Raw genomic sequence first — 57,671 nt, 5'->3', positions numbered from 1 at the left:
GTCAGGGCTGCGGCCGGTGCGTCGGTAGCGGGTAGCTACATCGTGGTGCTGAAAGATGGCGCGGGTGACCAGGCGGTCGCCGTCGCCGGTAAGCACGGCGCGTCCGTGACCCACCAGTACCGCAGTGTGCTGAACGGCTTTTCCGGCCGCATGTCGGAGCGGCAGGCACGCAGGCTCGCCGCCGACCCGCGGGTGGCATACGTGCAGCAGGACGGCGTCTTCACCAGCACCGCGACCCAGACCAGCCCGCCGTCGTGGGGTCTGGACCGCATCGACCAGCGCAACCGGCCGTTGAGCGGCTCCTACACCTACAACACCACGGCGAGCAACGTGAAGGTGTACATCATCGACACCGGTATCCGGACCTCCCACAGCGACTTCGGGGGCCGGGCGGCCTGGGGTACGAACACGACCGGGGACGGCAACAACACCGACTGCAACGGGCACGGCACGCACGTCGCCGGTACGGTCGGCGGCGCATCCTACGGCGTGGCCAAGGGCGTCAACCTCATCGCCGTCAAGGTGCTCAACTGCTCGGGCAGTGGAAGCACCTCCGGTGTGGTGGCGGGTATCGACTGGGTGACCGCACAGAAGAACAGCAACCCGAGCCAGCCGATGGTCGCGAACATGTCTCTCGGTGGCGGTGCGGACACCACGCTGGACAACGCCGTCAGGAGGTCGATCGCGGCGGGTGTGACGTACGCGATCGCGGCCGGTAACGGCAACATCATCGGCCTGCCGCAGAACGCGTGCAATTCCTCCCCGGCCCGGGTCCTTGAGGCGATAACGGTCTCGGCGACCGACAGCACCGACAAGAAGGCGTCGTGGGCGAACTACGGCACCTGCGTCGACCTGTTCGCGCCGGGTGTGGACATCACGTCGTCCTGGAACTCCGGCGACAGCGGCACCAACACGATCAGCGGCACCTCGATGGCAACGCCGCACGTGGCGGGCGCGGCGGCGCTCTACCTGGCCAACAACCCGTCGGCCTCACCGGCGACGGTGGCATCGGCAATCAACAGCAACGCCACGACCGGTGTGGTGTCGTCGCCGGGCAGCGGCACCCCCAACCGACTGCTCTACACGCTCAACTTCTGATCCAGCAGAGGAAGCGGCCCCGGCGACCGGTGATGGTCGCCGGGGCCACTTTCGTACGGATGATCAGCGCAGCTCGTACGCCCGGATGACGGTCTGGTCGAAGGTGTTGCCCATCGCGTCCGAGCCCGAGGCCTTGAGCGACACGAAGCCACCCGCCTTTGGGTGCGGCACCGACACCTGCCACGACCCGCCGTGGTTCAGCACCGGCACCTTCTTCCAGGTTTTCCCGTCGTCGTACGACGCCTGCACGGCCAGCTTGACCACACGTCCCGAGCCTTCGGTCTGGGTGATCGTCGCCGGGTAGACGCCCAGGTTGCCGGCCTTGCCGACGTTGTGGTCGTCAAGCAGCGGCGCGAAGCTGACCGCGGTCAGCGGCAGCGCCTTGAGCTTGTCGGTGTGCGCTGAGCGGAACGTCCAACTGACCGACAGCTTGGTGGTCAGGCGCGTGTCGCGCTCCATGCTGCCGTCGAAGCGGAACGTCGCCCCGCCCGGCGCCACGTCCTCGGCGAACACGCTTGGAGCCTGGTTGGACTCGGCGATCAGCGTGCCGTTGCGGTAGAGCGCCCCGTGCCCCGAGGTGATCCTCCCGAAGCCGGCGCGTCCCTGGCCGTCGCCGAGGAGCGCGGGCGAGATGACCATGACGTCGCCTTCACGCAGCGCCGGCACGGCGCCGGGGAAGAACGGCGCCACGCTCGGCCCGAACACACCCTTGTTCCACTGCTCCTGATAGGTGCGCCCCGCGCGGTACGTGGCCAGCGAGCCATTGTCGGACAACAGCTCCGGCCAATCCTCACCCTCGGCCGGCAGCTCCACGATCAACTCGTTCTGCCATGGCGCCTCACCCGCGTAGAGCTCTGTGCGGCTGAACGGGAGCGGGGTGGGCCAGCCGGTCGCCCAGCCGCCGCTGCCGTCCGGTGGGGCGAAGAAGGACAGCTTCACGCCGTTGGTGCCCTTCGCCACCGCCGCGTACGAGGCCTGCACCGTGGCGAAGTCCTGCGGCCGCAGGTGCTTCACCAGCCCGCCAAGCAGGCTGTTCTTGCTGTGCCAGCCGACGTTGTAGACGTACGGCGAACGGGCCGGGTCGCCCAGCTCGTCCACCTCGGCCAGGACGCCGGTGAGCTGAGAGCTCAGGCCCTTCGCCGGCTCGGGTCCGACCAGCTTGGTGAACATCGAGGTGAAGTCGCCGCCCAAGACCCCGACTTCCAGGTCGAAGTTCGCGCCCTCGACATACCTCGCGCCGTACGACGCCAGCAGGGGCACCGCGTTCGGGTCGGGCACCGTGACGTCGAAGCCCTTCGCGCCGCGGGCGTCCATCGCCACCGTCATCGGCCCGCTGACCGAAAGTTTCGGATACACCAGCTGCGAGGTGCCGTAGCTGTCCCCGTCCTGCTCGTTGACCCAGCTGAACGCGAAGTACTCGCCGGGCGGCAGGCGCAGGTCGGCGCTCGCGCCGAAGGACAGGTACTCCCGGCGGTCGTTCTTGCTCAGGATCACCGTGAACGCGCCTTCGGCCGGGTCCCCGTCACGCTCGGTCGCGGTGACCTTCACCGGGTGCTTGAGCTCCTCGCGTACCACGCCGAAGGGCGTCTGCACCGAGACACCCGGCGCGGTCGCGGTGACCTGGCCGCCGAGGCCGCCGGTCACGTCGCCGCCCTGGCGGGTGTCGGCGGTGAGCGTCACCGAGGCCTGCCCGCCCGCCGGCACGGTCACCGTGTCGGCGCTGAGTGAGAAGATTCCCGCCGGCGCGGCGGTGGTCAGCGCGAGCTGCAGGGTCACCGCGGAGTTGCCGCCGTTGTGGTAGGTGACGACGCTGCTGCGCACGTCGTCGTCGGCGTGCGGCCACTCCTGCAACCCGAACGTCACCGACGTCGGCGTGGTCGTGACCTGTTGGGTGATCGCTCGGGCCACGTCCACCCGGCCCGCTCCCTGCGCGAACACGCCGACGCCGCTGGCCGGCTTGGCGGAGGCCATGAGCGCCGCCTTGAGCTGGGCGGGGGCCCACTGCGGGTGCGCCTGGCTCAGCAGTGCGGCCGCGCCCGCGACGTGCGGGGTGGCCATCGAGGTGCCGTTCAGCGGCATGTAGAGCTGACCCGGTTCGCCGAGGAAGCCGTCCTTGCTGCGTGCTGCGACGATGTCGACGCCGGGCGCGGCGATCTCGGGCTTGACAGCCCAGCCGTCGGCGCTGGGACCCCGGCTGGAGAACTCGGCGAGTTCGTCGGACTTGGTGAAGGCCGCGACGGCCAGCGCCGCCTCGGCGGTGGCCGGAGAGCCCACCGTGTCGTCCGCCCCGTCGTTGCCCGCCGCGATGACGAACAGCGTGCCGTGCTGCGCGGTCAGGCTGTTGACGGCCTGCTCGAGCGGGTCGACCTCCGGGGTGTTCGGTCCGCCGAGGCTCATGTTGACCACGTCCGCGCCGGACTCGGCGGCCCACTGCATGCCGGCCACGATCCATGACTCCAGGCAGCCGAACTCGACGCAGACCTTGCCGTCGAGCAGGGACGCCCCGGGAGCGGCGCCCTTGTACTTCCCGCCGGAGCCGGCGCCGCTGCCCGCGATGGTGGACGCGACGTGGGTGCCGTGGCCGACGTGGTCGCGGTCGTCCTCCTCGCCCTCGGTGAAGTTCTGCCGCGCGGAGATCTTCCCGGCCAGGTCAGGGTGCGCGGTGTCGATGCCCGTGTCGAGTACGGCGACGCGGACGCCCGTGCCGTCAAAGCCGGCGGACCAGGCCGCGGGTGCGCCGATCAGCGGGACACTCTGGTCCAGCGCGGGTTTGCGTACGGCGTCGAGCCAGATCTTGCCCCTGGTCAGGCCGGTGCGGGTCGCCTGCCAGCGGTCGGCGAGCGACGCGATGGGCGTCTCGGCGGTGAAGCCCTGCACCGCGGGGAGTCGTCGCTGGGCGGACAGGCCGGGTGCGGTGGGGGCGCCGGAGACGATCAGCCGCAGCGACGACGGGCTTGTGGCCTGCGCCGCGAGCAGTTCGGTCAGGTCGAACAGCCGCTGGTCGAGCCGGTCTGCCCGGAGCAGCGGCACCGCGTCGGACGGGATGAGGTACTGGTGTCCCCCGGTCCGGTAGCTGTGGAACGTGACGCCGTTTCGCGGCGTGGCGCTGACGCGGCCGTTGCCGAGCACGGTCACCCGGTCACCGCTGATCAGCGTCACGGTCCGGGCCTCTCCAGTGGCGGGCGCGGACTTGGCGGCTTGAGGTGCGGCCGCCTGCTTGGCGCCCGCGGTGCCGGGCGCGCCCGCCAGCAACGCAGCGACGATCCCCCCGGCCAGCAATGCTCTTGTGCTTCTGCTGGAACGCATAGGCCTCCCCGTTCATTCGAGCAGTCCGCCTTGACTGTCGCTTGTAGAGACGCTCGGCGGGGTCGATAAGTTGCTGAACCCAGGTGAGCAATTTGGAAGGTGCCTGACAGGCCCCGATCGTCTAGGAGCGAGGGGCGCGGCATGGCTCGCCGCCGGCCCATCCACCGGTCACTGCGGCGCGCATCTGGAGCTACGACGTGCCGCTGCCGGAACCGATGGATCCGACTGCGGGGCCAGTAACGGCTGGTCGCCGGCCCCGCGGGTGATGTCGGCCGCGTTCGGCCCGGCGAGGGCCCGGGTCGAGAGCCGTCAGCGGAGCGGCGCCGGCGATGCGTCGGTCGCGTTTGGCATCCACAGGCGACAATTCGCATTTGTCGCTGCCGCCGCCGATCTAGCATCCACAGCCTAGCGGCCCAACGAGCGGCAGGACGCGCATCTTTGTGAATGCATGGTTGACGTGCCGGGCCCGGAGGGCAATCATATTGGTCACTGGATCTGCGACCCGGTCAATGTCGGATCCGGCGGCTTCCTGGTCCTCGACGGGATTGCGTCTGGACCGCGACCACCCCGGGTCGTCCGCCCTGGCGCGGCGGGCAAATCCGGTCACGCGAATCGGAAAGCCGCCGCTGCCCCGAGGAGTCGCTGGTGAACGGGAACAACGAAGCTCCCGCGCCGACCCGGCCGATGCCGGCGTCACACAGCGCTGAACCAGGCAGACAGCTCGCCCTCCACGGCGGCAGCCCGGTCCGTCACACCGTCTGGCCCACATACGACAAGGGCGCTGTCTTCGTCCACCCGGAGGATGAGGAAGCCGCTTCTCGTGCCATCCGAAGTCATCTCTACTTCCGATACGACCAGCGCCCGCAGAACGAAACCGAATGCGGCCGGTTCGAGGACGAGTTGTGCCGTTATTTCGGCACCCGACACGCTCTCGCGGTTTCGAGCGGCACCGCCGCCCTGGCGCTGGCCATCATGGGCGCGGCGGTACCGAACGGATCATTGGTCGCCTGCCCGGGATTCACTTTCGTCGCCACGCCCAGCGCGATTGTGCTGGCCGGCTGCCGGCCATTTCTGGTCGAGGTCGACGAGGACCTGCGGATGGATCTCGATGACCTGCGCCGGCGGTGGCGGCCGGAGATCCGAGCCGTCGTGGCGGTACACATGCGCGGCTTCGCCGCAGACGTCGAGGCTCTCGCGGCCCTCGCCGCCGAGATGGGGGTGCCGCTGATCGAGGACGCCGTTCCGGCGCTCGGGGCGGAACTCGACGGCCGCAAGCTCGGCACGTTCGGTGCCGCCGGAGCGTTCAGCACCCAGTCCGACAAGGCCCTCAACTGCGGCGAGGGCGGGTTCCTGGTCACTGACGACAGCACCCTGTTCGCCCGCGCGGTGGCCCTGTCCGGGGCGTACGAGGGGCGCCTGCGGCGGCATTTCCCGGACGCCGAACCGCCGCTCACCGGCCTCGACCTGCCCCTGCTCAGCATGCGGATGGACGAGATCCGGGCCGCCCTGCTCCGCGCCGAACTGGCCAGGCTGCCCCAACGGCTGGCCCTGTTCCACCGCAACTACGCCCACGTCGCCACTGCCCTGGCCGACCTGCCCGGCATCGCGGTCCGCCGGCCGGTCGCGCCCGGCGCGTACCTTGGCGAGGCGTTCGTGTTCCGGGTGCCCGGCGGCGACGCGGGTTGGTTCGCCCGCGCGCTGCGGGCGGAGGGTGTCGACGCCCGCAACATCGGCGCCGAGGACGACCTCAACGTCCGCGCATTCTGGAACTGGCGCTTCCTGTACGGCGGCGCCGACCCGGCCGATGTCCGGGCGCTGCTGCCGTGCACCGCCCGGCTGCTGGCGGAGACCGTTGACGTGCCGCTGTCCTCCAACCTCACCCTCGACGACTGCGACGACCTGGTGCGGGCGGTCCGCAAGGTGGCCGCCGCCCGCGACGCCGCGCCGGCCCGGCCGCTGCGCCCATGACCGCCGCAGACACCCGGGAGGGCCGCCTGCCCCGGCTGGCCCTGGTCGGCGTCTTCGGGGGGCTCTTTGCCGGCTACCTCGGGCTGACCGCAGTGATCCCGGTGCTCCCCCACTTCCTGCGCGAGCGCCACCAGGCTGGCGATCTCGTCGTCGGGCTGGTCGTCACCGGCACCGCGGTGACCGCGCTGCTGGTGCGTCCGGTTGCCGGGATGTTCGCCGACCGGTTCGGGCACCGCACCGTGATGCTGGTCGGCGCGCTCGTGCTGGCCGCGGGCGGCCTGCTCTATCTGGCACCGCTCAACGTGCCGGCACTGGTGACGGTCCGGTTGCTGCTCGGTGCCGGCGAGGCCGCGCTGTTCACCGCGGGAGCGGTGTGGACCGTCTCCCTCGCCCCGCACAGCCGGCGCGGACAGCTCATCGGCCTCTACGGGGTGAGCATGTGGGGCGGCATCGCCGCCGGCACCTTCCTCGGCGCCAGCGTGCAGCCGGCCGGCTACCCGGCGGTGTGGGCGCTCAGCGCCGCCGCGCCGCTGCTCGCCGCCGGGCTGGTCGCCCTGGCGCCGGCGCCGCGGACCGCTCCGACGGGCGGGGGCGGCGGGCTGCTCGTGCGGCCGGCGCTGCTGCCCGGCGTCGCGCTCACCTTCGGCGCCGCCGGATACGCCGGCCTGGCCGCGTTCGTGGTGCTGCATCTGCAGTCCCGGGGCGTCGGGCACGGCGTGGTGGTGCTGAGCTGTTTCAGCGCCGTGTACGCCGGCACCCGTCTGGTCATCGGCCACCTTCCCGACCGGCTCGGCCCCCGGCGGGTGGCCGCGTGGTGCGGCGTCGGCGAGGCGGCCGGCCTGCTGGTCATCGCGGTTGCGCCGAACCTGCCCGTCGCCGTGGCCGGCAGCGTGGTCATGGGCGTCGGGTTCTCCCTGCTGCACCCGTCGCTGGCGCTGATGGTGCTGAACCGGACGGACCCGGCCCGGCAGGGCGCCGCGATCGGGGCGTACACGTCCTTCTGGGACCTCGGCCTGGCGGTGTGGGGTCCGTTGACCGGCCTGGTCGCCGCCGGGCTCGGTTATCCAGCGGTCTTCGCCGCCGGGGCGGCCTGTGCCGCGGTCGCGGCGGTGATGGCGGTACGGATCGGCCGCCCGGCCCCGGCGCCAACAGCGGAGGTGGTCGCATGAACGAGTCGCTGACCGTGCTCAGCATCACCGGATGGTGCCGCAACGGCAGCACCATCATCGGCAACGTCCTGGGCGAGGTGCCCGGCTTCCTCCACGTCGGCGAACTGCACTTTCTGTGGAAGAACGGCACCGGCCGGGGGGTGAACGACCGCTGTGGCTGCGGTGGCCGGCTGACCGACTGCCCGCTGTGGTCGGAGATCCTGCCGATCGGCATGCCCGCCGGCGGCTCGCTGGAGGCGCACGCCGCCGAGGTCATCCGGCGCCAGCGCACCCGGGTCCGCACCCGGCACACCTGGCGGCTGCTGCGCCGGGGCGCGTACGACGAACCGACCCGGACGCACGCGGCGCTGATGAGCAGGGTCTACCGGGCGGTCGCCGAGCGGACCGGCGCGCGCGTCATCGTGGACAGCACCAAGATCCCCGGCGAGGCGGCGCTGCTGCCGCACGTCCCCGGGATCACCACGTACTACCTGCACCTGGTGCGCGACCCCCGCGCGGTGGCGCACTCGTGGCGCGAGCCGAAGGAGTACGTCTACGCCATGTCGGCCGCGCGCAGCACCGCGTACTGGCACGGGTTCAACCTGGCCTCGGCGGCGATCACCCGCCGGCACCCGCAGCGGTCGATGTTCCTGCGGTACGAGGAGTTCATCGCCGACCCGGCCGGCACCGTCGACGCGCTGCTCCGGCTCGTCGGGGCCGACCCGGCCGGCAACCCGGTCCGCGGCCGCACCGTCGAGCTGCACGGCAACCACACGGTGACCGGCAACCCGGACCGGTTCCGCACCGGCCCCACCACGGTGCGGGACGCCGACGACACGTGGCGGCGGACGCTGACCCGCGGCCAGCGGCTGGCGGTGACTGCGCTGGCCTGGCCGCTGTTCACCCGGTACGGCTACCAGGCCGGCGGGACGGGCCGGCGGCCCCGGCACGCCGGCGGGGTGTCATCGGCGGCCGACGCAACGGAGAGGTAACCGACATGGATCTCGGGCTGAAGGGGCGGGTGGCCCTCGTCGCGGGCGGCACCAGCGGCATCGGGCTGGCGTGCGCCAGGGAGTTCGCCGCCGAGGGCGCCCACGTGGCCGTCTGCGGCCGAGACCCGGACCGGCTCGCCACCGCCGAACGGGAACTGGCCGCGATCGCCACCGGGCGGGTCAGCGCCAGCCGGGTGGACCTAACCGACGCCGACGCCGCCGCGCGCTGGGTCGACCAGGTCGCCGCGGACCTCGGCGGCCTGCACGTGATGCTGGTCAGCGGCGGCAGCCCACCGATCGGCACCGCCACCGCCTTCGAGACGGCGGACTACCGCGACGCCGTGGACCGGGTCCTACTGCCCGCGGTCCGGGTCTCGCTGGCCGCGCTGCCACACATGCGCGCCGCCGGCTGGGGTCGGCTGCTGCTCGTCGCCTCGGAGACCGCATGCGTGCCGATCGGTCCGCTGACGCTGTCCGGGGTGACCCGGGCAGCGCTGGTGCGGTTCGCCCAGGGCCTCGCCGTCGACGTCGGCCGCAGCGGGGTCACCGTCAACGTGCTGGCCCCCGGCGGGGTGCGCACGCCGCCGATGGAACGCGCGGCGGCGCGGCTGGCCGGTGCGGGCGGCGACGTCGAGGCCCGGCTGCGTGCGATGGGGCACCACAGCGCGCTGGGCCGGCTGGCCCACCCCGAGGAGGTGGCGGCGCTGGCCGCCTTCCTGGCCAGCGAACGGGCGTCCTACGTGACCGCCGGGGTGCACCTGATCGACGGCGGCGCCGCCGCCACCGGTCCCGAACTGCCCCACCTGACCGGGGTCCGCAGGGACACCTACGCCTGACCCGCCGCAGCAAGGAGTGTCCATGTCCACGACCAGCCGGTTCACCGAGCGGGACGTCTCCGAGTTCTTCGACCAGACCACGCAGACGTACCTCAGCTTCTGGGACAGCGAGGGCGTGCTGCACACCGGCTACTTCGCCGACGCCGCCGACTCCGACTACGCGGCGGCGGCCGACCGGACCTCCGACATCCTCGCCGCCGACGCCGGCATCGCCGCCGCGGCGAACGTGCTCGACGTCGGCTGCGGCTGCGGGAACTTCCTGCTGCGCCTCGCCGAGCGGACCGGATGCCGCGGTGAGGGCCTGGACCTGAGCATCGAGCGGGTCCGCTTCGCCCAGGGCAAGCTCGCCGAGCGGGGCGACGGGCTGCCCGTCGCGTTCCGGCACGGCTCGGCCACCGCCCTGCCGTACGCCGACGCGACCTTCACCCACGTGGTCAGCCAGGACGCGCTGTTCCTGGTGCCCGACAAGCCGCGCAGCCACGCCGAGATGTTCCGGGTGCTCGCTCCGGGCGGGGTGCTGGCCATCGCCGACTTCCTGCAACCGACGCCGGAGATCGGCGAGGCGGCCCGGCGGCACGTCTACGACCGGGTGCGCTGGAACAGCGGCTACTCGCTGGACGGCTACCGGGAGGCGCTGCAGCGGGTTGGCTTCGTCGACGTGGACGCGCGCAGCCTCGACAACCACATCCGACAGACGTACCGGGTGCTGGGCCGGACCGCACGGCAGCGGGCCGCCGCGACCGACGACGAGGCGGCGCGGACCTGGATCCGCAACTTCGCGGAATCCTGCGACGAGATCCAGGCCGCGATCGACCGGGACGAGTTCGGCTGGGGCATGTTCGTCGCCCGCAAGCCGGCCTGACGAGAGGGAAGCCGGAGTATGCAACGCACCGACACGATCAAGCGGACGATCGCCGAGGTCGTCGCCGAACGGAAGACCCAGATGTCGCCCGGCGGGGTGTTCGTCGAGGCGTTCGCCAAGGACGGCTTCGACACCCGCGTCGACTACGACGTCACCATCACCGACTCGCTGACCAGCTCACGACGCAAGCCCCGCTACCCGTCCCGAAATATGCTCAAGGTGGTGAGCCTGTCCCGGGAGCCGCAGGAGCACTACTGGCACGAGAGCCCACCCCGCGCCGGCGACCCCACCGTCGACGGCGCGGACCTGCGCCGCGAGGCGGCCAACCACTTCCACCGCTCCCCCATCCCCCCGCTGCTCACCACCACCGCCTGGGTGCAGGTGCCCGACACGCTCTGCGACGACCCGGCCAGTTTCGAGCAGTTCATCAACTACCGGCTCGTCGTGCGGCTGGCCACCGCCGAGAACCACACCATCCTCCGCGGCGAGGGCGGGCTGCTGAACATGCCGGACATCGGCCGGCTCACCGACCCCGGCCCGTTCGCCTCCACCATCCTGGCCGCCTGCAACGAGGTCGAGCAGATGGGCAGCACCGCCGACGGGCTGATCATCAACCCGGCCGACTACTACCGGCTGCTCGGTTCCGGGACCCAGCTGCGGGACGTGGAGGACAACGGGGTCTTCATCGTGCGTACCCGGCTGGTCGACCCGGGCACCGCGATCGTCGGCGACTTCGGCCATGGTGCGCTGCTGTTCGACGCCGGCCGGTCGGTGATCCGGTTCGCCGAGCCGCCGCCCGGCACGTTCGCCGAGCCCGGGGTGGCGCTGTGCGCACAGATCTGGGAGCGGGTCGTGGTCAACCTGCCCACCTGCTTCTTCGTCGTCACCATCTGACGGGCGAGAAGCACGATGACAGCGACGCCCGCCCGGCACGACCCTGACGTCCTGGTCATCGGCGCGGGTGTCGTCGGTCTGTTCTGCGCCTGGTTCCTGCGGGCCGCCGGGCACACCGTCACGGTCGTCGACCGGGGCGAGGTCGGCGATCCGGCGGCCTGCTCGGCCGGGAACACCGGCTTCGTCGGCACCCAGGGCGCCGCGCCGCTGGCCGAGCCGGGCGTACCGGCGAAAGGGCTGCGCTGGCTGTTCGACCCGGAAAGTCCGTTCCACGTCCGGCCGCGCCCGGACCTCGGGCTGCTGGCCTGGCTGTGGCACTTCCGGCGGTACTGCACCGAGCGCCACGCCCGCGCCGGGTTCGAGGTGCTGCTCGCGCTCAAGCAGCGCAGCCTGGCCATCCTCCGCGAGATCTGCGCCGGCGACCTCGCCGACACCCTCACCGCCCGTGGCATGGTGCTGGCCTGCAAGACCGAGCAGGGGTACGCGCAGGCCCGGCGCGGCATCCCCGCGGCGGTCGAGCGCGGGGTGCCGCTGCGCGAACTGGACCACGCGGAGCTGGCCCGGCTCGAACCCGGGGTGGAGTTCGCCATCGCCGGGGCGCTGCTCAACGAGGAGGGCGCCGCGCTGCGCATCCCCGCCTTCCTGGTCGGCTTCGCCCGCGCCCTGCGGGAGCGGGGCGTGGAGATCATCACCGGCGCCGAGGTTCGCGGCTTCGAGGTGACCGGGCGGCGGGTACGCGCCGTCCGCACCAGCCGGGGCGACCTGCGCCCGGCCGAGGTGGTGATCGCCGCCGGGGTGTGGTCGCTGGCCTGCGCCCGTACGCTCGGCGTCGGACTGATGCTGCAACCCGCGAAGGGCTACACCGTCACCGTCGCCGCCGGGCCGGGCACGCCGACCCGGCCCCTGCTGCTCAGCGAGGGCAAGGTGGCGGTGATGCCGCTGGGCGACCGGGTACGCGTCGGCGGCACCCTGGAACTGTCCGGCCTGGACACCTCGGTGTCGCCCCGACGGGTCGACGGAATCCTGCGCACGGTGCGGTCGTATCTGCCGGGGCTGGACACCGATCGGCGGCTGCACGTCTGGAGCGGTCTGCGGCCGTGCACCCCGGACAGCCTGCCGCTGATCGGCCGGGCCGGGACGTACCGCAACGTCAGCGTGGCGACCGGGCACGGGCACATCGGGATGGGCCTCGCCCCCGCCGGCGGCCAGCTGATCGCCCAGCTCATCGGCGGCGTACCGCCCGACCTGCCGCTGGAGGCGTTCGCCTTGGACCGGTTCGGGAGGACGCGATGACCGATGGGCCGGCGATCGGGGTACTCTGCCTCGACACCAGCTTCGACAAGATTCCCGGCCACATCCGCAACCTGGCCACCTTCGACTTCCCGGTCCACTACCGGGTGGTCCGGGGCGCCACCCCCCGCCGACTGGTCCGCGAGGCCGACCCGACGCTGCTGGAGCCGTTCCTCCAGGCCGCCCGGGACCTGCAGGCCGCCGGCGTCGCGGGAATCACCGGAGCGTGCGGTTTCCTCGTGCTCTTCCAGGCGGAACTCGCCGCCGTCGTGGACGTACCGCTGTGGTCCTCCAGCCTGATCCAGCTACCCCTGGTGCACCAGATGATCGGACCGGGCCGCACGGTCGGGCTGCTGGTCGCCGACGAGGCGGCGCTGATCCCCCGACACCTCGCCGCGGTCGGGGCGCGGGAGGTGCCGCTCGCGGTCACCGGCATGGCCGGTCAACGCGAGTTCCGCGAGGTGATGCTGGAGGGACGCCGCGACACCCTCGACGTCGACCGGCTGGCCGCCGAAGTGGACGAACAGGTGGATGCCCTTGCCCGGGCTCACCCGGATCTCGGCGCGCTGGTGATCGAGTGCACGGATCTGGTGCCGTTCGCACACCGGATCCAGGCCCGGCTCGGGGTGCCGGTCTTCGACATCGTCACCCTCACCCGGATGCTGTACGACAGCCTCACCCGCCGCCCGTTCACCCGCCGCCTCGACCTTGAGCCCCAGCCGTGATGCCCGGTCACGGCCTACGTGCCGAGATCAGTTCGAACCGGCCGGGCAACACCTCGATGTTGTGGAATCCGGCCTGCCGCAGTGCGCCGATGTAGAAGGTGGTCTCCCGCAGGCGGCTGGCGCAACTGTCGACGCCGATCAGGAAGTAGGACCAGAAGAACTGCATGGCCAGCCGCTCCGAGGTGCGGAACTCCTCGCAGATGAGCAGGCGGCCGCCGGGCGGCAGCGCCTGGTAGGCGTTCTCGATCAGGCGGTGCGCGACGCGCGCCGGCCAGTCGTGCAGGACGCGGACGAACGCCATGCTGTCGTAGCCGGTGGGCAGCGCATCGGTGAGAAAGTCCCCGCCGACGAACCCGAGCCGGGTTCCGTGGCCGGACCGTACCCGGGTCTCGTCGACGAGGGGCTGGACCGGGGGCAGGTTGTAGACGTCGACGGTCAGGCCGGGCGTATCGGCAAGCAGGTACGTGGCGAGGGTGCCGTCGCCGCCTCCCACGTCCAGCAGCCGGTGGCGGTCGGGCCAGAGCCGCGGTGCGTGGGTGCGGAACACCTCGATGATCGGGCCCAGGCCGGCCGCCATGCTCCTCTCGAAGTCGGCGATCTGGGCCGCCGTCCGCGGCGGCCAGGCGAAGTCGTTCTCGGTGATGCTGAACTGCCCGCGAAGAGTGTCCGCCAGCCTGCCGTGCAGCTGCCGCCACGGGTACTTGTCGCGGTCGCGTTCGATCGCGTCGGGCCCGACCACCTCGACGACGGCGTCCTTGAGCCCCGGGACGGCACGGTACTCGGTGTCGTTGATGTCGTCGGTCCGCTCGTCGCGGTGCACGAAGCCGAGGCTTTCCAGGCAGTCAAGGAGCTTGTAGAGCCGACCCGGGCGCAGGTCGAGGCGGGCGCTGAGCTGCCCGAGGCGCACCGGACCGGGCTCCAGCGCGTCGAGCAGCCCGATGTTCAGGGCGGTCTCCAGCACGTCGATGGCCTTGGCGCCGTTGGCGAGCAGGCTCATGAGTGCCCTCGGGGACAGCGGTGCGCCGGTCATGATCTGACCTGCCGGAGCTCCAAGTCGAGGGCGTCCATGAACGCGTCAACCTCGTCGATGGTGTTGTAGATGTGCGGAGCCACCCGCAGGGCCCCTCGCCAGCTGCAGATCATCTGCCGCCGGGCGAGGCTGCGCTTGACCGCCTCACCGTCATGGACGGCCAGGCAGACGACACCGCCCCGTTGCGCGGGCGCGGTGGGGCCGAGCACGGGGATGCCGGCGGCCGCGGCCCGGTGCACGATCCGCTCGGTGCAGTTCAGTGAGTGCTCGCGGATGGCGTCGATGCCCACGCCGGCCAGCAGGTCCAGTCCGACTCTGGAGATCTGGGCACTGAGCGGGAACGGGGTTCCACCGGCGAACCGGCGGGCGTCGCCGGCCCAGTCCGACGAAGGGCGGAAGGTCAGCGCGGCGTCGCCGGCGAACCATCCCGTCGCCGCCGGCCGCAGGGTCGGCAGCAGCTCGGGCCGGACGTACAGGAACGCCGTCCCGACGCCGCACAGCCATTTGTGCGCGCCGCCGAGGACGAAGTCGACGTCCAGCGCTGCCACGTCGAACGGGACCGTGCCGATGGTCTGGAAGGCGTCGACGACAACGAGTGCGCCGACGTCGTGTGCGCGTTTGACGAGACGGGGCAGGTCGATCACCGCGCCGGTGGCATAGCTGGCGTGCGGCACGCACACCAGCAGCGTACGTTCGTCGATCCGCCGCTCCAGGGCATCCTCGTCGAACCCGGGCCCGCCGGCGTCGACGACGTCGAGTCGGGCGCCGTAGCGGCCGAACGCGCGCCAGATGAACGGCACCGTGGGGAACTCCAGGTGCGTCGTGACCACCCGGTTGCGGGACGGACGGTAGTCGAAACAGGAGGCGATGCGGCCCAGGAGGGTGCTGACGTTGGCGTCGGTGACCACGCTGCCGGGCGGAGCGCCGATGAACCGTGCGACGGCGTCGCCGTAGGCCCGCAGCTCGTTGAGCCACTCGTCCCACACGTCGTCGCGCCAGGCGCACAGCGTCTCCCAGTACCGGTGGAGAACAGACTCGGCCCCACGCGGCACCGCCCCGGTGGAGTTGCTGTTCAGGTACACGCAGGTCTCGAGCAGAGGGAAGTGGTGCCGTAGTTGCGTGGTCACGCCGGCACCCGCGCTTCCCGGCGGTCGGCCCCGGGCGCCAGACCGCCCTCCCGCCGCCACTCGGCGGTGAGCTGGCTGCGGACCGCCCAGAGTGCCCGGAACAGGGGCTGGGTCATCCGCCCGACGAGAACCTGGGTGGGCACTCCGTCCAGCGCCGCGACGTCCCGGCCCACCCCGATCGTCCGGCGCACCAGCAGGTAGTGGGTGAACAGCCACGTCTGATAGCCCTCATCGAGGTCGACGAGTAGCTCGCAGACCCGCTTCAGTTCGGGTCGGGGACCGGCGTAGACGTCGGCAAGCGCGACCTCGTGCCGCGCCAGGAGCCGGTCCAGTGCCTCGGCGGCGTACGACGCGGCCACCCGTACGGCGTTGTAGCCGGGGGATTCCTGCCCGCTGCCGTTACCGAGATGCCGGCGTATCACCTGGTAGGTGTCGGGTGTGAGAGTCTCCAGCACGCGAAGCTCATGCGACAGGCAGTGCGTGATCCGCACAGCTCGGTCCAGCCGAGCGGTCACCTCCCACAGGCGATCACCATCGAGATCGTCGACGACCTCGGCCACCTCGTGGGCGAGTAGTTTCAGCCACAGTTCCTGCGCCTGATGCACGACCTGAAACATGAGCTCGTCCGCGTCGACGAGCTCAGACCTGGGTGTCTGCAGCCGCAGCAGATCGGCGGTTCGCAGGTAGATCTCGTAGTCGAGCTTTCCTTCGCCGACCGTCACTTTCAACACTGGGTTGAACAGGGGCCGGCTGAGTGCCTCGTGCACGTCGCCGACTGTCTTTTCCGAATCCGGTTTGCTCACGCGGCACAACCTCCAGTCATGCCGCTACTCCTCTACGGCACCGCCGCACAGTCAAGCAAACAACACTTTCGGCTACCAGCCCTCACAACGCGAGGTGATTCACAAGCTCGCCGTATTGCTCAATTGACATTGACAATCTACGATGCATCGATCGGACGGCGGACAATTCGCGCAGGGCCCCGAGCCGTGACGCCCTGCCAAGTGCGGCCCGGCCACCCCTCCCCAGCCCCGGCCAGTCCGGGTCCGGCCGCCGCCAGGGGCGATCAGGCGAGTGCGGCAAGGGCGGCGGCCACCGCCTCCGCCGCGGGGATCCCCTCCGGCAGCCTCGCGGTGCCAACCACCGCGGCCAGCGGCAGCGGGCCGTAGACGTGCGGGAACAGCGCGCCGCCGCGCGACGGCTCCCAGCGCAACGCATCGCCGAGCCGGTCCGGGTCGACCGCGAGGACCAGCAGATCGGGCTGACCGGCGAAGTACCGCTCGGCCGTGCCGGAGAGCTGCTCGGCCGACGAGAGGTGGATGAATCCGTCCTGCCGGTCCGCCGCCGAGCCGTCGTACCGGCCCTCGGCCAGCGCCGCGGACCACTCCCCCCGGGCCAGGATCTTGTAGATCATCCCGCCAGCGTACGGTCCGGCCGGTGGGCTCCTCTCAACTTTGAGTCGAGCCGAAGCTCAGCCGGGTCCGCGCCCACCGCTGTGGCCGGCTGCCGGTCGTCGGGCGGCTGCGGCGGCGAGATCCAGGTGACCATCACGACCGAGATGATCATGAGGAGGAACCACGATGCCAGTTTCGCTGGCGAAACCGGCTGCCAACCGCCCAGCTGGCTGGGGTAGAGCCACGCATGCGACCAAGTGGCGATGTTCTCCGCGAGCCAGATGAAGAAGGCGACGAGGACGAAGGCGAGCAGGAGCGGCATGCGCCAACGGAACCGGAATATACGGAACTGCATGACACAGCGCCCGAACACGACCGCGACGACGGCGATGAGGAGCCACCGGAAGTCAAAGACGTAGTGGTTGGTGAAGAAGTTGGCGTAGATCGCGACGGCCACGACAGCCGTCACCCAACGCTTCGGATAGCGCGCGAAACGCAGGTCGAACAGCCGGTTGACGCGGACCAGGTAGGAGCCGACCGCGGCGTACATGAAGCCACTGAAGAGGGGCACCGCGCCGAGCCGCAGCACCCCGTCGGGCGCGTACGACCACGAGCCGATGTGCGTCTTGAACAACTCCATGGCTGTGCCGACAAGGTGGAACAGGACCACTACCCGCAGTTCCCGCACGGTTTCGAGGCGTCCGGCCACCATGGCGATCTGGATGGCGACCGCGGCAAGAGTCAGGAAGTCGTTGCGGGCGAACACCGCGTCCGCCGGGTACCAGAGGTGCGCCGCGAAGATGACCGCCAGCATCGCCCCACCGAACACGCACGCCCAAGCCTGTTTGAGTCCGAAGACCGCGAGCTCGATCAGCCAGCTGATCGGCCCACGCTGGGGCAGCCGCGCCAGGACCGCGCGGAAGCGGGCATCGATCGCGCGTTCGGCGGTGGTCAGCGTGGCTGGTTCGGAAGGGGTATGCATCGCCCCGACGCTATCGTGCCGGCGCAGGTCAGCGGCCTTGGTCTCAGCCAGCTTCACGCGCGCGGCCGCCCCCGGGTCGGGGTTGACTGCGGGTACGCGCACGCGTACCCGCAGTTTCAGGACCGCTCAGCCGCAGTTCCCCCAGGTGTACCTACCGTTACCCACCCACATCGTGCCGTTCAGGACCTCCCCCTCGTACATGACGCAGGTGTCTCGCGCAGAGCGCTGCTTCGCGGCGTAGTACTTGTAGTTGCCCGAGTCGGTGACCCAGGAGCTGCCCTCAACTCGCAAACTGGCGGCGACCCCGGTCGTCGATCCGATGGCCACCGCCTTGAGGGTGGCGACACAGTTGTACCCGGTTGCGCTGTTGTACATCAGGTAGACGTCGCCCACCTTGGTGCCGCCGGAATAGATCGACCGGTGGCCGTCGGAAGCTTGGGCCCAGGAGCCGCCGAAGTCGTTGTTGCAGGCTTGTGCCGGGGTGAACGGGTTCGTCGCGGCGTGGGCCGGCGACCCGAACGTCACCACCGCAACAGCCACTGAGAGTGCCGAGATCGACAGTCGTCGCGCTAGTACGCGCACACGGTCCTCCAAAGCTCCGGCGCGGAGATCACACACGTGTCAGGCGCCAGTGGTCCAAATCGGATGATCAACACTACCCAGCGCGGTAACCTGGCCAGCGGCCGCACCGCGCAGCGCCCGCGGCCTGTCACCATCGGCGTCTGGCGCCCGTCGATGTCTCGAAGGACGGGCGCCAGACCCGCCGGTATCAGTAGATGATCAGGTACGGCTGCTGGTCGCTCTCCCGGCTGTCCACGGCGAGTGGTCGCCCGGCAGTCGTGTCGTCGGAGAGTCGCAGCGCCAGGGCTCCGTCGGCCAGGTTGACGTTGACCGCGCCGGTGACGTCGACCGAATACCAGCGGGTGCTCCCCGCCACACGGCGGCGATGGCCCGGTCGATCCCTGCAGTTGCAGCCCTGGTGCTCCGAACCTCACGCCCTGTCGTCTTTGACCAACTCTTCATCGGTGACCTCCGGCAAGGCCTCCTGCCAACCGGCACGGTACGTGTGATCGTCGGGAAACCGGGTAGCCCCGGCATGGTCCAGCCGTCCCGGTGCCGGGCCGCGGAGCGGGAGGGCGTGCCTGGTGGGGCTGACCGATGAATTCTTCGACGAATTCACCAGACGGGCCTCCAGGACGCTGCGCGCCCACGAATCCGGAACGATCCGACTTGACGCCAGCGCGCACCGCCGGACCGACCACTGGTATCTCACGGTCACGGATGGAACCGTCACGGTCAGCAGGGACGACCGGCCCGCGGACTGCGTCCTGCGCTCCGACCCGGAGTTCTTCGAGGCGCTGCTGACCGGGCGGACCAACCTGGTCGCCGCAGTGCTGCGGCGCCGCTACACGTTAGAGGGCGACCCGACGAGACTGTACTTGCTGGAGCGGATGCTGCCCGACCCGCCCGGCGCCCGGGACCCCCGGCTCCAAGCTCCCACCGCCACCGCAGCAGAGGAGTATCCGACCGGCCGCTTCCGGCGGCGGCCAACGAAGGAGGACAGCAAGAGGAGACGCCACCGCCAGTTCAGCGTCCTCGACGGCAACACCTTCGCGGTCAGCGACGGTCACGGCGACATCGCCCCGTCGCCGGACTACCTCACCGGGCTGTACTCGTTTGACACCCGGTTTTTGTCGGTGTGGCGGCTGACCGTCGACGGCGAGCGGCTGCACTCGCTCTCCGTGGACAACCTGCAGTACTTCCAGGTGCGGTTCTTCCTGGTCCCGGGCCAACCGACGCAATACGTCAATGCCAAGGTGACGGTGATCCGGGACCGCTCGCTGGGCGGAAGCATGCAGGAACGGATAACGGTGCTCAACCATGACGACAAGCCGGTGCGGCTACGGGTCCGGATGCAGATCGAGAGCGACTTCGCGGACCTGTTCGAAGCCACGGACGTGCCAACGAAGCCGGGCCGGACGACGGCCGAGGTCGCCGACGGGCAATTGCGCCTGAGCTACGAGCGGGAGACGTTCACCCGCGCGACGATCGTCTCGTCGTCGGTCCCGGCCACCATCGACCAGCGCGGGATGACCTTCGACATCCAGGTGGAGTCGCATGGCGCCTGGTCCACCGACCTGGAGGTCGAGGCCCGGGTGACCGGGGCGCACGGCCGGGACATCCGAGAGAGTCTGCGTAGCTACGCGCACCGGACCCAGAAGCAGATGCGCCAGCAGCTCGACGAGTGGCTCGCCGGGGCACCCCGTCTATTCGCCGACTGCCGGCCGTTGATGGTGGCGTACCGTCGGAGCCTGGTCGACCTGGCGGCCCTGCGCTACCGAACCCTCCTTTTCTGGGAGCCGGTGCCGATCGCCGGATTGCCGTGGTTCATGACCATGTTCGGCCGGGACAGCATCCTCACCTGTCTACAGGCGCTGCCGTTCAAGCCGGAACTGGCCGCCGCGGCGCTGCGGGTGCTCGCCACCAACCAGTCCACCAAGCTGGACGATTTCCGGGAACGGGACCCGGGCAAAATCATGCAGGAGATCCGGTACGGGGAGCTGGCGGCCTTCGAGGAGGAACCGTACGCGGTGTACTACGGGGCGGCGGACACCACAGCCCTGTTCGTGGTGCTGCTCGACGAGTACGAGCGGTGGTCCGGCGACGTCGAACTGGTGAAGAACCTGGAGGAGAACGCCCGGGCGGCGCTTGACTGGATCGACACTTACGCCGACCTGCTCGGCGACGGCTACGTCTGGTACCGGCGGCGAAACACCCAGCACGGGTCGATCAACCAGTGCTGGAAGGTCTCCTGGGACGCGATCTCCTACCGGGACGGCCGGCTGCCCGGCTTCCCTCGGGCCACCTGCGAACTGCAAGGGTACGCCTACGACGCGAAGATGCGGGCCGCCCGGCTGGCGCGGGAAATCTGGGGCGACCCGGAGTACGCCGACCGGCTGGAACGCGGGGCGGCGGAGCTGAAGGAACGGTTCAACCGGGACTTCTGGGTATCCAATGGGGAGTACTACGCGCTGGCTCTCGACGCGGACGGCTCCCAGGTCGACGCGCTCGCCTCGAACATGGGGCACCTGCTGTGGAGCGGGATCGTCGACGGGCCGCGGGCGGCGCGGGTGGCCGAGCTGCTGATGAGCCCACGATTGTTCTCCGGCTGGGGGGTGCGAACGCTGGCGACGGACCAAACCCGGTTCAACCCCGTCGGCTACCACGTGGGCACGGTCTGGCCGTTCGACAACTCGTTCATCGCCTGGGGCCTGCGTCGCTACGGCTTCCATGCGGAGGCCGCGCGGATCTCCCAGGCGATGATCGACGCGGCCGACCACTTCGAGGGCCGGCTGCCGGAGGCATTCGCCGGCTACGACCGCACGCTGACCAAGTACCCGGTGCCGTATCCCACCGCGTGCAGCCCGCAGGCCTGGTCGGCCGGGGCACCCCTGCTGCTGCTCCGCACCATGCTCGGCCTGCAACCGCTCAACGAGCACCTGGTGATCGATCCCGCGGTCCCGGAAGAGCTGGGCCGCATCGAGCTGATGGACATCCCCGGCCGGTGGGGGCGAATCGACGCCCTGGGTCGCAGCTGGGCCGGCGCCGGGCGGTGGCCGGGCACTTGACCTGGCCGGGTCGCCAGGATGACCACGGCGGGGCGGCACCCCGGATTTTCAAGGCTGACGGGCAGACTGGCGCTGCTCGATGCGTTGCACCTCGTCGAGGGTCGGCAGCGACCGTCCGGCCCCCGGTTTCTCGACGGCGGCGGCGCCGAGCAGGTTGGCGAACGCTCCGATCTTCGCCAGCGGCAGGGCGGCCAGCGTCGCCGCGATGGCGCCGGCGCAGAACGAGTCACCCGCGCCGGTCGTGTCGACCGTCCGCACCGACAGCCCGGGCAGCTCGACCAACTCGTCGGCGGTGGCGATGATGGTGCCGTCGCGGCCGACCTTGAGCGCTACGGTCTTGGCCCCAAGGTCGCACAGCCTGCGGCAGGCCTCCGCCGGCTCCGCCGTCCCGATCAGTTGCCGGGCCTCCGGAACGCCGACGACCAGCAGATCGGTGAACCTCAACAACCTCCGAATGGTGGCCGGCTCACGACGGGCCGGATCCACCGGGATGTCGAGGGAGACCGGCACGCCGTTCGCGGTGGCCACCTCGATCGCCCGGACCGCCGCGAGCGACTGCGGCGCCTGCAGGAAGGCGTAGCCGGACACGTGCAGGAAATCGCAGGCGGCGATCGCCTCTTCCGGCAGGTAGGCCGGCGAATACCGAGGGTTCGCTCCGCGGTAGGCCATCATGGTGCGCTCCCCGTCCGGCGTCACGCCGATCACGTTGAGCGACGTCGGCTCGTGCGGGTCGCGGACGACGTTCTCCAAGCCGACCCCTTCGGCGCGCAGCGCCTCGACCGCGACCTCGGCCCAGCGGTCCTCGCCGATCGCGCTGAGCATGCTGGGCCGCAGGCCCAACCGGCGGAGCATGATGGCGCTGTTGGCCGCGGAGCCGCCCAGCCCGATCCGCTGGGACGATGCGACGCCGTCGCCACCGGGTCGTGGGTACTCGGCGAGCTCGAGAATCAGGTCGACGTTGATGTCACCGAGCAGCAGGACGACGGCGTCCCGCTGCCCACTGACCTCTGTCACGAGTTGGCTCGCGGTCACTGCGCTGTCACCTCTCAGCCGCCGGTCCCGGCCACCGCGATCCGGCCGGCAAGGCGTGCGTTCGCCAGCACCAGATCGACGTTGGCCTTGAGGCTGGCGCCGCCGGTCTGCTCATGGAAGAAGGCCAGCAGGAACGGAGTCACATCCTTGCCTCGCACGTCCTGCTCCCGCAACGCCGCGAGCGCCGCCGCCAGAACGTCGTCGTGCAGGTCCGGATCCATCTCGCTCTCCGGCTCGATCGGGTTCGCGACAACCAGGGCCCGGCTGTTGCCGAGGACGCGGTTGGCGGCGTGGATCCGGGCCACCTCCTCGGGGGTCTCCACCCGCCACGGCACCGCCATCTCGGTCCCCCGGACGTAGAAGCCGGGGAAGATGTCGGTGCGGTATCCGACGACGCCCACCGACAGGCTCTCGAGCCGTTCCAGGGTCGCCGGCACGTCGAGGATCGACTTCACGCCGGCGCAGACCACGACGATCGGCGCAGCCGCGAGCCCCATGAGGTCGGCGGACTCGTCCCACGATGTCGCCGCGCCTCGGTGCACGCCGCCGAGACCGCCGGTGGCGAAGACCTCGATGCCCACCAGGCTGGCCAGCCAGGCCGTGGAGGCCACCGTTGTGGCACCCGGAGCCCGACGGGCAAGGGTGACCGCGACGTCACGGATGCTCGCCTTGTTGACATCGTCGCGGCTCGCGATCTGGTGGAGGGCGTCCTCATCGAGGCCGACCCGGACGCGACCGTCCAGGACGGCGATGGTGGCGGGCACGGCGCCTGCGGATCGCACCGACTGCTCGATGTCGCGCGCCACCTGCATGTTGCTGTCGCGGGGCAGGCCATGGCTGATGATGGTGGACTCCAGCGCGACGACTGGCCCGCCGTGGCGGAGGGCCTCGGCCACCTCTGGATGAACGTCGACGGGCAGGCCGCCCAACCGGTCGGATGCTGGGGTTGTCATGTCTCGATCGTCCTGATGATCTCGTGGTGGGTGGGGACACCGCGGCCCGGGCGGAACGACCGGGCCGGCCGGCAGCTACCGCATGGCCTGCTCGAAGTCACGGATGATGTCGCGGGCGGACTCGATGCCGACGGATACCCGGATCATGCCGTCGGTGATGCCCATCTGCTCCCGCTCCGCCGGCGGGATGTCGAGGAAGGCCATCGTCCCGGGTACCTGGGTCACGGTCCGCACCCCACCCAGGCTCGCCGCGAAAGAGCCCAGCTTGAGGCCCTTGAGGACGCGCACCGCCTGGTCCTCGGTGTCCAGGCTGAACGCCAGCATCGCACCCGGCATGTCGAACTGCCGTTGGGTCAGTTCGTGCTGCGGATGGCTGGGCAGGCCCGGGTAGAACACCTTGCGGACCTGAGGCTGCTTCTCCAGCCATTCGGCGAGGGCGAGCGCGTTCTGGGTCTGCCGTTCGACCCGCAGCGGAAGGGTCTGCAGCCCGCGCAGCAGCAGCCACGCGTTGAACGGGGACAGCGCCCCGCCGAGCTTGGTGAGGGTGTTCCAGCGGACCTGCTCCAGCCAGTCCGCGGGGAGGATGTCCGAGCGCAGGGTGATGACCCCACCCACCGCGTCGTTGTGGCCGCCCATGAACTTGGTGGCGCTCTCGAGCACCACGTCGACGCCGTGCTCGTGGGGCCGGCAGACCGCCGGGCTGGCGAAGGTGTTGTCGCAGAAGACGACGATTCCCCGCGCGTGGGCGAGGTCCGCGAGGGCGCGAAGGGGCGCGATCTTCATCGTCGGGTTGGCGATGGTTTCCACGTAGAGGACGCGGGTGCGGTCGGTGATCGCCGTCTCCACCGCCGCGATGTCACTGGCGTCGACGAACGTGACCTCGATGCCGAAGTCCTGGATGCGGTGGTCGAAGAACTCGTGCGTGGAGCTGTAGGTGGTGAGGTCGGCGACGATGTGGTCCCCGGCCTTGAGCAGGCCGAGTAGGGCGTGGGAGATCGCCGCCATCCCGGAGGCGGTGGCCAGGCACGCCGTCGCGCCGGCGAGCTGAGCGACGTGCTCCTCGAGCTTGTACTCGCTGGGGTTGCCGCAGCGGCTGTAGATGTTCACCTCCTTGCGAGCCCCGTCGACGATCTGGTCGTAGATGTCGTCGGCGTACTGGTAGTTGGCCGACATGTAGATCGGGTAGCTGATCGACTGCGTGCTGGCCTCGGGCTCGTAGTAGACGGCGCGGCTGGCGAAGTCGAGGTCGTCCATGGTGTGTCTCCTTGGGTTGGGGCGGGCCGGGCTGGCCGTCACTGCTTGATGGCACCGCTGGTCAGCCCGCCGATGACCTGCTTCTGGAGGGCGACGTACACCACGAACGAACCGAGGGCGGCGAGCAGAACCGCCGCCAGCAGCACGGGGTAGTCGGTGACCCGCTCGCCCACGTAGTCGGTGAGACCCAGCGGCAAGGTCTTCTTGCTGGGGGTGTTGAGCAGCACCAGCGGGAAGAGGAAGTCGTTCCAGACCCAGATGGTGTTGACGATGGCGGTGGTGAACATCGCCGGTCGCGCGATTGGCACCATGACGCGTAGGAAGGCCCGCAGTTCGGACGTGCCGTCGACCCGGGCTGCCTCGACCAGGGACCGTGGGACCGTGCTGAAGAACGCCCGCATGATGAGGACGGACACCGGCAGGTTGAAGGCCACGGTGGGCAGGACCACTCCGGTACGGGTGTCCAGGAGGCCCGCGTCGCGCAGCGTCGCGACCAGCGGCACCAGTGCGACGTACGCCGGGATGGCCATCGCGACCAGCATCGCGATCTCCACCCAGGGCATCCAACGGGTGCGGTAGATGACGAAGGCGTAGCCGGCGGCGGTGGCCATGGCGACGGTCAACGCGACCGACACCGCCGTCACCGCGAGGGAGTTTCCGGCGTAGACGAGCAGTTTCCCTTCGCCGAGCGCCTTGCCGTAGTTGGCCCACTGCGGGTTGGTGGGCAGCGACCAGACGGACGCCAGGAAGTCCTGGTTGCTCTTAAGCGAGCTGTAGGCCATCCAGAGGAAGGGGAAGATGACCACGGTCAGGTGCACCGCCAGGATGAGGTACACGATCGCGGTGCCGGTGCTGAGGCGGGGCCGCTCGCGGCCGGTCGTTCCCGGTACGGCCGCCGGGTGCTGCCTGGTGACGTGGATGGTCGAGGAACTCACGCCTCTCCTCGCTTCCCGCGGCGCATCAGGCCGAGGACGAAGACGCCGACCGCGGCGGTCAGCAGGATCTGGGCGAATCCGATGGTGGACGCGTAGCCGGCTTCGAAGTTCCCGAAGCCGGTCTGGAAGAGGTACGTGGACACGACATCGGTGGCGTTGCTCGGTCCCCCTCGGGTGAGCACGTAGACGAGGGAGAACGTCTTGAAGGAGGAGACGACCGCCAGCAGGGTCGTCGCCTGGACGTTCGACCAGACCATCGGGACGCTGACGGAGAAGAAGGTCCGGTAGTGGCCGGCGCCGTCGATGGCCGCCGCGTCGTACACCGCTTCGTCGACGTTCTCGAACGCGGCGACGAAGAGCAGGATGTACAGCCCCAGGTAGGTCAGGTTCATGACCACCAGCACCGCGGGCATCGCGGTCGACCGGTCGCCCAGCCACCCGCGTGCGAGTTCGTCGAGCCCGACGGCGTTGAGGAAGCCGTTCAGCAGCCCGAAGTAGGGGTTGTAGACGAAACCCCAGAGCAACCCGATGCAGATCTCGCTGATCACCACCGGCACGACGTAGACGAACATGGCGAACCGCTTGATCCGGGGCACCACCCGCACCAGCCAGTACGCGATGACCATGCCGACGCCGACCTGGAACACGATCGCGGTGAGCGCGACCAGGACGTTGTTACGAAGTGACCCCCAGAAGATCCGGTCGCCGAGCAGCCGCTCGTAGTTGGTCAGGCCGGTCCACTGCCGGGGCGAGACGCCGTCCCATGAGTGGAACGACAGGACCCCGGCCGTGAGCAGCGGGTAGGCGACGAAGACCGCCAGGAACAGCACCGCGGGCGCGAGGAACAGCAGTGCTGCCCGAGCGTCGCGGCGGGCGGCGACGGACCGCGTGGATGTGGACACGAGACCTCCTGGGTCGCCGCCCGAGCGCCCGCAGCCGGGGCGGGCGCTCGGGCAACGGATCGCAGTGGTTACTTGCCGGCCTTGGCGGCGTTCTCGATGGCCTCGGACGCCGCCGCCGGCGGGATCGAGCCGTCGATCAACCCTTGGAGAGTGGAGTAGTACGTCTCGGTGGTCTTGGGGGCCATCGCGGTGTCGTAGAACGGGTCGAGGGTGTCGGCCTTGCCGATCACGTCCTGGACCACCCCGGCCAGCAGCGGGCCGGCCGCCTCCGGCGTGGTCGCCCCCTTGCGGGCGACCATGGTCTTGCGGATCTGGACGTACTTGGTCATCACCTCGGGGCTGGTGATGTGGCGGAGGAACGCCAGGGCCGCCTCCTTGTCCTTGGCCTTCTCGGACACGGCGAAGCTGGCGGCGACGCCGGCCAGGACGTCACTCTGGTTCCCCTTGCCCGCCGCGAAGGTCGGGAACGGGAAGTAGCCGAGCTCGAAGCCGGCCGGGGCCTCCGCGGACATACCGATCTGCCAGGTGCCGTTGAGGACCATGGCCGCCTTGCCGTTGAGGAAGAGGATGTTGGCCTCCGCGTCGGACATGCCGTTCGCGCCCTTCGGCAGGTATCCCTTCTGGGCGAGCGTCTGCAGGACGCCGGCCGCGTCCTTGGCCTCGGGTCCGAAAGTGGCATTCTTGTCTCCGGCGCCGAAGCCGGACATGACCCCACTGCCGTGCAGGCGCATCTCGGCGTACTGGAACCAGAAGGTCGCGGGCCAGCTGTCCTTGTTGCCGAGCGCGACCGGCACCACGCCGGCAGACTTGATCTTCTCGGCCAGGTCGAGGAACTCCGGCCAGGTGGTGGGGACCTGCCATCCCTTGGCGTCGAACAGTGCCTTGTTGTACCAGACCAGCGCGGCGTCGATGTCGATCGGCACCGCGTACGTCGACCCGCCGAAGGTGACCGATGGCAGCGAGCTTTCCAGGAAGCTGTCGCGCCAGCCCTGCTTGGCGAGCTCGTCGTCCAGCCGGAGCACCTGGCCGCTGTCGACGAAGGCCTTCAGGTAGCCACCCGGCAGCGTGTAGAAGACATCCGGCGCGTTGCCCGAGGCCATGGCCGTCTGCAGTTTCGTCTTGTAGGAGGACTGCTCGGCCGACACCTCCTTCACCTTGATGTCAGGATGCGCCTTCTTGAAGGTGTCCAGCGCGTACTCGATGAACTCGACCTTGTCCTTCTGGCCTGCGTAGGCGTGCCAGATCTCCAGGGTCTTCCCGCCGCCAGACGTGTCAGCCGAGCCACCGGCGCCTGCGCACGCCGACAGCATCACGAGCGCGGCACCGGCAGCCAGTGCCGCTCGCCATGCAGATCTGATTCGCATCCCAGACTCCCGTGGTTCCACTGCTTGAAAACTTGGTGGGTAGTAGTACTACCACCACGAGCCAGCCTGGTCTAGGGTGTTGCTCAATTCGAGACGGGGCGAGGGAATGACCAACTCCACCACCAACGGCACCAGCGCCCTGGCGCGACTGAGGGCAGCCAGGCCGGCACTGTCCGACACCGAACGGAAGGTCGCGGACTGGATCCTCGAGCAGCCGGCAGGATTGCTAGAGAGCTCGATGCTGGATGTCGCCCGGGCATGCAACGTCAGCGACACCACGGTGCTGCGGATGTGCCGCAACAGCGGCTTCGCCGGGTTCACCGACCTCAAGCTCGGCCTGGCCCAGGACCTCGCCTCGCCGACCCAACTGATCCACGACGACGTCACGCCGGACGACGACGCGGCGACGGTCGCGGCCAAGGTCTTCGCCAGCACCATCCAGTCCCTGCGCGACACGCACCACCTGCTGACCGGCCAGGACATGGCGCGGACGCTGGACCTGCTCGAAGCCGCCGACCACGTCCTGGTCGGCGGCGTCGGCACGTCCGGGGTCGTCGCACAGTCCTTCTACCAGCGGTGCCACCGGCTCGGGATCCGCTGCGATGCCCCGGTCGACTCGCAGTTGCAGATCATGCACGCCTCCCTGCTGCGCCCCGGGGATCTCGCGATCGGCATCTCCTACTCAGGCGCCACGAAGGACGTGGCCGACATGCTGGCCCAGGCGCGCCGGGCCGGGGCGTCCACCCTCGTCGTGACCGGCAACCGGGACTCCCACGTCGCGCGGCAGGGAGACGTCGTGCTGGTCAGCGTCTCCCACGAGACCCGCAGCGAGCCCCTGGCCGCCCGGGCCTGCCAGATGGCGCTCCTCGACGCCCTCTACGTCGCGTACTCGCTGCGGCACGTCGACGACGTGCTGGAGAACGAGAAGCGACTCAACCAAGCCATCGCACAGCGTTCCTATTGACTATTTCGGACACCAGTTGGAGAACCGAGTGATCGTCCAGATCTACACCGCGCAGTCCGCTCGCGAGGCCCTCGCCCTCGCGGAGGTAGGAGTCGACCACGTCGGCCTCACCCCGGCCAAGCTCGGCCTGCCGGGAGAGATCGATGAAGACACCGCAGCGGAAGCCGTCCGTGCGCTGCGCGGGAAGGCGGTCTCGGTGGCCCTGTCCGTCTCCAGTGACCTCGACGAGATCGTCCGCATGACCACGCGGGTCCAGCCCGACATCCTGCACCTGTGCGGCGAGCCCGGCGCCGTGCCGCCGTCCGCCGTCGCGTCGCTCCGGCGCCGGCTGCCCGCCTGCAAGATCATGCAGGCCATCGCCGTCACCGGGTCCGAGGCGGTGGACACCGCCCGCGCCTACGCCGATGTCAGTGACCTGCTCATCCTCGACTCCCACACCGACGAGGTCGCGGGCGTCGGCGCCGCCGGGGTGGTGCACGACTGGGACATCAGCGCGCGAATCGTCGCGTCCGTCGGCATCCCGGTCATCCTCGCCGGGGGCCTGTCGCCCGAGAACGTGGCTGCGGCGATCGCGACCGTGCAGCCCTGGGGCGTGGACTCGCTCACGCTGACCAACCGGGCGCTGCCCGGAGGTGGCTTCGAGAAGGACCTCGCCCGCGTCGCCGAGTTCGTCAGCAACTCGCGTGCCGCCCGGGTCCCGGCATGAGCACCACGGTCAACCACCCCATCCCCACCAAGCGGTTGCCTGGTCAGCCTCCGGACCTCTCCCCCGCTTCCCCCGTGGTGTCCGCACGCCCGCCTGGTCCGGACGCTGAACCGCACGTCGACCTGGACGTCCTCGACGCCGTCCAGCGTCGGGTGTTGTGGCTCGCGACGCGGATCGTGGATGCGGCCAATCGTGAGCGGGACACCGGCGACGGGGTCAAGGTCGGGGGTCACCAGGCGTCATCGGCGTCGATGGTGACGGTGATGACCGCGCTGTGGTTCGCGCACCTGGACGGGGCGGACCGGGTGGCGGTCAAGCCGCACGCCGCGCCGGTCTTCCACGCGATCCAGTACCTGCTCGGCAAGCTGGACCGGTCCTACTTGACGAAGCTGCGCGCACGGGGCGGGCTGCAGTCGTACCCCTCGCGGACCAAGGATCCCGACGAGGTCGACTTCTCGACCGGCTCGGTCGGGCTCGGCGCGGCGGCGCCGCTCTTCGCGGCGGCCGTGCGCCGCTACGTGGACGCCCACTTCGGGGCGCGCCCCCGGTCACGGTTCATCGCGCTGCTCGGCGACGCCGAACTGGACGAGGGGAACGTCTGGGAAGCGGTGGCCGATCCTGCCACCCACGGGCTGGGCAGGGTCACCTGGATCGTGGACTTCAACCGGCAGTCCCTGGACCGGGTCGTCCCCGGAATCCGAATCGACCAGTGGCGGGCCTCGTTCGAGGCCAACGGCTGGCACGTCGTCGAGGTCAAGTACGGACGACGACTCCAGGCGTTCTTCTCCCGCCCCAACGGTTCCCTGCTGCGCGAGTGGATCGACGCGATGCCGAACGAGCAGTACCAGTCGCTGTTCGGCCTCAGCGGAGCGGCACTGCGGGAACGGCTCCTGGACGGGGCTCCCGCCGGCCTGGCGGAACTCGTCGCCGACGTCACCGACGACGACCTGGGCGAACTGGTCACCGACCTGGGCGGCCACGACCTGGGCGCGGTGCTGGACGGGCTGGCCGAATGCGAGGCGACGGACCGACCGACGGTGCTGTTCGCCTACACCATCAAGGGCTGGGGCCTGCCCATGGCGGGGAATCCACGCAACCACTCGGCCCTGCTCTCCGGTGAGCAGATCGATGCGCTGCGGGCCCAGACCGGCGTCCGCACCGACCGGGAATGGGATCGCTTCGATCCCGACTCGGCCGAGGGCCGGTGGATCGAGGAACGCGCGCGGCAACTGGCCCGGCAGCCGCGAAACGCTCGGCTGGGCGTCACCGTGCCGACCGCCACCGGGGTACGGGTCTCCCGGCCGGTGTCCACCCAGGAGGCCTTCGGCCGGATCCTGGTGGACCTCTCCCGCGACGAAGCAGTCGCCCCGCACCTGGTGACCACCGCGCCGGACGTCGCGACATCGACCAACCTGGCGGGGTTCATCAACCGGGCCGGCGTGTTCGCGCCCACCCAGCGGCGATCCTGGAACGCCGACCCGGTGCTGAGGTGGGCGGAAGGACCGACCGGGCAGCACATCGAGCTCGGCATCAGCGAGATGAACCTGTTCCTGCTGCTCGGGCAGCTTGGACTGGCCTGGGACCACTCCGACCAACCGCTCCTGCCGGTCGGCACCGTCTATGACCCGTTCGTGTGCCGGGGGCTGGACGCCTTCATCCACGGCGCCTATTCCGGCTCGCGGTTCCTGGTGGCCGGCACGCCTTCCGGGGTGACCCTGGCACCCGAGGGCGGGGCTCATCAGTCCACGATCACCGCGTCCATCGGCATCGAGCTGCCTGGCGTGACCTTCCTGGAGCCCGCATACGCCACCGCCCTGGACTGGCTCATGTGCGACGCCCTGTCGCGCATCGCCGCCGGTGACCCGGACTCGGCGGGCGCCGCCGGCGACCACGGGGCGTACTACCTGCGGCTGTCGACCCGCCCGATCGACCAGGCACCGTTCGAAGCGGCCCGGAGCCGGCTGGGCGACGTGGTCCTGCGCCGGCAGGTGCTGGCCGGTGCGTACCGGCTGGTCGACGCGTCCGAGTTGGCCGCCGCCGGGGCACCGCAGGTCTACCTGGCCGCCAGCGGCGCCGTCCTGCCCGAGACGGTCGCGGCGGCGACCGAGCTGGCCGAGGAAGGCATCGCCGCACACGTCGTGGACATCACCTCCGCCGACCGCCTCTTCACCGCCTGGCAGCGGGCACTGCGGCAAGGCATCCGGACCGCGACCGCGCCGGCCAGCCCCGGCGCGTTGCGCACCGCGTTCGCGACGCGGGCGCCCCTCGTGACCGTCCACGACGCCTCCAGTCACGCGCTCGCGTGGCTCGGCTCCGCGCTCGGCGTGCCTGCGGCGCCGCTCGGGGTCGACGAGTTCGGACAATCGGGCAGCGTCGCCGACCTCTACGAGATCCACGACCTGCTCCCCGGATCGATCACGAACGCGGCACTGGCCGCCCTGACCCTGGGAACCTGACGGCGTCCAGCCGTTCCCGGCCCGTGGGGACGGCTGGACGCCGTCGCCCGCGGGCCGGATCAGGTACGTGTGGCGGCGACGACCCGGCGTACCTCGTCGCCGTCGGTGGCCTCGCGTCCGTCGCGCCGCACCGGTGCCCGCAGGTGCACCTCCCGCGCCCCGGTCTCCGCGAGCACCTGCCGGACGTTGTGCGACCGGATGCCGCCGCCGGCGATGACCCGCAACCGGTCGCCGGCCCGCTGCCGTAGCGCGGCGATCCGCGCGGCGCCGGCCAGCGCGGTGGGCGCCGCGCCGGAGGTGAGCACCGCGTCGGCTCCGAGGTCGATGATTTGATCGATCGCCGCCAGCTGGTCGCCGACCTCGTCGAAGGCCTTGTGCACCGTCACCGGCAGCGGCCCCGCCGCCTCGATCAGGCGCCGGAGCACGGCCAGGTCGAGGCCGCCGTCGGCGGTGACCGCACCGACCACCACCCCGACCGCGAGGCCGTGCGGATTGGGCAGGCTCCGGATGGCAGCGATGTCGGCGAGCATGACCTGCTCCTCGATTTCGCTCAACCGGAAGTCACCGCCCCGGGGACGGACCATGACGCGTACCCCCACCCGGCGCAACGTCCGCAGGGCGACCTCGACGGTGCCCAGGCTGGGGGTGGTGCCGCCCTGGCCGAGATCGGCGCAGAGCTCCAGCCGGTCGGCCCCGGCGGCCTCGGCCACCAGTGCGGTCGGCACGTCACTCACGCAGATCTCCACCGTGGTCATGCCGCCTCCTCGCTTCGCTCGGTCATGCGGCCGCCCCGGCCCGTGCGGACGCCTTGCTCGACTCCGGACGCAGCGGGAAGTGGCAGGCCACCTGGTGCCCGTTGCCGGCCAGCGGCGGCTCCGTCGCGCAGATCTCCTGTGCCAGCGGGCAGCGGGTCCGGAACCGGCACCCGGTGGGCGGGTTCAACGCGCTAGGCAGCTCGCCTCGGATGGTGACGCCGTCGCGAGCGGTCGCGGCGTTCGGCGTGATCGAGGGGACGGCGTCGATGAGCGCCTGCGTGTACGGATGCCGGGCGGCCCGGACCACGTCCCGGGCGGGACCGACCTCGACGAGCTTGCCGAGGTACATGACGCCGATCCGGTCCGCCATGTAGTCGACGACGGACAGGTCGTGGCTGATGAAGACGTACGCCAGGCCGAGCTCGCGCTGCAGGTCCCGCATGAGGTTGAGGACCTGCGCCTGGATCGACACGTCCAGCGCGCTGACGGGTTCGTCGCCGACGATCAGCCGGGGTTGCAGGGCCAGCGACCGGGCCAGCCCGATGCGCTGCAGCTGGCCGCCGGAGAACTCGTGGGGGTAGCGCTCCAGGACCCGCCGCGACAGCCCCACCTGGTCGAGCAGCGTCGCGATCCGCGCCCGCCGCGCAGCCCCGTCGCCGACCTTCTGGATCTCGAGCGGCTCGGCGAGGATGGCGTCGACGCGCATCCGCGGGTTCATTGCGGCGTAGCTGTCCTGGAACATCAGTTGGACCTGGCGGTGCATCCGGCGGCGCTCCCGCCCGGTCAGGCTGGCGATGTCCGTGCCGTCCAGCAGGATCTGCCCGGCGGTCGGCCGTTCCAGCCCGACGGCCAGCCGTCCCACGGTGGACTTGCCGCAGCCGGACTCGCCGACCAGCCCGAAGGTCTCCCCCGGGCCGACCTCGAAGGAGACGCCCGCCACGGCGCTCACCTGCCCGGCGGACCGGCGCAGCAGCCCGCGGCCGTGCGCCGCGTAGTTCTTGACCAGCGCCTGCACCGACAGGACCGGGGTCGCCGCCGGCTGGTCTGCTCCGGCCGTCGAGTCGGCCGGCTCGGGCGCCGGTTCGACCCGCACCCGAGGCGGCAGGGTGGCCGGTGCGGCGGGCACCGGGTGCAGACAGGCGTGCCGGTGCTCGCCGATCGACAGGGCCACGTCGGTGGTCCGGCACTCGTCGGTGACGTGCCGGCAGCGTGGCGCGAACCGGCAGCCGGCCATGGGCCGGGACAGGTCCGGCGGCAATCCTGGGATGCTGTAGAGCCGGGAGTGTTCACCGCTCTCCCGGATCGCCGACTCGGGGAGCGCCTCCATCAGCGCCTCGGTGTAGCGGTGCCGGGGCGAGCGGAACAGTTGCTCGGTCGCGGCGGTCTCCACCACCCGTCCGGCGTACATGACGGCGACCCGGTCGGCGCGGCCGGCGATCACCCCCAGGTCATGGGTGACCAGGATGACGGCCATCCCGAACTCTTCCCGCAGGTCGTCGATGAGTTCGAGGATCTGCCGCTGGGTGGTGACGTCGAGCGCCGTGGTCGGCTCGTCGGCGATGAGCAGGCGCGGGGAGCAGACTAGTGCCATCGCGATGGCGACCCGTTGCCGCATCCCGCCGGACAACTCGTGCGGGTAGTTGTCGACGATCCGGTCCGGGCGTGGCATCCCGACCCGGCGCAGGATCTCGATGGCCCGTTCCCGGGCCTCCGCCCTGCCGACTCGCTCGTGCACCCGGAGCGGCTCGGCGACCTGGACGCCGATCCGCATGGTCGGGTTGAGCGAGGTGAGCGGGTCCTGGAAGACCATGCCCATCCGGACACCACGGATCCGGCGTACCTCGTCTGCTGGCAGCGATCGCAGGTCGCGGCCTTCGAAGAGGATCTGCCCGCCGGACACTCGGCCGCCGGGCGGCAGCAGCCCCATGATCGACAGCGCGGTCATCGTCTTGCCGCTGCCGGACTCACCCACGACGCCGAGGGTCTCCCCCGGCATGACCTCGAGATTGACCCCGTCGAGGGCGTGTACCGTGCCGCGGCGCAGCGCGATGTCGGTGTCGAGATCGCGCAGTTCCAGCAGGGGCTGGGCCGCTGCCGGCTGCCCGGCTGTCGAGGAGTGCCGTACGGTCGGGTCGGTCGATTCGCTCATTTCCTGCTCCTGCTACCGCCGCCGGAGGCGGACCTCGAAGGCGTCCCTCAGCCCGTCGCCGATGAAGTTGAAGGCGAGGACGATGAGGATGATGGCGATTCCGGGCGGATACAGCAGCCACCAGTGGCCGCTGTAGGTGTCCGCGAGGCCGTCGGAGAGCATCCCGCCCCAGTTCGCCGCCGGCGGGGGGACACCGAGGCCGAGGAACGACAGGTACGCGACGTAGAGGATCGCGTCGGCGACCTGGAAGGTCGCGTTGACGATCACGGTCCCGATGGCGTTCGGCACGATGTGCCGGCGCACCGCCCGGCCGCCCGTGCCGCCCATCGCCCGCATGGCCTGGACGTACTCGCGGGAGCGCAGGGTCAGTGCCTCACCCCGGACCAGCCGGGCCGGCCCCAGCCAGGCGAAGGCGCCGATGATGAGGATGAGCATCGACACGCTCGGGGTGACGATGGCGGCGAGCAGCATGAAGAGGAACAGCGACGGGATCGACATCATCGCGTCGACGACCCGCATCATCGCCGAATCCGCCCACCCCCCGACGAACCCGGCGACGGCGCCCCATAGCGTGCCCAGGGCGGTGGCGAGGATCCCGGCCGCGAGCCCGACGATGATCGAGGTCTGACCGCCGAGCATGAGCCGCCCCAACTGGTCGTAGCCGACCCCGTCGGTGCCGAGCGGATTCCCCTGCTCACCCGGGGCCAGGTGTACGGCGGTGAGGTCCGTGTGCACCTGGTCGGTGTGGTAGAAGAGCGGGCCGAGGAAGCAGATCCCGGCCAGCAGGACGAACAGGCCCAGGCCCACCAGGGCGAGCCGGTTCTCGCAGAAGACGACCAGCCCCTGCCGCCAGAGGCCGCGCACCGGCGCCTCGGCCGCGTCCGCCGGCTGGTCGGGGGCGGTGCCTGGGCGGACCGCCTGGGAGAGGGTGGTCATGACGCGCTCCCGCGGAGTCGGACCCGGGGATCGACGGCGGCGTAGAGCAGGTCGGCGATGAGCGCGCCGACGACCGTCGCGATCGAGATGATGACGGTGACCCCGAGCAGGATCGGGAAGTCACGCTTCAGCGCCGCCTGCCAGAACAGCTGCCCCATGCCGGGGAAGTTGAACAGCGACTCGACGACCAACGCCCCGCTGAACAGCGCGGGCAGGTACATCCCGAGCAAGGTGATGACCGGGAACAACCCGTTGCGCAGGGTGTGCCGCAGGACGACCCGCCGCTCGGAGAGGCCCTTGCTGCGGGCGGTGCGGACGTAGTTCTCGTTGAGGTTGTCGACCATGGCGGAGCGTACGTATCGCGAGTAGACCGCGATGGTGACGATGGCGAGCGTGACCGTGGGTAGGACCAGCCCGGCCGGATCGGCGAGCACCTCCGCCACCGTGAATCCTTGCGGTGCCTCCGGCGGCAGGATCGGCCAGATCTGCGAGAAGAGGATGATCATCATGAGGCCCATGAAGAAGATGGGCGTGGCGTACGCCAGCAGCGACAGCGAGGTGATGGTGTAGTCGGGCCAGCGGTTGCGGCGCACCGCCTGGATCACCCCGAGCGGGATCGCCAGCACGATGGCGAGCAGGGTCGACAGCAGCGACAACACCATGGTCTTCGGCAGCCGCTGGCTGATCGCCTCGACGACCGACTGGTTGAGCTGATACGAGTAGCCGAGATCGCCGTGCAGCAGGCGCTGCACGTACATGCCGTACTGCTGGATCCAGGGCCGGTCGTAGCCCATCTCGTGGTTGAACGCCGCCAACTGCTCCAGCGTCGCCTCCTTGCCGAGGGTGGCCCGCGCCGCGCCCCCGGGCAGCAGGTGCAGGATGAGGAACGCGATCACCGTGACGAGCACGACGACGATGAGGGCCTGGCCCAAGCGCGTGATGAGGTACCGGACCACCTGGGCGGTTCCTCCTCCCCGGTCGGGGCTCCGGCGGCGCGGTGGGCGCCGCCGGAGCCGGGACGATCAGTGATCGATTACTTCCAGGACCAGTCCTGGAAGTACATGAAGTTCATCGGGTCCTGCGGCTCGACGCCCTGCAGACCGGCCCGGTACGCCGAGACCTGGAACACCGGGTTCGGCATCCAGAGCACCGGCAGGTCCTTGGCGAGGAAGTCGTTGTACGCCTTGAGCGCGCTCTCGTCGCCGGAGAACTGCGTGGCCTCGATGAGCTTGTCGGCCTCGGGGTTGCTGTAGCTACCCAGGTTCACCGGGGCGTCGGTGGCGAAGAGCCGCTCACCGCTGGCGAAGGCCGGGTAGTACCAGCTGCCCTGCGAGCCGAAGAAGGACATGTCCCACGAGCAGGTCGCCTCCGTCGGCTTGCAGGCCGGGGTGACCGCAACCGAGTCGGGCACCTCCTTGATGGTCAGCTGGATGCCGAGCTTGGCCATCTGCGACTTGATCTCGGCGAACATCTTGGTCGTGGCGGCGAAGCCGGTCTGGCTGGTCACGGTGAGGTTCAGCGCCGTGCCGGCGGCGATGCCGTCGCCGCACTGGTTCGGTCCGGTGCCCGGCGTCTGGCAGGTGGTCTGCCCGTCCGGGGTCACCTGCCAGCCGTGGCTCTCGAGCAGTTCCTTGGCCTTGGCCGGGTCGAACGAGTACACGCAGCCGGCGGCGTCGGTGCCGTTGGTGCCCGGCTTGGCGGGCACCGGGCCGCAGGTCGGCGCGGCCGTGCCGGACCAGATCACCTTGCTGATCGTCGGCTGGTCGATGAGCATCTGCATCGACTGCCGCAGGTACGGCTGCTTGAACAGCACCCCGGTCTTCGGGTTGTTGAAGTTCAGCTGCAGGTAGGTGACGGACCAGCCGTACCAGGGGGAGACCGTGTAGCCCTTGGACTTGAGGTAGCCCTCCTGGGACAGGTTGGCCGCCGGCACGTACCCGTAGTCGATGTCACCGGCGCGTAGCACGTTGAACTCGGCGTCGTCGCCGGTGAACGGCCGGAGCACGACCTTGGCGAGCTTCGGCTTGTCCACCCCGGAGTAGTTCGGCTGGGCGGCGAGGGTGACCTCCCCGTTCGGCACGTACTTCGCTAGCTTCCACGGGCCGCTGTTGACCTTCCACAGCTCGTTGGAGTCGTACGTCTTGGGGTCCTTCGAGGCCGCGGTGAGGAAGTCGAAGACCTTCTTCGCGCCCTCCGGCGTGCTGGCCAGGTTGCTCACGGCCGCGGTGGCGGAGTCCTTGTCCCAGACGTGCTCCGGCATCGGGGTGATCTTGTTGAGCTGGTTGTCCACGAACCAGGCGGTGTTGTACACCTCCTTTGTGGTGATCGAGAAGGTCTTGTCGTCCTTGACCGACCACTGCGCGATGTTGTCCGGGAGGCCGCCGGCCCGGTAGGACGCCCACTTGTCCTTGTTCGCCGTCACCAGGTCGTACCAGAACTGGATGTCCTTGGTGGTGACGGGCTTGCCGTCGGACCAGGTGTTGTCCTTCAGCGTGATGGTCAGCGTCCTGCCGCCGTCGCTCACCACCGGCGGCTCGGCCATCGAGCGCTGCGGGTCGATGTTGTACTGCGCGGTGCCGTCCAGCTTGTACTGGTACAGGGATCGGTACAGCGCCTGCCCGAAGATGGCGTTCTCGCCCTGGGTGAAGCCGGGTGCCGAGATCGGCAGGATCCAGTTGGGGGTACGGAAGGCGACAGTCACGGCGTCCTTGCCCTGACTCCCGCCCGCCTTCGACGAACCGCTGCCGCCACCGCAGGCGACCAGGCCCGCCCCGAGGGCGACCGCGCTGGCTACCGCCACCGCGCCGCGGAGGGCGCGCCCGGGAAATCTGCTCCTCATGAGTCTCCTCGATTGATGTGCACGTGCCCCGCGTCTCCGGGCGCCGGCGGCGGTCGGCATGCGTCCCGCCGCCTGGTGCTGCTCCTCGACGTTCGACGCGGAGAATGTAACCGCGCCGAAGTTCCTAGTCAACGAAAGTTACCCTCTTTATTCGGCGACTTTGGCCAGGGTACGATCGAAGTCGGCGAAGCATCGACCGATACTCTTCGCGTGGGCTCCGGAGCGCACCCTGCCGTGGCACTGCGACACACTGAGGCGGCGCCGGAGGACCGCCCAAACAAGGAGAGGCACCTTGGAACCATCGATCTCCGCCACCCTGCGCGACCAGACCCTCGACCTGCTGGCCAGCGGCGCGGCCACCTCGCGCGCCGACCTCATCGAGGCGTTGCAGGTCGCCCCCTCGACCGTCACCAGCGTGGTACGCCGCCTGCTCGAGGAGGGCGTCGTCCTGGAGGAGGGGGTCGGCCGGTCCACCGGGGGACGGCGCCCCCGGATCCTGCGCCTGCGGGAGACCAAGGGGGTCCTCGCCGTCGCCGAGCTGGGCGGCCGGCATGCCCGGGTGGGGTTGTGCGCGCCCGACGGCGGGCTGCGCACCACCGAGGAGGTGGCCCTCGACATCGCCGCCGGGCCCGAAGAGGTCTTCGACGTCGTCGCGGCGACATTCGCGCGGCTCCAAGCGTCGGCCGCGCCGGGCCAGGAGCTGCTCGGGGTCGGCGTCGCTCTACCGGGCCCGGTCGAGTTCCCCGGCGGCCGGCTGGTCGGCCCGGCCCGGATGCCCGGCTGGAGCGGCGTCGACGCGCGGGACCACCTCGCCACGCGCTTCCAGGTGCCGGTGGCCGTCGACAACGACGCCAAGGCGGCGGCGATCGGCGAGTACGTAACCCGGAGAAACGAGTTCGGCGACATGATCTACGTCAAGGCCGGCACCGGCATCGGTGCCTGCCTGGTCAGCGGCGGACAGGTCTACCGGGGCGGTCGCGGCCTCAGCGGCGATGTCACCCACGTACGCGTGGCGGACAGTGGCGAGCGGGAGTGCTCCTGCGGCAGCCGGGGCTGCCTGGAGACCGTTGCCAGCGGCGCCGCCCTGGCCCGCCAGTTGGCCGAGCAGGGCTCATCGGCGACCACCGTCCGGGACATCATGGCAGCGGTCAGCGACGCCGACCCGACCGTGGTGACCATGGTGCGTCACGCCGGCAGGCTGCTCGGCGTGGCGCTCTCCGGCCTGGTCAACTTCCTCAACCCCGACGCCGTCGTCATCGGCGGCGCGCTGTCCAGCCTCGACGTCTACGTGGCCGCGACCCGGGGGATGCTCTACGAGCGCTGCCTACCGTCCATGACCCAGTCCCTGACCATCGAAGCCAGCGTCGCGGGCCCCGATGCGGCCCTGGTCGGCCTCGGGCACCTGCTGCGCACGACGGCCGACGTACGACCCTCCTGAGGAGCAACACCCGTGCCCCGTCCCCTCCGCATCGCCATCGGCGGCATCCACATCGAATCCAGCACGTTCTCGCCCCACCTCAGCACCGCCCACGACTTCGAGGTCACCCGGGGTGCTGCGCTGCTGGCGCGCTACGGCTGGCTCTCCCCCGCCCAGCCCTGGGCCGCCGACGTCGAATGGATACCGCTCGTGCACGCCCGGGCCCTGCCCGGCGGGGCCGTGGACCCGGCGACGTACGAGGCCTGGGCCACCGAGATGGTGGAGCAGCTGGCCGCCGCCGGCCCGGTGGACGGCATGCTGCTGGACATCCACGGTGCGATGAGCGTCGTCGGACGCGACGACGCGGAGGGCGACCTGGTCACCGCCATCCGGTCGGTGCTCGGGCCGGAGCCGTTCGTCTCCGCGGCGATGGACCTGCACGGCAACGTCTCGCAGGTGCTGTTCGACGCCTGCGACCTGCTCACCTGCTATCGCACCGCCCCGCACATCGACGTGTGGGAGACCCGTGAGCGCGCCGCCCGGAACCTGGTCGAGGCGCTGCGCCGGCAGCGGCGCCCGCACAAGGCCCTGGTCCACGTGCCGATCCTGCTGCCCGGCGAGATGACCAGCACCCGCGAGGAGCCGGCCCGGGGGCTCTACGCGAGGATCCCCGAGGTCGAGGCTCGGGACGGCATCGTCGACGCCGCGATCTGGATCGGGTTCGCCTGGGCCGACCAGCCGCGCTGCCGGGGCGCGGTCGTCGTCACCGGCACCGACGCCACCGCCACCACCGAGGCGGCCCGCGAGCTCGGCGGGCACTTCTGGGCGGCCCGCGACGACTTCGCCTTCGTCGCCCCCACCGGCTCGATGGACGAGTGCCTCGACGCAGCCCTGGCCGCGGCCGCGGCTCCGGCCCGGCGACCCTTCTTCATCAGCGACTCGGGCGACAACCCTGGCGCCGGCGGTGCCGACGACGTCACCTTCGCCCTCGACCGGCTGCTGGCCCGCCCCGAGATCCGCGACGGCTCCCGCCGCGCCGTGTTCGCGTCGCTGGTCGACCCGCAGGCCGTAGCGCAGATCGCCGACCAGCCGCTCGGCTCACCGGTCCGGGTGGCGGTCGGCGGGCGGATCGACTCCCGGGACCCGGGCCCGCTGCCGCTCGACGGGATCCTGGAGGCGGTCGCCGACGATCCCGACGGTGGGCGGTGCGCCAGCGTACGGGTCGGCGGGCTGAGCGTCTTCGTCACGTCCCGCCGGATGCAGTACCGCCTGCTGGACTCCTACGCCCGGCTGGGGATCGCGGTCGACGAGATGGATCTCGTCGTGGTGAAGATCGGCTACCTCGAACCTGAACTGTTCGACGCGGCCGGAGACTGGCTGCTCGCGCTGACCCCGGGCGGCGTCGACCAGGACCTCGCGCGGCTGCCGTACCAGCGTGTGGTGCGACCGGTGTTTCCCCTGGACCGCGACTTCACCGCGGACCTCACCGTGGTGACCGGGTGATCGCGTGACGCAGCCCGAAGGCCGGTGCGTCCTCGCCGTCGACGTCGGTGGAACGACCATCAAGGGGGCCGTGGTCGGCGACGACGGCCGGTTCCGGCACTCGCTGACCGTGCCGTCGCGGGCGGACGACGACCCGGTCAAGGCCGTCCGGTCCCTGTGCCTCCAGCTGCGCGACGACGCGCTCGCCCTCGGCGCCACACCCGCCGCGATCGGCGTGGTCACACCGGGCCTCGTCGACGAGGTCTACGGGGTGGTGCGGTACGCCGCCAACATCCGGTTCCGGGACGTGCCGCTACGCGCCCTCATCGGGGACGATCTCGGACTGCCGGTGGCGGTCGGGCACGACGCACGGGCGGCCGGCGTCGCCGAGGCGGTGGCCGGAGCAGCCAGCGGACTGGACAACTTCCTCCTGCTACCGCTGGGAACCGGCATCGCCGCGGCGGTGGTGGTGCATGGTGCGCCGGTGCCGGGCGCGACCGGCTCGGCCGGCGAGGTCGGCCACATGCCGGTCTACCCCGGCGGGGAGCCGTGCAGTTGCGGGCAGCGGGGATGCCTGGAGGTGTATGCGTCCGCCGGCGGGCTGGCCCGCCGCTATGCCCGGCTCGGCGGAACCCCGGGGTTGGACAGCCGGGGCATCGCCGACGCGGTGGCCACCGATCGGGTGGCCCGCGCCGTCTGGGACGACGCGACCCAGGCTCTGGGGACGGCCCTGGCCACCCTGACCCTGACCCTCGACCCGGCCCGCATCGTTCTCGGCGGTGGGCTCGCCGACGCGGGCGCGCTGTTCTTCGACCCGGTACGCGACGCCCTCCGGGCGGCTCTCGCCTGGCGGACCCCGCCCCCGGTGCTGCGCTCCGCCTTCGGTGCCCAGGCCGCACAGGTCGGCGCGGCCGCCATGGCCCGACGGGAGGCCGGCCTGCCCGTTCCTGACGGCTGGGGCGCACCCGAACTCGTGCCGCCTGTCGCGTGACGGCGGCCGACCGCAACCCGGCGTCGTGGACGCCGGGGGCGGCGCCTACGCGGGCCGACTGACACCCGGGTCCGGCAGCCGGACCCGCAGCCTCGCCTCGTCCCGCTCCCCCGGGTGTGGCTGGCACGGAGCGGACAGCGGTCAGCTCTGCCGCCCGGGTGCCTGGCTCGAGCGGAGGGTGACCGCCTGGCGGAGGGCGCCCCGGCACGCCTCGACGGCGGGGTGCCGGCTGCGGCCGCGGCGTACGACGGTGAAGACCCGGCGGGTGCGCTGATCCCGGGGGAGTTGTCGCAGGATGACCGTTGGGGGCTGTCCGCTCCAGACGAGGTCGGGCAGGAAGGCAACAGCATGCCCCTGCTCGACGAGGCGAAGGTGCAGCAGGAGGTCGGTGGTTTCGAACCGTACGTCGGGTTCGAAGCCGACGTTGCGGCACAGGGTCACGGCCCAGTGCCGCGCGGTGGTGCCTTCGGGTTCCATCACCCACGGGTGGTCCGCGAGTGAGCGCAGCGTCGCCATGGGGTCGTGAGTGTCCGGGCCGTCGTCGGGCAGGGCGAGGTGAAGAGGGTCGTCGAGCAGGTCTTCCTGTTCGAGTTCGGCGGGGCGCAGGTTGGGGTTGCCGGGATATTCCTCGGCCACGACCAGGTCGAAGTCGCGGGCCTGCAGGGCGGGTAGGGCCTTTTCGGGTTCCAGCTGCGTGACGTGGACGCGCAGGTGCGGATGTTGGTCGCGCAGCAGGCCGAGCGCGGCCGGGACCAGGGCCAGGGCGGCGGTCTGGAACGAGGCGATGCGCAGTGTCCCGGTCAGCTCGGTCAGGGAGGCGGCGATCTCCGCCTCCGCACGCTCCAGGCGTTCGAGAACCGCTTCGGTGTGGGCGACGAGGATCTCGGCCTGCTCGGTCAGCTTCACCCGCCGCCCGACCGGTTCCAGCAATCGGACGCCGACCTCCGCTTCCAACTGCGAGAGCTGCTGGGAGACGGAGGAGGGGGCGTAGGACAGGGCAGCGGCGACCGCGGCCAGCGTGCCGCGGTGCTTGAGTTCGCGCAGCAGGCGCAGGCGATGCAGGTCGAACATGGACGCTCTCCTCGCCGTCGCGCAGCAACCCGCAACGGTCGGGTTTCTCGATGAGTACAGGTCGGAAACATTCGCTGGACCGATCATAGGAGTCCGGCGCACCCTGGAGCTGTGACCGAGAATGTCTCCTCCCCCGCGCTGATGCTGTGGCTTGCGCCGCCCGGCGCCCGCGCCTGGAGGTGCACACCCGCACCTGCCGAGGTGCGGAACTTCCACACCACCCTGCCCGACTACTCGCCCACGCCGCTGACCGAACTCCCGCCGCTGGCGGCGGAGCTGGGGGTAAGCCGCGTCTTCGTCAAGGACGAGTCGTGCCGGCTGGGACTGCCCGCGTTCAAGGCGCTGGGTTCGTCCTGGGCGGTCCACCGCGTGCTCTCCGCGCGGACCGTGAGCGGCGACGAACCGGTCACCCTGGTGACCGCCACCGATGGCAACCACGGCCGGGCGGTGGCCCGTACGGCGCGCCTGCTCGGGCATCACGCCCACGCGTTCGTACCGCAGGGTGTGCATCCGCAGGCGGTGGCGGCCATCGTCGCCGAGCAGGCGGAGGTGACCGAGGTCGCGGGGCCGTACGACGAGGCCGTCCGCCTGGCGGCGGAGGCCGCCGCCGCGCCGGCGGCGGTCCTGGTCCAGGACACCGCCTGGCCGGGCTATGAGCAGATCCCGGGCTGGATCGTCGAGGGCTACTCCACCCTCTGCGTCGAGATCGACGAGCAGCTGACCGCCGAGGGAATCGTCGCGGGGCCTGACCTCGTCGCGGTACCGGTGGGCGTCGGGTCGCTGGCCCAGGCCGTCATCACCCACTACCGCAGCCGCCCGTCCGGACGGGCGCCCGCGCTGTTGTCGGTGGAGCCGGCGGCCGCCGCCTGCGTCCTGGAAAGCCTCACCCACGGCGCACCGGTCAGCGTCACCACCGGCGCCACCGCGATGGCCGGGCTCAACTGCGGCACCCCGTCCAGCATCGCCTGGCCCTACCTGCACAGCGGGCTGGACGCCGCCGTCGCCATCCCCGACCCCGACAGCGCCCGCGCGGCCCTCGACCTCGCCGCTCTCGGTGTCTACGCGGGCCCATGCGGGGCCGCGGCGCTCGCCGGCCTACGTGCGGCGCTCACCGGCGTGGGGGCCGGCGAACGCCGAACGGCACTGGGACTCGATTCGGCCTCGGTGGTCGTGCTGTTGAGCACCGAGGGCCCGACCGCCAACCCGCACTCCACGCTCGATCACTGATCATCCGCAGCCCGCGGCCGCGCCGGTTGACCCGCTCGCCGCCCAACTCCACCGTCACCGACAGCTCCTGGGAGACAGACCTTGACGAGCCTCAACCCCAGCAAGATCACCGTCAACGGCGAACGCCTGTGGCAGTCGCTGATGGACCTCGCCGAGATCGGCGCGTACCACGACGAGCGCACCGGCCTGCGCGGCGTCAACCGCCTCGCCCTGACCGACGCCGACGCGGCCGGCCGCCGCCAGGTGATCGCCTGGATGGAACAGGCCGGCCTGGCCGTCCGCATCGACCAGATGGGCAACATCTACGGCCGCCGCGAGGGCACCGACCCCACCGCAGCCCCCGTGCTGACCGGCTCACACATCGACAGCGTCGCCACCGCCGGCGCCTTCGACGGCTGTCTCGGCGTCCTGGGCGGCATCGAAGTCATCCGCATCCTCAATGAACGCGGCATCACCACCCGCCGCCCCATCGAGGTCGGCATCTTCACCGAGGAGGAGGGCGTCCGCTTCGGCACCGACATGCTCGGCAGCGCAGTCGCCGCCGGTCGCCTGACATTGGAGTACGCCCACGCGCTGACGGACCGCGACGGCCGCACCCTCGGCGGTGAACTCGCCCGCACGGGCTTCGACGGCCCCGTCGAGGTACGCCTCGACGCGCCGCACGCCTACGTCGAATGCCACATCGAACAGGGCCCCGTCCTCGCCGAGCACGGGGTCGAGATCGGCGTCGTCACCGGCGTCCAGGGCATCTCCTGGCAGGAGATCACTATCCACGGTCGCGCCGCCCACGCCGGCACCACCCCCACCCACCTGCGCGCCGACGCCGGGCTCGCCGCCGCCCAGATCATCGTCCACCTGCGGTCCCTGGTCGACTCCGGCGACTACGGCGACCTGCGGGCCACCGTCGGCCACCTCATCGTCCACCCGGACCTGACCAACATCGTCCCGGCCCGCGCCGAGCTGACCGTGGACCTGCGCAACCCCGACGACGCCCAGATGGCCCGCGCCGAGGAGGCGCTGGCCGCGTTCCTGCACGACCTGGCGGGCAGCCAGCCGGGACTGTCGCTGACCACCCGGCGGATGGCCAGGACCGCCTACGTGCCCTTCGACGACGGGGTGCAGAAGGTCATCGCGCAGGCCGCCGACGACCACGACCTGGCGCACGTCTCCCTGCTCTCCGGCGCCGGGCACGACGCCCAGGAGATCGCCGCGCTCTGCCCCACCGCCATGATCTTCGTCCGCGGCGAGTACGACGGCATCAGCCACAACCCCCGGGAATACTCCACCCCCGAGGCCTGCACCCACGGCATCGACGTCCTGGCCACCACTCTCCTGCGCCTCGCCAACCAAGACTGACCACCCGGCAACGCCCCGAGCAGTGCGCGCAGCTGGTCCGGGAAGAGCCGCCGGACGCTTTCCGACTCCCTCCGGACCGGCAGGTCCGAGCGCCCGTCCGGAACCTGATGACTATGGAAGGTCCCCGATGCTCTTCGAGAGTCCCACCACTCCCGCGGCCCCCGATGCGCTGGAACCGGATGACGATCCCGGCCGCCTGCTGGCCAGGCTGATCGCCATCAACTCCGTCAATCCTGACCTCGTTCCCGGTGGCGCCGGCGAGACCGAGATCGCCGACTTCTGCGGCGCATGGCTGGGCGCCCGCGGCTTCGAGGTGCATCGACTCGAGAAGCGCCCCGGCCGGCCCTCGCTCGTCGCGATCGCCCGCGGCACCGGCGGCGGCCGGTCCCTCATGCTCAACGGCCATCTGGACACGGTAGGCGCGGCCGACTACGACGGCGACCCGTTCGATCCGCAGATCCGCGACGGCAAGATGTTCGGCCGCGGCGCCTTCGACATGAAGGGTGGCCTCGCGGCCATGATGGTCGCCGCGGTCCGCGCCGCCCGCGGTCCGCTGCCCGGTGACGTCATGCTCGCCTGCGTCGCCGACGAAGAACACGGCAGTTCCGGCACCGAGGAGGTGCTGGAGTTCGTCATCGCCGACGGGGCGATCGTCACCGAGCCGAGCCAGCTCGAAGTCACGCTCGCCCACAAGGGCTTCGTCTGGTTCGAGGTGGAGATCGAGGGCCGCGCCGCCCACGGTTCGCGGCCCGAACTCGGCATCGACGCCATCGCCAAGGCCGGGCACTTCCTGGTCGCGCTGGAGGAACTGGGCCAGCGCCTCATGGCGGGCCCGGCCCACCCCCTCCTGGGCACCGGCACCGTGCACGCCTCCGTCATCCAGGGCGGCGAGGAGGCCTCCACCTACCCGGCGCACTGCCGCATCACCCTGGAGCGCCGCACCGTCCCGGGGGAGAGTTCCGACCGCGTCGAGCGCGAACTGACCGCCATGCTCGACCGCCTGGCCGCCACGGTCCCCGACTTCCGCTACCGGCTGACCCGCGGCCTGCACCGCGAGCCCTTCGAGGCCGACCCGGAGGCACCCGTCGTCCGCACCCTGGTCCGCCACGCGGAACGGATTCTCGGACACCCGCCCGTGATACGCGCCGAGTCCTACTGGACCGACTGCGCCCTCCTGGACCGCGCCGGCATCCCCTGCCTGCTCTTCGGCGTCGACGGCGCTGGTGCCCACGCCGCCACCGAATACGTCGACCTCGCCTCCCTGGACCGCCTCACCGACATCCTCACCAGCACCATCGCCGACTTCTGCTCCTGAGCCGTCAACGGACCCAGGAGTATCTCGGCAAGCGGGCCGGTGTCGCAGGTGCGGTGGCTTATGGTGAAAAGCCGGAATGGCCACTGTAGTCGCAGATGCGGGCGACGCGGGCGTCCCGATCAAGCCAGTAGAACCTTCACGTTGTCCAGCCGAAGGGTGGACCGATGCCTGCGAGGACGTTGCCGAGCCCGGTGCCCGCGGCGTGCAGCCGCTGCTCGGCACTTCAGGCCCGGCCATCTGCGGGGCCGACTGGTGCCGGTGTCGCCATGACCGACGCCGGGCGACCCGCCAGCGCTGGTGCCGCCCGCGTCGGCAGGCTCGTCGGGCGGAACGCCCGCGGCGTCGACCGCTGCTGAGATGGACTGGGCTGGATGGGCGTTGTTCGGGTTGGTCGCCACCACGGCGCTCACCGCGGCGCTGATCACCGCTCAACTGGCAGGTCTCACTCGCCTCGACTTTCCGCTGGTGCTCGGGACCCTCGTCACGGAGGATCCCGACCGGGCCCGGGTCGTCGGGTTCTTCCTCCACCTCGGTGCCGGTCAGGGCTTCGCCCTCGGCTACGCGGCCACGTTCGCGCTGCTGCACCGCGCCACCTGGTGGATCGGCGCGCTGCTCGGGCTGCTCCACGTCGGGATCGCACTGACGGTGCTCCTGCCGCTGCTTCCAGGTGTCCACCCACGCATGGCCTCGCAGCGGGCCGGCCTGGCCAGCACCGCGGTGCTGGAGCCACCCGGCCTGTTCGGCCTCAACTACGGCATCCAGACTCCCGCGGTCGCGGCTGTCGTCCACGTCATGTACGGGGTCGTCCTCGGACTGCTCCTCAAGGCCGATTGACGTGACGAGCCCTCCACCCTCGGCGCCGATCAGCGACTACGGTCTGCTGGGCGACACCCGCACCGCTGCCCTCGTCGCCAGTGACGGCCGACTCGACTGGCTCTGCGTGCCCCATTTCGACGGTGAGCCCCTGTTCGGCCGGCTAGTCGGGGGCCCGGAGGCGGGAACCTTCCGGGTCGGCCCAGCCGGGCCGGCCCCGGTCGTCGAACGGCGCTACCGTCAGAACACCGCCACCCTGGAGACGACCTGGGCAGTCAGCAACGGCCGCCTCACCCTCACCGAGGGCATGGTGGCCGAGATCAGCGGCCACCTGCTGCCCACGAGCATGATCGTTCGGCGCCTGTCGGCCGAGGACGAAACGGTCGACGCCGTCGTCGAGTTCAATCCCCGCCTCGGCGTACGACACCGCCGGCCCCGAGTCCACCAGCGCCGGCAGGCCCTGTGTGTGAGTGGGGATCGCTCGCCGTCTCGCTGGGCAGCGCACCCAAACTCACCATCGAACCGGGTCGGCCCACCTCGATCACGGTCAGCCCAGGCCGTCCGGTCACTCTCGTGCTGGCCGTGGCCCACCGCGAACCTCTCATCCACGTCGAGCCGGCAGCAGCCTGGAACCTGCTCCTCGAGGACGAGAGCCGATGGCGGGCCTGGACCGCCGAAATCGACGAATCGCTGCCGTTCCGGGAACACGTCGCACGAAGCCTGCTGACCCTGCGCCTGCTGACCTACTCACCCTCGCAAGCCCTGGTAGCCGCACCCACAACGTCACTGCCCGAGGACCCCGGCGGGGTACGGAACTGGGACTACCGCTATGTCTGGCCCCGGGACGCCAGCATCGGCGTCAGCGCCTTCCTCAGCGTCGGCAAGCCCGAGGAGGCCCACGGTTTCCTCGCCTGGCTGCTGCGCGCCAGCCGACTACAGCGACCACGCCTGCCGGCAGTGTTCACCCTGCACGGCCGCCACGTACCAGCGGAACGGGAAATGCCCGACTGGCCCGGCTATCTCGACAGCGCCCCGGTACGGATCGGCAACGGCGCCACCGGCCAACACCAACTCGACGGCTACGGCTGGGTGATCGACGCCGCCTGGGCGTTCGCCCAGAAGGGACAGCGCCTCTGGCCAGAGACATGGCGGGCGATGCGCGGCCGCGCCGACCTGGTCGCCCGGTGCTGGCAGGACCCCGACGCCGGCATCTGGGAGGTCCGCACACCCGCCCAACACGTCCATTCCAAACTCATGGGCTGGCTCGCCCTGGACCGAGCCCTACGCATCGCCGACACCCACCCACTCCCAGACCGCCAACGCCGACGCTGGCAGAAAGCACGAGAGGCCATCGCCACCGACGTCCGCACACACGGCTTCGACCCAACGGCCAGCAGCTACGTCCGCAGCTACGGCTCCCCAGACCTCGACGCAGCCCTACTCGTCCTGCCACTGCTAGACATAGACAACGCCGAATCACCCCGCGTGCACGGCACCATCAACGCCATTCGAAACCGGCTCTCCGCCGGCGGCCCCTCCTCTACCGGTACCCACCAGGACGCGACGGCCTCCCCGGCACCGAAGGCGCCTTCCTGCCCTGCTCCTTCTGGCTCGCGCAAGCCCTCGCCCGCACCGGACGCCACACCGAAGCGGTCGAACTGTTCCAAACCATGCTCCACCACGCCAACCCACTCGGCCTCTACGCCGAAGAGATGGACCCCACCACCAAAGCCCACCTCGGCAACTACCCCCAGACACTGACCCACGCCGCACTCATCCAAGCCGCACTCGCCATCCGAGACGCCCCCGCAGATGTGCCTGGATCCGGCTGACCGCTGGAAACGCTCCGCCGACCGCCGCCTGACGTCAGGGTGCTGCGGTGGCCGCGGCTCCAGGGTGTCTCTGGACAGGTGCACGGCCAGCGCGAGGAGGATGACGACCAGTGGTGCGACCACGGCGTACGCCGGGAGCCAGCGCGCTGGGGCAGCGGCAACCCCGAGGAGTGCGGCGCCACCGGCCCGCGGAAGCCAACCGGTGCCGGTTTCGACCCGAAGTACCCTTCCCGGCTCGCCGCTGGACGGCGTTCTGGCCACCTTTTGGATACGTCCGTCGGTCGCCTTGGTGTACGGACAGCTGTCCTGCCAAGCCGAGGGCTTGTTGCGGGGAGCCTGCGGGTCGAGTACGTTTCGGCCACGCCGTCGAGCTGGAAGGAGGTCAGAACAATGTCCGATGTTCTGCGCCTCGTCCGCGTCCCGGCGTTCACGCGGATCTGAGCCCGGGGCGTTCGCTTTCCGGAGGATCACCCGTGACCGATCTGGTCATCCGCCCGCTTGTCGCGGGCGAGGAAAGTTTGTTCGAGTCCATGCCCGATCCGTTGCCTCAACTGCGACAGGTCAGTTACGCCGACGGGATCGCCGGTGGCGGTTACCAGCCCGAGAACACCTGGGTCGCCATGCGAGCCGGCCGCGTCATCGGCCGGGCGGCCTGGCTCCTTCCTCCGGGTGCCGTCGGCGCCCCGTGGCTGGAGCGGTTTGACCTGGACGCTGAGCCAGAGGCGGGTGCCGCGCTGCTGCGCGCCGCGCACGAGGCGCTCGGCGGTCCCCAGAAGTACTACGCCGCCATGCCGGCACACTGGCGGCGCCGACCGGAGGTACTCGCCGTGGCCAAGGTACCGATGGCGGCGGCCCGCCTCGCCGGGCTGGTCGAGCGCGGGGAGCGGCTGAGATGCTCCTGTGCGGGTACACCGCTGCCGGCGACCTCCGGGCGGTACACGTTCCGTCCGGCCGTCGACGCGGCGGAGATCAACGCGATCGTCGCCCGAGTCGTCGAGCCGGACGTGTTGACCGGAAAGGAGATCGCGCGGGCGGTGGGCGGAGTGGACTTGGCGACCGACCCACTGGCCTGGCTGAACAGCACCGCCGGAGATTGGCGCATCGCGTCAGACGCCGGGGAGCCGGTCGGCCTGGTCGGCACGGCCGGGGATGCCTGCTACCCGCTCATCGCCTACCTCGGCCTGCTCGACGACGCCGTCCGAGGCGAACTGCTGGCCGAGGCGGTAAGGGTGCTGGCCACCGGCGGCGCCCGCGAGGTGCTGGCCGACGTGGACGCCCACCGGGTCGCGGTGCTGGCAGAGGTGGAACGGACCGGGTTCCGGCAGTTGCGGTCCCGGGTCATCTTCGAACCCGCCGCCAGAACGCCGTCCGGTTCGGCCATGACGCCCGGCTCAGCGATCGCAGCCGAGCCGGCAGGTCCAGGAGCCGGCAGCCGTTGACTCGGCTCCCGTCCCACGGGCCCGGGACGGGCACGGCCGGCCTCGGAAGGCGTTAGGAGAAGATCACGGATGGCTGGCCAGGGGCGGGGCAGGCCCCTGGCCAGTCTGTCGTGGCTCTTCGGCGTGGTCCGCGGCTTGGGCTGCCCTTGGCGGTGCCGGTGGCTGCTGGACCGGTTGGCGCTGACCACCTGATCCGCCCGCCCACCGGGGGCGTCAGCCCGAGGCCGTCGCTCGAACCCCGTACCGTTCAGCTGCGCGCGCCTTGGCCTTCGCAGCCTCCACCTCGCGGTCGCGGGGAGGCGCCTTCGTCACAAGGCTGTCCAGCAGGGTACGGGTGGCCGCCGTGACAGCGCGGACCGCCTCGTCGAACGCCTCCTCGTTGGCCGCGGACGGCCGCGTCGCGCCGCTGACCTTGCGCACGTACTGGATGGCGGCCGCCTCGATCTCGTCATCGGTCGCAGGTGGCTCAAAATTGTGGAGCACTCGAATGTTCCTGCACATGCCTCCACGATGCCACGGCCTTGGCCACCGCGAGCTTCCCTGGGGCTACGTTTCGGGTCTGCGTCGCGGTGCGGCTACTGCCTGAGCGGCCGCGCTGACCGCAGGAAACGGCCAGTTGGCTCGCGGTGATCTCGCACGGCGCGGCGTTGACCAAGATCGCCGCGGTGGCGCCACTGTGTGTCAACCTATCCGGTCGAGTTCGGTCAACGCGTCCTCGGGAAGGGGCAGCGCGGCAGCGGAGACGTTTTCGCGCAGGTGTGCGACGGATGAGGTGCCGGGGATGAGCAGGATGTTCGGGGAGCGCTTGAGCAGCCAAGCCAGCGCGACGGCCATCGGTGTGGCGTCGAGGCGGGCGGCGACAGCGTTCAGTTCTTCCGACTGCAGTCGGGAGAAGCCGCCGAGCGGGAAGTAGGGCACGTAGGCGATGCCCTGCGCGGCCAGGGAGCCGATCAGGGCGTCGTCGTCCCGGTTTGCGATGTTGTAGTAGTTCTGCACGCACACGACCGGCGCGATGGACTGTGCCTCGGCGAGCTGTTCAGAGTTGACGGTGCTGAGACCGAGATGCTTGATCAGGCCCTCCTGCTGCAGCTGCGCGAGGACCGTGAACGGCTCGGCGATGGAGCCGGGAGCGGGCCGGTCGAACCCGCCGACGCGCAGGTTGACGACGTCGAGCACGTCGAGCCCGAGGTGGTCCAGGTTGTCGTGCACGGCTTGGCGCAGCTGCTCGGGAGCGAGTGCCCGTGGCCAGTTTCCCTCGGCGTCACGCAATGATCCGACCTTCGTCACGATGTGCAGCTCGTCCGGGTATGGGTGCAGTGCTTCCCTGATGATCTCGTTGGTGACGTACGGGCCGTAGAAGTCGGCGGTGTCGATGTGGTTGATGCCCAGCTCGACGGCCTCGCGCAGCACGGCCACGGCCGCGTCGCGGTCGGTCGGCGGGCCGAAGACGTGCGGGCCGGCCAACTGCATCGCGCCGTACCCCATCCGGGCGACCGTCAGATCCCCAGCGGGAACGCCCCGCCGGGAAGCGCCGATGTCACGAGAAATCCCTCTCCATGTGGTCGCAAATCCGTGAGCTTCCCGCCGACGCCGCCACCAAACCGCGGCGGCGTCCAGCCGGCGGTCCTCGGCGCGGTCGCTGGTGCCGGCGCCGGCATGGTCGGTCTCGGGGTCACATATTGATACGGTGCCCCGTCCTGGCCGGCCCCAGGCGGCTCCGGGCGACACTCGACCCCGGTTAGCTGTAGCTACGGGCGAGGTTTGTCGCGCGCCAGGACGGCCAGGCGTGCGGCCAGGTGTCGGGCCAGTCGTCGCCCCCTTGGCCGGCACGGGGAACACCGCCGTTCGCCGACTGCCTGACCTGCCTGGCGATGCGCTCTGCGATGTCGGCGACGTCGGCGGCGGTCAGAGGCACCCAGTTGTCGAACCTGGCGTCCACCGCCTCCTCGACCAGCGTCGCGCTGCGCTGCTCAGGTACGCCGGCGGCGTTGAGGAACCAGGTGAGGACCCGCCTGCACCAGCCTTGCCATGCGTCGTCATCCTCGATGCGAGCCACGGTGGTGGTCAGCAGATGGGCGGTCGCAGCTTCCCAGATGGGGACGGTGTCGGCCCGCTCGGTCGTTCCCTCGAGACGAAGCGAGGGCCGGAACCGGTCGAACCGCTCCGCCAGTTCCTGCAGCCAACGCTGCCATCGAACGATCTCGTCGGCAACCATGAGCAGTGTCTCGGCCGCTGAAGTCGCGATGGGTGCGAAGAAGTCCCATCTCCTGACCGGCCTGCCGCGATAAAACTCCACACCAGGCGACCGCGACCAGTGCCAGCCGTACGCCCAACGGCCGTAGCGGTCGACGAGGGCTTGGGTCACCGCCATGTTCCACCGGAACGCGTCCTCGCGCGCGGCACAGTATTCTGACCATGCCGCTTGCTGCGTAAGGGACGGCACGGTGGGCGGAACGGGAATGGCACCGGGGGCGCCAACGATTGCACGACGGTCAACACCCCGGCAGGGTCGAACGGATGTTGCGCCGGGTTGACGTCCGCCCATCCCACCAAGCGCGGCCGGCGTCGATCCCACGAGCTGTCGGTTGCCATTGCTGACATCCTATGAACCCCGACTGGGCCGCACGGAGATCAGCAGCTGTTCTGATCTGACCCCGATGAACCGCTGAGCTGCAACCGCTCGCGTAGTCGCCGCGCTCCGCGGCCGCGTACACGCCCCGGCCGCCGGCCCGCCGCGGCTGCGCGCGGCGACTCCCGAGCGCGCGATGCGTCGAGCCGATTGCGCCGTGGTGATATGCACGAACTCCGCCATCGCCGGGGATGGTAGCCGGCCGGCGGCGGTGATGATCACGAGTTTTCGAGCGCGCTACGGAAGCGGAAATTCACGCCACGTCGACCACCCTGCTCACGACCCATGCGTGCTTGCCAACCTGCCGGCCGCGGGTGAATCCGAACTGCTCGAACAGTTCGACGGTCGCGCTGAACAGGAAACGGCCTGGCGCCTCACGGCCGGTGGTCACCTCGGAGATGGCCTCGACGAGGCCACCGCCGGCATGGGCGATGTGGTCGAGGGCGCCTTCCAGCTCTGCGCGGGCGATGCCTTGCCGGCGATGTTTCTTGTCGATGTAGAAGCAGGTGATCCGCCAGTCCGGGCTCGGCGGTTCATCCTTGTCGTATTCGCGCCTGTGTTTGATGCGCGGTAGTTCCGCGGGGCTGCCGTACTGGCACCACCCCTGCGCGGTGCCGTCCTCGTCGAGGACGAGCGCGGCGTGAGCCCGACCTGTCCGGACCCGGTCCTCCTTGGCCGCGCGGTAGCTGATTCCCTTCTGGCCGCACTCCGGGTGGTAGCCAATGCACCAGCATCCACCGAAGATGCCGTTGTTGCGCTCGACAAGCTCCGCGAATGCGTCCCACGTCGAGGCGTCCAAAGGTCGGATCGTGTATGGCATCGGGTGGCTCCTTTCGCGCGTCACATCTTCCCGGGGCGCGACCTGAACGCCCACAGCCGCTTGCCACTTGGTCGGTCGATGCACTGCCATGACCTCGAGAAACGTGGCCGAAGCCGGCAGCAGGGCACGCCAGGTGTCCAGCCGCCGGCGCCGCGGTGGTCAGCCCTCGGCAGCCGCTGCGGCAAGGAGCCGGGCGAGTTCGACCGACTTGGTCACCATGGGCCAATGACCGGAGTCGATGTCGACGAAGTCAAGGTGCTTGGCCTTCGCGAGCTCGGGCACGTCACCGGCCTTGATCCACTCCTGGGCTTGGGCAGGGGTGAACTCGGGGCACACGAGCACGACCGGGACGTCGAACCGCCGCTCGTCGGCCAACCGCACGACGCCTTTGGCCACCCCCTCGGGGACCGGAATCGCCGCGGACGCGATGGCTCGCCTGGCCTCCTCGTCGAGGTCCGCAGAATCTGGCCCCTCGAAGGGTCCCCAGCCGGGGAAGGGCATGACGCCATCCTTCAGCTCGAAGAAGTCCGCATAGGCCTCCCCGTCGGTGGACGGGAAGCCCCCGATGAGGACGACTCTGGCGACCTGCTCCGGTCGCGCGTCAGCGGCCAGCCAAGCCAGGGTGCAGGCGGCGGAATGCCCCACCACCATCAGCTTTCCCGATGCCGAGTCCACGGCGGCGACGACCGCTGCCAGCTGGTCGTCGAGCGTGGCGGACGGGGATCCGTCACCCTGGCCCGGGAGGGTGAGCGGTACGGGGCGATGGCCGAGTGACTCGAGTGCGGACGCGACGTCGTCCCAGACGGATCCGTCGAGCCACAGGCCAGCGGCGAGCAGGATCTCCATGATCAGTTCCCTTCTTCCAGTGCGGTCAGATCACGTTCGGCATAGCGCCGGTGCTCCCATTCCTCGGTGAGGACGACGCGGAGACACTCCTTGACACGGAGGCGGTCAAACCGGGGCCATCCCGGCTCGGTGCGAGTCACCTCGGCGGCCAGCTGCTCGTCGGTGAGCGACGCGATGACCCGACCGACTCTGTCCTGGCGTTCGCGCCGGACCGTGAGCACCTCGTCGAGCGAAGGTCGTGCCTCCCGGTCCCAGGGGATGCCGTCCCACCCGGGCGCCTCGTCCCACGGCAGGTCCAACGGGTGCCACGGCGATGCGTTGCCGAGGATCATCCGGTCCACCCAGGCAGCGCTGGCGAAGTTGAGGTGCCGCAGGGTCTGGATGAAGGACCACTCGTCGTCGACGCTGCGGTGGAGCGCCGCTTCGGGGAACGCGCTCGCCCGCGCGACGGTGCCCTCCCACAGCCGCTCCAGGATTGCCCACGCCGCACGAAACCCGTCGCTGTCGTCGGGGCGCATCCGCATTCGGTCTGGCATGCGACGGTTCAGTTCGGCGTCGACGAGCGGCGCGATGTCGACGCCATTCACGACGACGTTCTGCAGCTCGCCGCTGATCTCGATGTCGACGAGCTCGACGCCGCGCATTCGGCAGCGGTTGAACAGGGCGCCGCGGACCTGCACCCCGGTGAGGTCGACTGCGCGCATGCTGGCGTCGTTGAGGGCCACCTGGGTGAACGTGGAGCCTCGGAGGCTCACGCGCTCGAAGCGCGCTCCGGTGAGGTCCTGCTCGCGGAACTCGATCACGACATCACGCTAGGGCCAGTTCCGGACGATCTACTTCCGGTTCATCTCGTGATTTCCTAGCCTGCTCGTGTGCCGACCGATCCCAGCCCCACCGCAAGAGCGCTACGTGCCCTCGAGATCCTCCAGACCCGCGCCGGCACGACCGCCGACCAACTCGCCGAGCGGCTGGGTGTCACGGAGCGGGCCGCGCGCCGGTACGTCGGGATCCTCCGGGAGGCGGGCATCCCCGTCGAGTCGGCCCGGGGCCCTCACGGCGGGTACCGACTCCGGCGCGGAACACGGCTGCCCCCGGTGGTCTTCACCCAGGCCGAGGCACTTGGTCTGGTCATGGCGGTGCTCGACGGCCAGCCGGCCGCCGCCGACGTCGACGACCTCGTAGGTTCTGCCCTCAGCAAGGTCATCCAGGCCCTGCCCGAGAGCGTCGGCCGGCAAGCGGCCGCGCTGCGACAGCATGCGTCAGCCGCGCCCGACCGCTACTCGGCCCGTCCAGATCCTGCCACCACCAGCGCACTCGTCGCTGCCGTCGCGGCCCGACGCCGCGTGCTGCTCACGTATCGGAGCGAGACCGGCAACCAGTGGGACGCCGAGGTGGACCCCTGGGCGGTCGTCGTCCGCCACGGGCGCTGGTACGTCCTGTGTCATTCCCATCGGGTCGACGCGATCCGCACCTACCGCGTCGACCGGGTCCGCGCGGTCCAGCAGACCACGCGCGAGTTCGAGCCGCCCGACGACCTCGACCCGGTTGCCGCGCTGGAGGAGAACCTGGGCATGGGGTGGGAGTTCCCCACCCATGTGGTGTTCGACGCTCCGCTGGCTGAGGTGGCCCCGTGGATCCGGCCTCCCATGGGACGGCTTGAACCATCAGGAGACGGGTGCGTGCTCATCGGCAGCACGAGCAATCCAACGATGTATGCCCAGGAGTGGTTGGCGAGTGTGCCGTTCGCCTTCCGCGTCGTTGGCGGACAAGAGCTCCGTGCCGCGATCGCGACGCTCGCGGCGCGTTTCGCTGCCGCCCTGCCGGGCCGGCCTGCGATGTCGAAGGATACGGCTGCCGCTGATCCATGCATCTAACTAGATCCTTGGGTTCGAGAATCTGAACAACTG

The 57,671-nt window shown here is 70.6% G+C and carries 49 protein-coding genes and 1 pseudogene; 24 read left to right on the top strand and 26 right to left on the bottom strand.

Annotated features, from left to right (window positions below; genetic code table 11):
* Positions 1 to 42 precede the first annotated feature (42 nt).
* Positions 43 to 1,098: a S8 family peptidase gene (locus A6A27_RS31900; protein ID WP_241825540.1), complete on the top strand. Its 1,056-nt coding sequence runs from the start codon at positions 43 to 45 to the stop codon at positions 1,096 to 1,098.
* 63 nt (positions 1,099 to 1,161) lie between these two features.
* On the opposite strand, the gene A6A27_RS31895 is transcribed toward A6A27_RS31900, so the two are convergent.
* Positions 1,162 to 4,404 (bottom strand): S8 family serine peptidase, encoded by a 3,243-nt coding sequence (locus A6A27_RS31895; protein ID WP_073838352.1) that lies wholly within the window; start codon positions 4,402 to 4,404, stop codon positions 1,162 to 1,164.
* Between the two features lie 645 nt (positions 4,405 to 5,049).
* Here A6A27_RS31895 and A6A27_RS31890 point away from each other — a divergent pair.
* The 8 genes from A6A27_RS31890 to A6A27_RS31855 are packed head-to-tail and all read left to right on the top strand — an operon-like array spanning position 5,050 to position 13,119.
* The gene (locus tag A6A27_RS31890) at positions 5,050 to 6,372 is read left to right on the top strand and encodes a DegT/DnrJ/EryC1/StrS family aminotransferase (protein WP_073838351.1); all 1,323 of its coding nucleotides are present in this window, start codon (positions 5,050 to 5,052) and stop codon (positions 6,370 to 6,372) included.
* On the top strand, positions 6,369 to 7,541 hold the full coding sequence (locus tag A6A27_RS31885; RefSeq protein WP_073838350.1) for an MFS transporter: 1,173 nt from the start codon (positions 6,369 to 6,371) through the stop codon (positions 7,539 to 7,541). Before A6A27_RS31890 ends, A6A27_RS31885 begins: the two co-directional genes overlap by 4 nt.
* Complete coding sequence (locus tag A6A27_RS31880; protein ID WP_073838349.1) at positions 7,538 to 8,512, top strand: sulfotransferase; 975 nt, start codon at positions 7,538 to 7,540, stop codon at positions 8,510 to 8,512. The genes A6A27_RS31885 and A6A27_RS31880 overlap by 4 nt, the downstream gene beginning before the upstream one ends.
* 5 nt (positions 8,513 to 8,517) lie before the next feature.
* The gene (locus tag A6A27_RS31875; RefSeq protein ID WP_073838348.1) at positions 8,518 to 9,348 is read left to right on the top strand and encodes an SDR family NAD(P)-dependent oxidoreductase; all 831 of its coding nucleotides are present in this window, start codon (positions 8,518 to 8,520) and stop codon (positions 9,346 to 9,348) included.
* Between the two features lie 22 nt (positions 9,349 to 9,370).
* Positions 9,371 to 10,210 carry a class I SAM-dependent methyltransferase gene (locus A6A27_RS31870; RefSeq protein WP_073838347.1) on the top strand — a complete coding sequence of 280 codons (840 nt, stop codon included), beginning with the start codon at positions 9,371 to 9,373 and terminating at the stop codon, positions 10,208 to 10,210.
* A gap of 18 nt (positions 10,211 to 10,228) precedes the next feature.
* Entirely contained in the window at positions 10,229 to 11,104 is an 876-nt protein-coding gene (locus A6A27_RS31865) for a family 3 encapsulin nanocompartment shell protein (protein WP_073838346.1), read from the top strand.
* A 15-nt stretch (positions 11,105 to 11,119) separates the two neighbouring features.
* The gene (locus tag A6A27_RS31860) at positions 11,120 to 12,397 is read left to right on the top strand and encodes an NAD(P)/FAD-dependent oxidoreductase (protein WP_073838345.1); all 1,278 of its coding nucleotides are present in this window, start codon (positions 11,120 to 11,122) and stop codon (positions 12,395 to 12,397) included.
* On the top strand, positions 12,394 to 13,119 hold the full coding sequence (locus tag A6A27_RS31855; protein ID WP_073838344.1) for an aspartate/glutamate racemase family protein: 726 nt from the start codon (positions 12,394 to 12,396) through the stop codon (positions 13,117 to 13,119). Before A6A27_RS31860 ends, A6A27_RS31855 begins: the two co-directional genes overlap by 4 nt.
* 7 nt (positions 13,120 to 13,126) lie before the next feature.
* Here the strand turns inward: A6A27_RS31855 and A6A27_RS31850 are convergent, their stop codons facing one another.
* From A6A27_RS31850 to A6A27_RS44565, 7 genes are all read right to left on the bottom strand, one after another.
* On the bottom strand, positions 13,127 to 14,149 hold the full coding sequence (locus A6A27_RS31850) for a methyltransferase (protein ID WP_073838343.1): 1,023 nt from the start codon (positions 14,147 to 14,149) through the stop codon (positions 13,127 to 13,129).
* The gene (locus A6A27_RS31845; protein WP_073838342.1) at positions 14,146 to 15,276 is read right to left on the bottom strand and encodes an aminotransferase class V-fold PLP-dependent enzyme; all 1,131 of its coding nucleotides are present in this window, start codon (positions 15,274 to 15,276) and stop codon (positions 14,146 to 14,148) included. Before A6A27_RS31845 ends, A6A27_RS31850 begins: the two co-directional genes overlap by 4 nt.
* On the bottom strand, positions 15,273 to 16,079 hold the full coding sequence (locus tag A6A27_RS31840) for a tryptophan 2,3-dioxygenase family protein (RefSeq protein WP_073838341.1): 807 nt from the start codon (positions 16,077 to 16,079) through the stop codon (positions 15,273 to 15,275). The genes A6A27_RS31845 and A6A27_RS31840 overlap by 4 nt, the downstream gene beginning before the upstream one ends.
* A gap of 263 nt (positions 16,080 to 16,342) precedes the next feature.
* A complete protein-coding gene (locus tag A6A27_RS31835) occupies positions 16,343 to 16,690 on the bottom strand; it encodes a DUF952 domain-containing protein (RefSeq protein WP_073838340.1) in 348 nt (115 codons plus the stop codon).
* The gene (locus A6A27_RS31830) at positions 16,687 to 17,652 is read right to left on the bottom strand and encodes a DUF817 family protein (protein WP_083673053.1); all 966 of its coding nucleotides are present in this window, start codon (positions 17,650 to 17,652) and stop codon (positions 16,687 to 16,689) included. The genes A6A27_RS31835 and A6A27_RS31830 overlap by 4 nt, the downstream gene beginning before the upstream one ends.
* A gap of 126 nt (positions 17,653 to 17,778) precedes the next feature.
* Entirely contained in the window at positions 17,779 to 18,192 is a 414-nt protein-coding gene (locus A6A27_RS31825; RefSeq protein WP_143194272.1) for a hypothetical protein, read from the bottom strand.
* Positions 18,193 to 18,421: 229 nt separating this feature from the next.
* Positions 18,422 to 18,589, bottom strand: coding sequence for a CBM96 family carbohydrate-binding protein (locus tag A6A27_RS44565; protein ID WP_158074095.1), 168 nt, complete (start codon positions 18,587 to 18,589; stop codon positions 18,422 to 18,424).
* Between the two features lie 208 nt (positions 18,590 to 18,797).
* On the opposite strand from A6A27_RS44565, the gene A6A27_RS31815 reads away from it, so the two are divergent.
* Positions 18,798 to 21,281: a glycogen debranching N-terminal domain-containing protein gene (locus A6A27_RS31815; protein ID WP_083673021.1), complete on the top strand. Its 2,484-nt coding sequence runs from the start codon at positions 18,798 to 18,800 to the stop codon at positions 21,279 to 21,281.
* Between the two features lie 48 nt (positions 21,282 to 21,329).
* Here the strand turns inward: A6A27_RS31815 and A6A27_RS31810 are convergent, their stop codons facing one another.
* The 6 genes from A6A27_RS31810 to A6A27_RS31785 all read right to left on the bottom strand — a co-directional run bounded on the left by A6A27_RS31810 (position 21,330) and on the right by A6A27_RS31785 (position 27,721).
* Complete coding sequence (locus A6A27_RS31810; protein WP_206745067.1) at positions 21,330 to 22,313, bottom strand: carbohydrate kinase family protein; 984 nt, start codon at positions 22,311 to 22,313, stop codon at positions 21,330 to 21,332.
* A gap of 14 nt (positions 22,314 to 22,327) precedes the next feature.
* On the bottom strand, positions 22,328 to 23,266 hold the full coding sequence (locus tag A6A27_RS31805; RefSeq protein WP_073838338.1) for a pseudouridine-5'-phosphate glycosidase: 939 nt from the start codon (positions 23,264 to 23,266) through the stop codon (positions 22,328 to 22,330).
* A gap of 75 nt (positions 23,267 to 23,341) precedes the next feature.
* Positions 23,342 to 24,520 carry a trans-sulfuration enzyme family protein gene (locus A6A27_RS31800; RefSeq protein WP_073838337.1) on the bottom strand — a complete coding sequence of 393 codons (1,179 nt, stop codon included), beginning with the start codon at positions 24,518 to 24,520 and terminating at the stop codon, positions 23,342 to 23,344.
* Between the two features lie 38 nt (positions 24,521 to 24,558).
* Positions 24,559 to 25,455: a carbohydrate ABC transporter permease gene (locus A6A27_RS31795; protein ID WP_198940529.1), complete on the bottom strand. Its 897-nt coding sequence runs from the start codon at positions 25,453 to 25,455 to the stop codon at positions 24,559 to 24,561.
* Positions 25,452 to 26,357 carry a carbohydrate ABC transporter permease gene (locus A6A27_RS31790; protein ID WP_073838336.1) on the bottom strand — a complete coding sequence of 302 codons (906 nt, stop codon included), beginning with the start codon at positions 26,355 to 26,357 and terminating at the stop codon, positions 25,452 to 25,454. Before A6A27_RS31790 ends, A6A27_RS31795 begins: the two co-directional genes overlap by 4 nt.
* Before the next feature lie 68 nt (positions 26,358 to 26,425).
* Entirely contained in the window at positions 26,426 to 27,721 is a 1,296-nt protein-coding gene (locus A6A27_RS31785) for an ABC transporter substrate-binding protein (protein ID WP_083673019.1), read from the bottom strand.
* A gap of 106 nt (positions 27,722 to 27,827) precedes the next feature.
* On the opposite strand from A6A27_RS31785, the gene A6A27_RS31780 reads away from it, so the two are divergent.
* The 3 genes from A6A27_RS31780 to A6A27_RS31770 are packed head-to-tail and all read left to right on the top strand — an operon-like array spanning position 27,828 to position 31,847.
* Positions 27,828 to 28,685, top strand: coding sequence for a MurR/RpiR family transcriptional regulator (locus A6A27_RS31780; RefSeq protein ID WP_073838334.1), 858 nt, complete (start codon positions 27,828 to 27,830; stop codon positions 28,683 to 28,685).
* 28 nt (positions 28,686 to 28,713) lie between these two features.
* On the top strand, positions 28,714 to 29,391 hold the full coding sequence (locus A6A27_RS31775) for a phosphoribosylanthranilate isomerase (protein ID WP_073838333.1): 678 nt from the start codon (positions 28,714 to 28,716) through the stop codon (positions 29,389 to 29,391).
* Positions 29,388 to 31,847, top strand: a complete 2,460-nt coding sequence (locus A6A27_RS31770; RefSeq protein WP_083673018.1) for a transketolase-like TK C-terminal-containing protein — start codon at positions 29,388 to 29,390, stop codon at positions 31,845 to 31,847. The genes A6A27_RS31775 and A6A27_RS31770 overlap by 4 nt, the downstream gene beginning before the upstream one ends.
* A 59-nt stretch (positions 31,848 to 31,906) precedes the next feature.
* On the opposite strand, the gene A6A27_RS31765 is transcribed toward A6A27_RS31770, so the two are convergent.
* The 5 genes from A6A27_RS31765 to A6A27_RS31745 form a co-directional block, all read right to left on the bottom strand.
* Positions 31,907 to 32,602 carry a copper homeostasis protein CutC gene (locus A6A27_RS31765; protein WP_073838332.1) on the bottom strand — a complete coding sequence of 232 codons (696 nt, stop codon included), beginning with the start codon at positions 32,600 to 32,602 and terminating at the stop codon, positions 31,907 to 31,909.
* Positions 32,603 to 32,624: 22 nt separating this feature from the next.
* Entirely contained in the window at positions 32,625 to 34,751 is a 2,127-nt protein-coding gene (locus tag A6A27_RS31760; RefSeq protein WP_073838331.1) for an ABC transporter ATP-binding protein, read from the bottom strand.
* A 12-nt stretch (positions 34,752 to 34,763) separates the two neighbouring features.
* Positions 34,764 to 35,687: an ABC transporter permease gene (locus tag A6A27_RS31755; RefSeq protein WP_073838330.1), complete on the bottom strand. Its 924-nt coding sequence runs from the start codon at positions 35,685 to 35,687 to the stop codon at positions 34,764 to 34,766.
* Positions 35,684 to 36,643 carry an ABC transporter permease gene (locus A6A27_RS31750; RefSeq protein WP_073838329.1) on the bottom strand — a complete coding sequence of 320 codons (960 nt, stop codon included), beginning with the start codon at positions 36,641 to 36,643 and terminating at the stop codon, positions 35,684 to 35,686. Before A6A27_RS31750 ends, A6A27_RS31755 begins: the two co-directional genes overlap by 4 nt.
* 77 nt (positions 36,644 to 36,720) lie before the next feature.
* Positions 36,721 to 38,526 (bottom strand): peptide ABC transporter substrate-binding protein, encoded by a 1,806-nt coding sequence (locus A6A27_RS31745; protein ID WP_073838328.1) that lies wholly within the window; start codon positions 38,524 to 38,526, stop codon positions 36,721 to 36,723.
* A gap of 292 nt (positions 38,527 to 38,818) precedes the next feature.
* On the opposite strand from A6A27_RS31745, the gene A6A27_RS31740 reads away from it, so the two are divergent.
* The 3 genes from A6A27_RS31740 to A6A27_RS31730 are packed head-to-tail and all read left to right on the top strand — an operon-like array spanning position 38,819 to position 42,416.
* Positions 38,819 to 39,964, top strand: coding sequence for an ROK family transcriptional regulator (locus A6A27_RS31740; RefSeq protein ID WP_073838327.1), 1,146 nt, complete (start codon positions 38,819 to 38,821; stop codon positions 39,962 to 39,964).
* Positions 39,965 to 39,976: 12 nt separating this feature from the next.
* Positions 39,977 to 41,446 carry a M81 family metallopeptidase gene (locus tag A6A27_RS31735; protein WP_073838326.1) on the top strand — a complete coding sequence of 490 codons (1,470 nt, stop codon included), beginning with the start codon at positions 39,977 to 39,979 and terminating at the stop codon, positions 41,444 to 41,446.
* Between the two features lie 4 nt (positions 41,447 to 41,450).
* Entirely contained in the window at positions 41,451 to 42,416 is a 966-nt protein-coding gene (locus tag A6A27_RS31730) for an ROK family protein (RefSeq protein WP_073838325.1), read from the top strand.
* Positions 42,417 to 42,557: 141 nt separating this feature from the next.
* On the opposite strand, the gene A6A27_RS31725 is transcribed toward A6A27_RS31730, so the two are convergent.
* Positions 42,558 to 43,487 (bottom strand): LysR family transcriptional regulator, encoded by a 930-nt coding sequence (locus tag A6A27_RS31725; protein ID WP_073838324.1) that lies wholly within the window; start codon positions 43,485 to 43,487, stop codon positions 42,558 to 42,560.
* Between the two features lie 111 nt (positions 43,488 to 43,598).
* Here A6A27_RS31725 and A6A27_RS31720 point away from each other — a divergent pair, with 111 nt between their 5' ends.
* The 7 genes and pseudogenes from A6A27_RS31720 to A6A27_RS31695 all read left to right on the top strand — a co-directional run bounded on the left by A6A27_RS31720 (position 43,599) and on the right by A6A27_RS31695 (position 51,469).
* Positions 43,599 to 44,714, top strand: a complete 1,116-nt coding sequence (locus tag A6A27_RS31720; protein WP_198940528.1) for a diaminopropionate ammonia-lyase — start codon at positions 43,599 to 43,601, stop codon at positions 44,712 to 44,714.
* Positions 44,715 to 44,795: 81 nt separating this feature from the next.
* Positions 44,796 to 46,070: a Zn-dependent hydrolase gene (locus A6A27_RS31715; protein WP_073838323.1), complete on the top strand. Its 1,275-nt coding sequence runs from the start codon at positions 44,796 to 44,798 to the stop codon at positions 46,068 to 46,070.
* 127 nt (positions 46,071 to 46,197) lie between these two features.
* On the top strand, positions 46,198 to 47,385 hold the full coding sequence (locus tag A6A27_RS31710; protein ID WP_073838322.1) for an ArgE/DapE family deacylase: 1,188 nt from the start codon (positions 46,198 to 46,200) through the stop codon (positions 47,383 to 47,385).
* Positions 47,386 to 47,742: 357 nt separating this feature from the next.
* Entirely contained in the window at positions 47,743 to 48,219 is a 477-nt protein-coding gene (locus A6A27_RS31705; protein ID WP_073838321.1) for a hypothetical protein, read from the top strand.
* 1 nt (position 48,220) lies between these two features.
* Positions 48,221 to 48,925, top strand: coding sequence for a trehalase-like domain-containing protein (locus A6A27_RS47765; RefSeq protein WP_443190020.1), 705 nt, complete (start codon positions 48,221 to 48,223; stop codon positions 48,923 to 48,925).
* Positions 48,832 to 50,030: pseudogene (locus A6A27_RS31700) on the top strand (glycoside hydrolase family 15 protein). The gene A6A27_RS47765 and the pseudogene A6A27_RS31700 overlap by 94 nt, the downstream one beginning before the upstream one ends.
* Before the next feature lie 473 nt (positions 50,031 to 50,503).
* On the top strand, positions 50,504 to 51,469 hold the full coding sequence (locus A6A27_RS31695) for an acetyltransferase (protein WP_241825539.1): 966 nt from the start codon (positions 50,504 to 50,506) through the stop codon (positions 51,467 to 51,469).
* A gap of 213 nt (positions 51,470 to 51,682) precedes the next feature.
* Here A6A27_RS31695 and A6A27_RS31690 read toward each other — a convergent pair whose 3' ends face one another.
* The 6 genes from A6A27_RS31690 to A6A27_RS31665 form a co-directional block, all read right to left on the bottom strand.
* Positions 51,683 to 51,970: a DUF2277 domain-containing protein gene (locus A6A27_RS31690; RefSeq protein WP_073838320.1), complete on the bottom strand. Its 288-nt coding sequence runs from the start codon at positions 51,968 to 51,970 to the stop codon at positions 51,683 to 51,685.
* Between the two features lie 180 nt (positions 51,971 to 52,150).
* Positions 52,151 to 52,954: an oxidoreductase gene (locus A6A27_RS31685; protein WP_143194271.1), complete on the bottom strand. Its 804-nt coding sequence runs from the start codon at positions 52,952 to 52,954 to the stop codon at positions 52,151 to 52,153.
* A gap of 253 nt (positions 52,955 to 53,207) precedes the next feature.
* Positions 53,208 to 53,684 (bottom strand): hypothetical protein, encoded by a 477-nt coding sequence (locus tag A6A27_RS46410; RefSeq protein ID WP_241825538.1) that lies wholly within the window; start codon positions 53,682 to 53,684, stop codon positions 53,208 to 53,210.
* 667 nt (positions 53,685 to 54,351) lie between these two features.
* Complete coding sequence (locus A6A27_RS31675; protein ID WP_073838319.1) at positions 54,352 to 54,918, bottom strand: GNAT family N-acetyltransferase; 567 nt, start codon at positions 54,916 to 54,918, stop codon at positions 54,352 to 54,354.
* A gap of 159 nt (positions 54,919 to 55,077) precedes the next feature.
* Positions 55,078 to 55,764, bottom strand: coding sequence for an alpha/beta fold hydrolase (locus A6A27_RS31670; protein ID WP_073838318.1), 687 nt, complete (start codon positions 55,762 to 55,764; stop codon positions 55,078 to 55,080).
* A 2-nt stretch (positions 55,765 to 55,766) separates the two neighbouring features.
* Positions 55,767 to 56,567 (bottom strand): DinB family protein, encoded by an 801-nt coding sequence (locus A6A27_RS31665; protein WP_073838317.1) that lies wholly within the window; start codon positions 56,565 to 56,567, stop codon positions 55,767 to 55,769.
* Between the two features lie 69 nt (positions 56,568 to 56,636).
* Here A6A27_RS31665 and A6A27_RS31660 point away from each other — a divergent pair, with 69 nt between their 5' ends.
* A complete protein-coding gene (locus tag A6A27_RS31660; RefSeq protein WP_073838316.1) occupies positions 56,637 to 57,638 on the top strand; it encodes a helix-turn-helix transcriptional regulator in 1,002 nt (333 codons plus the stop codon).
* The last annotated feature ends 33 nt before the right edge of the window (positions 57,639 to 57,671 follow it).

Origin of the sequence: Micromonospora sp. CB01531 (assembly GCF_001905095.1) — a bacterium.
Taxonomy (GTDB): Bacteria; Actinomycetota; Actinomycetes; order Mycobacteriales; family Micromonosporaceae; genus Micromonospora.
Note: the sequence above shows the minus strand (reverse complement) of the source record. Positions and strands in the feature narration are given on the sequence as shown.

Coding starts and splice junctions, on each gene's coding strand:
- A6A27_RS31895 (WP_073838352.1), bottom strand. CDS start 4,404: ATGCGTTCCAGCAGAAGCACAAGAGCATTGCTGGCCGGGGGGATCGTC.
- A6A27_RS31885 (WP_073838350.1), top strand. CDS start 6,369: ATGACCGCCGCAGACACCCGGGAGGGCCGCCTGCCCCGGCTGGCCCTG.
- A6A27_RS31880 (WP_073838349.1), top strand. CDS start 7,538: ATGAACGAGTCGCTGACCGTGCTCAGCATCACCGGATGGTGCCGCAAC.
- A6A27_RS31875 (WP_073838348.1), top strand. CDS start 8,518: ATGGATCTCGGGCTGAAGGGGCGGGTGGCCCTCGTCGCGGGCGGCACC.
- A6A27_RS31870 (WP_073838347.1), top strand. CDS start 9,371: ATGTCCACGACCAGCCGGTTCACCGAGCGGGACGTCTCCGAGTTCTTC.
- A6A27_RS31865 (WP_073838346.1), top strand. CDS start 10,229: ATGCAACGCACCGACACGATCAAGCGGACGATCGCCGAGGTCGTCGCC.
- A6A27_RS31860 (WP_073838345.1), top strand. CDS start 11,120: ATGACAGCGACGCCCGCCCGGCACGACCCTGACGTCCTGGTCATCGGC.
- A6A27_RS31855 (WP_073838344.1), top strand. CDS start 12,394: ATGACCGATGGGCCGGCGATCGGGGTACTCTGCCTCGACACCAGCTTC.
- A6A27_RS31850 (WP_073838343.1), bottom strand. CDS start 14,149: ATGACCGGCGCACCGCTGTCCCCGAGGGCACTCATGAGCCTGCTCGCC.
- A6A27_RS31835 (WP_073838340.1), bottom strand. CDS start 16,690: ATGATCTACAAGATCCTGGCCCGGGGGGAGTGGTCCGCGGCGCTGGCC.
- A6A27_RS31830 (WP_083673053.1), bottom strand. CDS start 17,652: ATGCATACCCCTTCCGAACCAGCCACGCTGACCACCGCCGAACGCGCG.
- A6A27_RS31805 (WP_073838338.1), bottom strand. CDS start 23,266: ATGACAACCCCAGCATCCGACCGGTTGGGCGGCCTGCCCGTCGACGTT.
- A6A27_RS31800 (WP_073838337.1), bottom strand. CDS start 24,520: ATGGACGACCTCGACTTCGCCAGCCGCGCCGTCTACTACGAGCCCGAG.
- A6A27_RS31785 (WP_083673019.1), bottom strand. CDS start 27,721: ATGCGAATCAGATCTGCATGGCGAGCGGCACTGGCTGCCGGTGCCGCG.
- A6A27_RS31780 (WP_073838334.1), top strand. CDS start 27,828: ATGACCAACTCCACCACCAACGGCACCAGCGCCCTGGCGCGACTGAGG.
- A6A27_RS31770 (WP_083673018.1), top strand. CDS start 29,388: ATGAGCACCACGGTCAACCACCCCATCCCCACCAAGCGGTTGCCTGGT.
- A6A27_RS31765 (WP_073838332.1), bottom strand. CDS start 32,602: ATGACCACGGTGGAGATCTGCGTGAGTGACGTGCCGACCGCACTGGTG.
- A6A27_RS31760 (WP_073838331.1), bottom strand. CDS start 34,751: ATGAGCGAATCGACCGACCCGACCGTACGGCACTCCTCGACAGCCGGG.
- A6A27_RS31755 (WP_073838330.1), bottom strand. CDS start 35,687: ATGACCACCCTCTCCCAGGCGGTCCGCCCAGGCACCGCCCCCGACCAG.
- A6A27_RS31745 (WP_073838328.1), bottom strand. CDS start 38,526: ATGAGGAGCAGATTTCCCGGGCGCGCCCTCCGCGGCGCGGTGGCGGTA.
- A6A27_RS31725 (WP_073838324.1), bottom strand. CDS start 43,487: ATGTTCGACCTGCATCGCCTGCGCCTGCTGCGCGAACTCAAGCACCGC.
- A6A27_RS31710 (WP_073838322.1), top strand. CDS start 46,198: ATGCTCTTCGAGAGTCCCACCACTCCCGCGGCCCCCGATGCGCTGGAA.
- A6A27_RS31705 (WP_073838321.1), top strand. CDS start 47,743: ATGGACTGGGCTGGATGGGCGTTGTTCGGGTTGGTCGCCACCACGGCG.
- A6A27_RS31690 (WP_073838320.1), bottom strand. CDS start 51,970: ATGTGCAGGAACATTCGAGTGCTCCACAATTTTGAGCCACCTGCGACC.
- A6A27_RS31685 (WP_143194271.1), bottom strand. CDS start 52,954: ATGGGGTACGGCGCGATGCAGTTGGCCGGCCCGCACGTCTTCGGCCCG.
- A6A27_RS46410 (WP_241825538.1), bottom strand. CDS start 53,684: ATGGTTGCCGACGAGATCGTTCGATGGCAGCGTTGGCTGCAGGAACTG.
- A6A27_RS31675 (WP_073838319.1), bottom strand. CDS start 54,918: ATGCCATACACGATCCGACCTTTGGACGCCTCGACGTGGGACGCATTC.
- A6A27_RS31670 (WP_073838318.1), bottom strand. CDS start 55,764: ATGGAGATCCTGCTCGCCGCTGGCCTGTGGCTCGACGGATCCGTCTGG.